The sequence below is a fragment of the Desulfovibrio sp. genome (genome assembly GCF_019422935.1).
In the GTDB taxonomy this organism is placed as follows: domain Bacteria; phylum Desulfobacterota; class Desulfovibrionia; order Desulfovibrionales; family Desulfovibrionaceae; genus Desulfovibrio.
In genome coordinates, this window is sequence record NZ_JAHZCJ010000004.1 from 1 (window position 1) to 57,671 (window position 57,671).

Consider the following 57,671-nt stretch of genomic DNA (forward strand, 5'->3'; position numbering starts at 1 on the left):
ATCTGCTACGTTTCATTCTTGTGCTCCTATGTCAGGAACACTAACTTTTCAATGGCATACTTCTCGGGGGGAGGGTCACGTCATACTGCCAGGTGAAGAGTCGGGGATGATCATATCTTCATTCTAGTAAAAAAATCATTCTCAGAGTTTGGGTTATGCCCCCAGACTATAATATAGTTATGCTGACCAGTTAATGGCGACTCTTCAAAGCATTCAAAATGTGGGAGAAGCTTTCTAAGCTCAACGATGGTTAGTCTCCCATCATCAAAGCTTCCTCCTATTCCACTATTCATTGTTAAATAACCACGCTGAGATTTTGCTAATACCTTTTTTATATAGACACGCTGCAGTTCGCGAGGCAGTTCAGAAAAAGCATAATTGCTTATTGCCAAATCATACTCACCTGACGGTTTTTCATTAATAGTTGCAACCTCGTATGAACCATCCATAAGAGTATAATCAAGATATCTTTTGATTAATTGGTTAACGAAAGGAAGGTCAAACAGGGTAAACCGCTTGTACCGAAGCAATTTTTCGTTTACTAGACACTGCCCTCCATAGCCGCATCCTATTTCTGCCACGGAATTAAGCTCTTCACCAAACAAAATTTTTAGATCTGAAGCAACTTTTACATAACGAAGCGTCGTTGGCGAGAGTAAAATGTTTATGTTTTCGTAACTAAATTTGATGGGATTGCCAATTGAATCAGAAATTAAGACACTTTCCAGAGCATTTGACAAAATGCCATCTTTTCTTTTTGTCAGTATTTGCAAATATCGCTCCCCTTGTTCACGTGAGACATGTTCAAGAATTTCTCTATAAGCATAAAACCGCTTAAAATTTTCAAAATTCCTCTGATTTTTTACTGCCTTAGCAACCACTGCAGGATATTGTCCGTTATCAGAAGCAGATCTATACTCCACAGCATGAGAGAAAAGTTTTGAGCCAAATTTTAGCTTCAGAAAGCAGCGCCTCAGAGAGGCCAGATAGCGATCCTTAAAGACGTGTAAAGCATAAAATGGGTCACTAATAGCACGCTTAATTTTATCTAACATGACTTCTCATCCGTTTTATTTTGCGTTGTGGCTAGTAACAGTGTTCAGTATGACGCTGGCTCTGCTTCAAACAAGGTAGAGTGGGAACAAGTTATTTCTCGCTGATTTGTTGTCTTCAAATTCTGCTAGAGTACCTCGCCAGCTACGGAATGTCGCAGTTTCCTGCTGTGGTACACTTTAAATACTGAAAGAAAACAAACTCTGCCACGCTTTGGTTATAGCGATTGTACCTAACTATCTGCGTCTTCAATAAATGGAAAAAAGGCAACTGTATTTCTCCCAATTACTTACGACTCACTTACTACACACCTCTCTAATGCCTTAGTTCTTTACAAAAATCAACTTGACCATCCCCCCGAAAAGTATGCCATGGAAAAGTTAGTGTTCCTGACATAGGAGCACAAGAATGAAACGTAGCAGATTCTCCGAAGAACAGATTATTGGGATCTTGCGGCAACCCAAACTCTGAGAATGATTTTTTTACTAGAATGAAGACATGATCATCCCCGACTCTTCACATGGCAGTATGACGTTGAAAAAATAGATGTTTCTGACATAGGAACACTAACTTTTCCATGGCATACTTTTCGGGGGAGGGCCAGAATCATAAAATTTCACACGCACCCCCCCGATCATTGAAAAATGGTCGGGGGTTTTTGCGTTTGAGGAAATAGTGGGAACGCGAGTCTGCTTTGCTCGTTTGCAGGCTGTTTTTTTGCGAAAATTGTGCCTCAAGCGTTGAGGTTTCAAATTCATAGCAGCACAGTCAAAGCGTTAACTTTTCGAGCGCAACATTTTGGTGGGGAAATGATATCGACTTTACAAATAGTTAGGGTTAATATGTTCTATTCCCAACATTGCAATATCCTTCGCGCGTTCGGTATTTCCATCGGCAAGTAAAAGACTAATGTTTGTATAAATAGCTTGGTACTTTTCTCTTGAAGCGACCTTGCCCCTATAATATTTTATAAATTGCATAAACATATTAATAAGTTGAGCATCACAGCCATCATTTAACATGTCGTATAGAGTTTTGAAGTGGTAAAAAAACATATTTCCACTCACTAATGCGATACTAGTTACTGATCCATTGTGTATCCGATGATAATATAGAGGCTTATCGCAAAAAGCTACAGTCGATGCAAAATGTATGGACATAAAATGAAACAACACATCATCAAACGCATTGTCTAGTGAAAACTGAATATTATGATTTTTTATAAATTTTAGTGAAGTCATCTTTAGCCACGGTGCGATCCACCCATGGGATAAGCGCATTTTCAACTTTTTATTTAGTAGGTACACACCCCGGCTTACTTCTGTTTGAAAAGTCTCAACGCTATCATCTTTATAAATATTATAGAATCCAGAACAAAATACAATATCTACTCTAGTTGAAATAATAAGGCTATACAATTCAAAAAGCCAATCTCTATGAACAATATCATCATGATCCATAAATGTAATATAACTACCTGAAGCTCTACTAATGCCATAGTTTCTAGCGAAACCAGGCCCATTATTTATCACACGATAGACATGAAATCGATCATCATCCTGTATGTTTGTATCAATAATATTGGGGGTGTTATCTGTTGAACCATCTACTATTAGAACTTCAAAATTTTCATATGACTGTTTTTTTAAGCTCTCTAATGCCTGAATGATATATTCCTCAGAATTATATACAGGCACGACAACAGAGATTAAATCCCTTGAGAACAGACAGTTATCCACAATACAGCAGCCTTATAAAATGGATTGTTCAAATCGATGGCACTAACGTTATTGTTTGCAGCAGAACTTTGCTTTTCAAAACTTGCTATCACTAGGGATAGCCCTGAACCAAATCATTCATGTCCTATCCTTGTTCCGCCAGCAGCAAATCTTGCCAATGGCTTTTAAATAAAATATATTATATATATCCTTGGGTCAAATGTCGTCTACTTAGGGTAATACATTGCAATAAATGTGAATGCCGACTATTCAGGGTGAAAATTTATGATGTTAAATGCAGTGATCTGTGTGTGGAATGAAGAAGACATTATTGAAGCTACAATAAAACATTTATTCGCTCAAGGATGTTCAAATGTTTTCATAATCGATAACTTTAGTACTGATGATACAGTAAAAAATGCCATATGTGCTGGAGCAATACTTGCAGATTCATTTAATAGCAAATACTTTGATGAACTTGAAAAAATCTACCATTTGAATGCTGTTGTTAAAAACTATAATGATCAAACAAATGAAGATCACGTTTGGTGGCTATACATAGACGCTGATGAATTTCCAAATATAAACTGCAACTTAACAATTTACGACTTTTTAAAGTCTTTGAATTTGTCGATTCGTGGCGTTCACGGCTATATGTTTAATCACATTCCTAGATGTGAGCCTTATTACATTCCCTCTTACCACCCAATTGATTTTCAACCCATAACCACAAAGTCATCTTCAGCAAAGATTCCATTATTACGCTATGACAAAAATAAGCCCCATCTTTATTCGGCAGGTGGAGCACATACCCTTGACACTTGTGGCGAACTTGTCAAAATCGCTAAAGACGTTTTAAACATTCATCATTTTAACTATCGAAGATTTGAAGACACGAGCAACAGGTTAAAACTTCTTTGTCAAAAGAGATCAGACGGGACATCTCGTGTTGATAGAGATGGTTATAAGGCGAAATTTTTTCTTAATTCTGGAAACGTAGAGTCTGCATATATAACTAGATATAATAAAATTGCATCTATTTACAATGTTGATGAATACAAAAAATTAATAATTGAAAGTTTGCCATATCACTATAAATATACTGTTAGGTGGTATGATGTAAAAAAATGTGAAAATTTGATATGCCAAGCCTTAAACTACTATTATAATGAAGAATATGAATTGGCGATGTTTAGATTCAATGACTTATTAGAGGTAATACGCGATAAAAAATTGCAAATGTTTATTACAATAAACATAGCAGCCTGCCTATCATTTAGTGAAAAAAAAGAATCTTTGGAGCTATTAAAGTCGATGATGAAGTATAATGACAAGGAAGTACAGCGTTACGCAGTAAAGAATATACAAAAAATTAAAGAACGTAGTGGAATAACAGAAATTGAAAACACCGTGAATTATAGCATTGAACAATACTTTGGTGAATTTAAAAATGATTTTAGATAATAACTGAATCAATTTGATATCATTTCCCCACCAAAATGTTGCGCTCGAAAAGTTAACGCTTTGACTGTGCTGCTATGAATTTGAAACCTCAACGCTTGAGGCACAATTTTCGCAAAAAAACAGCCTGCAAACGAGCAAAGCAGACTCACGTTCCCATTATTTCCTCAAACGCAAAAACCCCCGACCATCTTCCGATGATCGGGGGTTTTAATTACCTATCTGGTGGAGCTGAAGAGAATTGAACTCTTGACCTCTTGAATGCCATACAAGCGTCCCCAGCGCATATGCCTACGGCGACGGAATAAATTTCAAATTTGCTCCTCGTGCTCACCGCCCAAGATACATGCGAAAAAATGGCCTTTCTTGATGCTGACAAGCTCCGGCGAAACAAGCAAGCGAATCAAGCGTATACATTCACAGAAGGATTCACAGCCGCCTGCGGTTCTGCACTGACACCAGAGCTATCACCAGCAGCGACAGCGACCTGTGCAGGTTGTGCCTGCGCCGCTGGAAGGCAGGGTTCAGAAACCTCTGCAGGGGTGGCTTCCGTAGCAGGCGCGCTGGACGCAGGTGCCGCCTGGGATTTTTGATCTGTCTGTGGGAGTTGTTGCGGCAGCGGCTGATCTACAGTGTCTTTTCCTGTGGCTGAATCCTTGTCCTCTGCTGCTTTTTTTGCCATTTCTTCAATACGTTTTTTGATTTCCTTGAGGTTGCGCCCTGATTCTTCAGAAACGCTCGCCTGCATCGCAAATCCCATTTGCCGGGCCGCCTTTTTAGCCTCGAGCGCCACCTGTGCGGGGGTCTTGGCCGCTGCGCAAGCTGCAATGCCCGCCTCAAGAATCGCCTGCTGACGATTTATGCTGGCACTTCGCTCAACCTGCGCTCCAACCCGTGCGGCTTTGACATATTTTGATTCACCCGATGACACCGACACAAAATTGCGGGACATCAAGTTAGAGTCAACAGATGATACACTCATGTTGGCCTCCCGGCACTAAGACTCGGTTACCAGCTTTATCGGCCCAAAAAGTAAAAGCTATAGGCGAACATTTTTCATATATGACCATAACTCTGGTGCTATGCCTCGGGCATTAGATGTGCCTCTGTTGTGATGACACTGTAATCATGTAATTTTCTTCTTACTCTCAATATATTATAAAACTTTCTGTAAGCTCCGGCCCCTCCCCCAAAATGCTGCCAGACATTTGGCACCAAGCCCGACACAAAATTTCCTTCGGAACGTATCGAGTTGTTTCTCCAATCTGCCATCAAACAATATCCTTTTGATACACTTCACTTTGTGCAATGCGACATATTTTATAGAACTGATATTACGCTGTAATTATTCATATAAAATACGATGTCATATTTTTTCTATTGACAAGATATCAAATATCGAAGAGCAGTCATTCTGAAAACTGACCGCTTTTGAGTTTTTGGAGTAGTTCATGAAGTATATTATTCCACTAGCATTTATCTTTGCGTTGCTTCCCGCCTGCGCAGGGCCATACCCTCAAAGAACGGGCAAGCCCATTAAACAACTGGCTTGGGCGCAAACCTTTAACCCAGAAACCGGAAAGCCTGCAAAATACTGGTTTCCTGAGTTCGACAAAGAAGAAAATGTTGACCCCATACAGGCACGGCAAGAAGAACGACGCTGCATATACAAACTGTATGACGAAAAAAATATCAGCGAGTTGCAGCACCCCAACATGACGCAAAAAACCCTGCCTAAAAAGATGCATCAGCGGTGGGCGTATTCAATTTCGTATGTCGAGCAAACCACCAAATCTGGCAATAATTCCGATTCGGACGAAGTTATAAGAACAAAGAAAAGCACCATTTTTAATTTTTATACTGACATGAACGGAAACATCATTTCGTGCACATGGATCAAGGGCACCCCAGACTATCTGGCTGAACAGCGCACCAAGGGAGACAAGAATGAAGACGGCCCTGCCCAATAGTACGGTTGCAGCTATTCGTACTCTTGATGCCCGGAGAATCAGATGCTCAAAAATATAGTGCTGTTCTTTTTGTTTGCAGTGCTGGTAGGATGCGGCGGCATGCACGGCAAGGGATACGATGGGCGGGAAGAAAATTATGTCGATACCGGGACCGGCTATACAATGTGGTATCCCAAAAACATGCGCGAGCGTCACTATTATACATCTGTAGTCAAGGATTATGCCGAAAGTTGCAGCAACAGCATTTTCATGGATGTTAATCTGCTGCCTGACGCTCAGGATGTGTACAAGGATGATGCCGACGGCATACGCACCTATGCCTTTGTGGGCACATATTATGCCGATGGTGGGAGCTACAAGTCTTTTGACGGCAGTGACGTGAGCCGCACAATTTCCCATGAGTACTTTTTTAACATCATTATGAACCAGAAGGGCGAACTGCTGGATTGCAGATCACATCACTCATGGGACACAACCTACTCAATCGATTCCCATGAGCGGCTCTCCTTGCCTGTGATCAGGATTAAACTCTAGAACCACCGCGCTTGCCGTAATTGCGTAAACCCCCGACCATCATTCGATAATCGGGGGTTTTACTTACCTATCTGGTGAAGCAGAACGGAACTGGCGGCCTCTTGAACGTCAGTCAAGCGTGCCCCAGCGCATTATGCCAACGAAGGCGGAGTGACCATAAAATTTGATCCCCGTTCCTACCGGTCAAGAAACATGCGGTAAAACTGGCTATTCTTGATGCTGGCAAGCTCTGACGGCACAAGCACCCTGTTGATGCTTACCTGATCATTCTGCGCAAGCTTGAGGTAATACGGCGCGTAGGGCCTGTCTTTTTTAAGTATGACCAGCACCGTGGGTTTGAGTGGGGATTTGTGATCCTGCTGGCACACAATGCCCGTTGTTTCGTTTGAAAGCTGCACCACCGTACCCACCGGGAATATGCCCACCAGCTTGATAAAATGCTCCACCAGACCCGGCGCCCATGCCTGCCCAGACATGGTGAACAGCTTTTTTACCGCCTGAGCAGGGGGGATTGCGTTCTTGTACACCCGCGTGGATGTCAGCGCGTCATACACATCGCAAATGGAAATAATGCCGCCGTGCAGGCTGATGGCCTCGCCGCTGAGCTGGTGCGGATAGCCAGAGCCATCGTGCCGCTCGTGATGGTGCAGTATACCGTCAAGAATTATGCTGTTAACCCAAGGGATATCCTTGAGGTTATCGTGCCCAAGTTTGACGTGCGAACGAATAACCGTTGTTTCGTCCGGGCTCAGGCTGCGCGGGGCATTCAGAATTTCCAGCGGCACAAAGGCCTTGCCGTAGTCGTGAAAAAGCCCGGCCATGCCCGTATCAAAGGTTTCGTCATCGTCCAGCCCCAAAAACTGGGCAAAGGCAATGGAAAAGATGGCGACGTTGATGCTGTGCCGATAAGTATAATCGCTAGTTTTCTTGATGGTTGTAATGAGCAGCAAGGCGTTGAAATTGCGGTGCAGGCTTTGAATAATCTCGTTTACAAAGGCCCTTAGCTCCGCAACTTCGATGGCGCCCACCTTCTTTTCCTGCATCAGGCTTTTGATGTAGTTGCAGGCGTCAAAATACAGGTCACGCGCCCGGCAAAGCTCCTCGGCGAGCGGCGTTTGCCCAGCGCAGTTGTGCCCCGCGGCGCTGGGGCACGGGCCTGACTGCAGCGGCTCGGAACGGGCAGGATCGTAGTAGGCTTCTGTATAGCCAGACGCAATAATCTGCTTGATCTGCTCGGCGCTTTTGATGATACCACTTTTGCCATAGACAAACGGAGCATTTATCCAGGATGTTGTGGGCTCTACGAGCCACATCCCCTGGCGTAACTGCGTTACGGATATCTTTATCGGCTTCATGAAATCTCCCGCCAAAAGCCTTGCCCTAAATATAGGTTTGCCCGAGGCAGACCAAGCACCTCACAAGCGAAATATGATTACTTATTACCGTAATCTGATTTTTTTAATCTATCAAATGAAAATTCGACTTCAAATTTATACAGGAATGTTTATCATCAAAGCCCGGCATGCGTGAAACCCGGCGTACCACCATTTACAGGCAGCCTGCCGGCAACTCAGAGAGCAGGAATCCCCGTGCTCCGTATAGTACTATCTCACCAAAAAAGCACACCAATGCGAACCATATCCACCAATCGCACTGCTATAGCAATGTGAGCCTGCGCCCCAAAGCAAAAGCTGCTGCCGACAGCGGTGATGCCTTTCTAAAATCACCCCTGGCAAACATCGGGAATCCACTTATTTTTGAACAGCTTGACAATGATAGTGATAATTGATTTTGTTGGCTATAGGTTAAGATTTCTGTTTTACTGGTAGCTGCCGCGCGCGTATTGCCTCCTTTTTTGGGGCACCCCCCGTGCGCGCTCATTGCGTCAAACTCCAGATGTGAAGTGACGAACGGCATGTCATCAGTGCGTATTTCCATAGATCGCCTCAAACCTGGCATGTTTTTGGTCGATCCCGGCATCTCCTGGCTGGCAGAACCCAATCTTTACCAGCACGAGGGGTTCATCGCCTCGCAGGATGAAATCAGGGCCATTGCCCGTCAGGGCTATGTAGAGGCCTGCTACGATCCCATTCGCTCGCAGATTGTGCGCAATCTGGAATCGCCCCCCGCGCCTCAGACGCCGCTTGCAGAAGAAATATATGCGGCTCGGGGCGCGTTTTCCGCTGCCTATGGGCATGTAAAATCATTTATGCAAAGCGCCGCCAGCGGCAATATTGAAGTTACGGCGGTGGAGCCATGCCTGAGCGCCATCAAAAAAAGCATTGTGCGCAACCGCAACGCCCTGCTCTTGCTGGCAAATCTCAAGAGTCTGGATGATTACATGTACCGCCACAGCGTCAACGTGGCCATCTTTGCCGTGTCGTTCGCGCAATACCTGGGGATGGATGACGAGGAACAGCGGCAGATCGGCATTGCGGCGCTGTTTCATGATTACGGCAAGGCGCTGCTGCCCGCCAATATTCTCAACGCGCCGCGCAAGCTTAACGAGGACGAAATGCAGATCATGCACTCGCACGTTGAACGCGGCCACGCAAAGCTGCAAGCCACAGGAAAATTTTCGGCAGAAGTGCTGGAAGGCATCTTGCAACATCATGAACGACACGATGGCTCAGGCTACCCATTCAACCTTTCCGGCGACCAGATAGGCATGTTCGGGCGCATCATTTCCATTTGCGATGTGTATGACGCCCTTGCCTCAAAGCGCGTGTACAAAGACGCCATCCACCCCAAACACGCCCTGGGCACCCTGTTCAAAATGGGCGAGAACGCCTGGGCGCCCGGCTATGCCGAACATTTCATCAAGATGGTGGGCATATTCCCCATTGGCACGGCGGTGGTGCTCTCCAACGGGCAAAAGGGCATTGTGTGCCATTCCGACCCCTATGCGCCCTCATTACCGCGCGTACTGCTGGTCAGGGATTGCGAGCACGGCGTCAAACCGCTCCGCATCATCGACCTGTGGCGACAAAAAAGCATTTCGGTCAACAGATCACTTTCCAAAATTGAAACAGCCTATTGGGATATTGCCGCCCTGCTTGATTCCGCGCACGAAGACGATGCATAGCAGCGTAAACCGCAGCAACTGGCGCTTGTTCTGTGAACCATGCGCGGACAACGTCTTTTCACTTAGGATTACAAGGTTCCTTTGTCGCGTTCGGCTTTGAAAAAACAACCATCCTGGAGGCTGTATGGCGTGGCTTTATCTTGTGCTGGCGGGCTTTCTTGAAATCGGCTGGCCCATCGGCCTCAAACTGGGCTGGACAGAAGAAGGACTGCGCGTGTTGTGGCTCGCCTTTGCCATTGCCTGTATTCTGTGCAGCGGCATGATGCTGCTGATGGCCCAAAGGGAAATACCAATGGGCACGGCCTATGCGGTATGGACGGGCATTGGCGCTGTGGGCACCTTTGTGGTGGGCATTGTTGCCTTTGGCGATGCGGCTACTCCCTTGCGCATGGCCTCTGCCGGTTTGATTATTGCCGGGGTGATCGGCCTTAAATTCGCCTGATTCCTGCCTTGGGGCAGCCGGATAAAATTGGCGGGGCTGCGGCGCTCAATCATGTTGCGCCACTGCCCCGCCTTTTATTTTGCCCATGCAGCCGGGCGCATCCGCCAGACTCCACTCCAAGGCTTGCCCATTCGGGCTACTTTGTCAGACTCTTCAGTTCAGCTTCAGATTGCGCAATGGCTATGCGCGTACCGGGCTGGATGAGGCCCAGAATTTTGACCATTGCTTCTTCCGGCACGCTGATGCAGCCGGAGGTGGGCTTGTCTTGCGAGCAGTGCAGAAAAATTGCCGAGCCAGCGCCCTTGACGATCTTATCCGTATTATACTCGACCACGGCTACATATTTGTAGGCCACGGTTTCTTTGGACAGATCTTCGGCAGATTTCCAGTCAACGGGCTTTGTATCCTTTGTGACCCACTGGTTGTAGCGGGCTGAGGCAACGTCATCCACCCACTTTTCGTCGCCTGCAAGCTTGGTATAGGCAATGTTCACCACAGGGGGCGTAGCCAGCCCAAAACCGCGCCGGATTTCATACACGCCCACGGGCGTTTTGCCATCGCCTTCGCGCTTGTCCACGCTGCAACCGTTTCTGCCCACATAGGCCGGTGTGCGCAACAGCTCCTGCCGGGTGCCGTTGGCTGTGGAGTACACCACCAGAGTGCCCGTGGTGCCAGGGGCGACAACATCAATCTCGGTTGTGGCGGCCTGGCACTGGCTTATGCCGCTGCTGCCGCAAACCAGCACAAAAAGAAGAAGACAAGCCGAAAATAGATATTTTTGCATGGTGCCTCTGAAATGTTTGTACAAGCTTGCTGATCCTTTGCCCCGCCGTTACGCAACGAAAAGATGCACGAGCCATTTTCCACGCGACAGCGCGGCATACCTGCTACCCGCTCGTTTACTGCTATCGCGATTCGCGGGCATATTCAACAGCAGAACACCTTACTAAAACAGGAAATATCCCCGCATGTCGCAAAAAGCCCCGACCAGTGAGGAACTGGTCGGGGCTTTTTGCAGACGCATAATGGCAGAAGGTTATTCTGCCTCACGCGCATCAGTAATCTTTGATTTCCAGATACACAAGAGTCTGGTTCAAGAGCTGGTAGGCTATTTCGCCAAACGTAACAGGCCCGACAAAGGCACCTGTTTTCTTGTTTTCAAGATTGGAGAACAGGTAGTTCAAAATACAGTTGCACGAGAACACAACCTTGTCTGTATCCGAACCCATTACCTTGCTTACATGCGCATCAAAGGCCGCCACGTAATCCGCAATCGGCTTTGCATGTTTATAGCGGATGCCGCTGAAAACCGGCGCATAAAAGTGCACCATGTTTTCCGCCTCGTTTATGCACTGAAAGCTGATGTTTACCAACGCGCCATAGTAGTCGGCAACGATTGGCAGCCTGGTATCCAGATTGTGTTCTTTGAGGTAGGCAGCGAAATTATGGGGAGCGCCATTGACCATGACATCCTTGGCTGAGAACCCGTCGGCAGAAAAGGTCAGCGTGTCGCCATCGCCCTGCTCAAAAAGGTTGATGATGCCGATCTCTGCCAGCTTGCCGGGCTTGAGCTCTGCCCGCAGCACTATGGCGCCATCTTCAATCATGCTTCCCGTACTGCCGTTAAAAACCTTTGGCGTCTTTTTGCCAAGATCGTCCAGATGTACGCCTGCAATCCAGCCGATGAGCGGCGACATGCCAAATGATTTGTAGTTGGGTGCATTCACTGCAAAGGAAAGGTGCGTTTCGCTAGCCGCAGGTATCAGAATAAAACTGAATCCCTGCTTTGGCCCCTCCACATACACATTGGCGAGCGTGTCTTTGTTGTACTGGGCAATGCTGATGCTTTGGGCAATATCTGTAATGTCTGTAACAAATATGAGTTCACGGGAGGCAAGCCCCCCATGCTCTTTTGTAATAAAATAAGGAATTGTGCCGCCAACCCAGTTGCCCTTGGGCAACTGCTGGATAACTGCCTCTTCGCCTGCAAGAAGAAGTGAACGCCCTTCGGAAATTTTTTTCTGAACGTCATGTATCCCCATAATTGACTGATTCATAAGTTCCTCACTTCCCGAAAATTGTTTTGACATCATCCTGCACGGTTTGCGAATTGGCATTCTGCACAAACAGGTTATACAGCTGGTCTATACTTGAGGCGATATTTTGCGGTGTTGGGTTGTCATGAACCCCGCGCACCAGTCGACCGAGCATGATCTTGGCTGCCAGAAACTTGAGTTCGAAGGTCTTCTTGCCAGTGATAATATCTTGCCAGCCCGCATGGCTTTTGCTCGGAACTTCCATTGGCTCCTCCTTTTTCAACTAGCTGAATACACTTGAGTTATGAATTCATGCACATTCCTGTTCTTAATGTAAGAATAACCACATGAAAAAAACAAAGTAAAGGTTAAATAATAAGTTATGTAAACAAAATCAGTTACACGGCTTTTATGAGCAATTGCATACATATTTTGCACACAAGCTTTAATTTATGTATTTCAAAATCAGCACGTTATAAAAATGCAATAAAAACAGCACATGTGGATGATTTACAAGAGAAATATTACACAAACAGCAATATGATTCATCTTGTTCAATATTACCGAATGCCTGTTGGCAAACAGACATAAAAAGCCCCCCGGTCGTCAGTTGATGACCGGGGAGCGCTTTTCACCTATTCAATCCAATACTATAAACGGAAAGAAGAGCCTCGGAGGGCATTTGGAGACCCCTGCCCATTCTGATGATTAACCTTTTCAATCCCGAAGAGGCCACCAGAAGCCTCACACGATCATGACCGTAAACTGCCCCCTGTTGTCACCATGCGTTACCTGGGCATTGCGGGCAAGAAAATGTTTGAAATCCTTACCCATAAAATTTGATTGGGATATACAAAATGTATCGAAATGTATCAAAAAGGACGGGGAAAATACATTTAAGAGCCTGATTTTGTTGGCGGTGTTAGGTTTTGGGCTTGTTGCCTTAGTATGGCATTCAAGAGGTCAAGAGTTCAATTCTCTTCAGCTCCACCAGATAGATAATTAAAACCCCCGATCATTGAAAAATGGTCGGGGGTTTTTTGCGTGTTGCTAACGTCCGCCTTGAAATAGTAATAGATTATTTGTCGGGCACAAAATTTCTGAGTTCACATTGTATATCTTTAACTATTGACATCGTAAGTGACCTTTGATTTGCATCATCGTCACAAAGATCATTTAATAGTTCGATCTGATTTTTTTCTGCTTCACAAAGAACATAATAATTTTTTGTTTGCCTTCCCCAAATATAGAGAGCGTAGCCAAGGTTGTGGCGTATTCCATAAAGTTCATTTCTTTTGCAGCCTTGCTTTGCATTACGAAGCAGCTCTTTGTACTCGACAATTGCAAATTTTGTTGAGTCTATGTGCCCGCAACAGCCAAGCACAAGCAATGCTTCTGCTAAATTTTTTTTGGACATCTGCCAATCAATGGGGGTAATCTCAGGTGAATAAACAGAAAGTGATTTTTTGAAGAATAAAATTGAACTGATAAGATGTTGATGTTCACTTGTAGCCGAGAATAGATGGCGATACGAAACAGCGATATCGTTGCATACCTTTGCCCAACAAAAAGGATCTACATCTTGCTTGTAGATATGAAAGTTTTCAACCATGCATTCAACTGACTTTATGTAGTTTTCACTTCCCAAGCCCATGTCTGCCAATAGTCTGTAAGCATCACTAAGGCCAAAATTAAGAGTTCCCCATAGATTCGGATTCTCTCTTGAAGAAATTTCTTTAAGGCCAAGCTCAAATGCCTTTATTGCAAGTGCAATGTATTCCGGGTCTGGGGTGTTTTTCCCAACCAAAAGGGCAGCATTCCCTTCGCTGTTGTAAAATATTGCTGCCATCATGGGAAATTTATATCTAGAAATTTCTGTTACTGCAGAGTGCGAAAGTGAATATGCATTCTTATAAAGTTGCATGTCATTATTAAATCTTCCTTTTGCTTGCAATGCAATACTAAGATTATTTTGAAGCATTGCGTAATGGATCGGAAAAATTTTATACTCATTTTTTTTAAGTTCGCAGTGAAGATACTTTATTGAATTATTTATCCACCGTTCATCTCCTTTTTCCTCGCCAATATAACGGAGCGTTTCGCTTATACCAATACGGGCAGCAAAATAACTCTCAGGTGAATTTTCAAGATTTGTTATGTCCAGGGCAACTTTGAATGCTGCAAGTGCTTTTTTAAAATATCCTTGCGTTTTATTAAGTTTACTAATCTCCATGTAGGCATTTCCAAGATTAACATGTACCCCTTCTTTTTCGTCCAAAGAAGTATGCATTCCCACTGAGACCGCCTTTTCAAATGATCTAGCGGCACAAATTAAATATTCACAATCTATCGCCTGAATTCCCCAAAGTAGCAGAGCAAGGCCTCGATTGTTTTGAATCGCTCCCCAATCCTCTGGAAAAACATCTTTTCCAATAAACTTAGTTGCCTCATCAAACATGGAAATTGCAGCTTTGAAAAGAGACACATTTCCTGTCATTTCACCTTTTACGCATAACGAGACGCCACAGAGCATTTTGCATATGGCCCAGAGATAACTATCATTATAGATATCTAACCGTCTTGAAAATTCGGTTGTCTTTTTTATGGCAAGATCAATAGCAACAACATCTCCAAACATTTTATACAAATCTATAAGGGAAAAAATATAAGAAGAAAAATATTTCTTTTTAAGCATTATTTCGACATCGGCTATCACTTCAAATGCCTTAAGAGAATACCTTGCGGCGTTTCTATATCCTTCAATAGTCCCATAGCATTGAGAAATTTTTGAAACCACAAAAAGTCGTTCAGCAACAGACTTGTAAAAACAAATATTGCTATCGCCAATGGGCTCATTCTCAAGTGCTTCTTTAACGGTTTGTATCAATTTTTGTTCTGCTAAAAATATTTCTCCTTCTGATAGCCAGTTGTAAATAATACCATCATCATTCTCCCAGGATTTTTGAAGTTTGGTGAAATTTTTTACAATTTTACTAGCGGACAAAATAACTTTACCATATTTGAATATGTTAGAAGCAAAATTGGCATTATTATCTATTCCTTTTGATATCTGAATATTTATTAGTGATCTAACTACGCTGTAACTTAGAATATTGTTAGTTTTTACATAAGCATAAATTTGATTTATTTTCGCATCCCTATCGACATCTTCAACTGATTTTATTGGATTCAAGTGAGAATATATTGCAAAAAATAATGAAAATAGAGCCAGAAATGAGCTTACAAGGGGATATGAGCAATAAGTAAGCAGCGCAATATCTGCGTCAAAAAAAACAAATGCAGTTGTAAGAAGTATAATACAAAAAATTTTTTTCAAAATATTTTCCCGATACAAACAATTTTTCAAATGAACATATATTTTCAGAATATCTCGAAAAAGCGTGCCCCGACAAATAATCTATTACTATTTCAAGGCGGACGTTAGCAACACGCAAAAAACCCCCGACCATTTTTCAATGATCGGGGGTTTTAATTATCTATCTGGTGGAGCTGAAGAGAATTGAACTCTTGACCTCTTGAATGCCATTCAAGCGCTCTCCCAACTGAGCTACAGCCCCACGGCGAAAAGCAGAATGACCAAAACTAGCCTAACTGTCAATACAATTTTGCATTTTTTTTACAGCGGGTGTTTTGGCGGCAATTCTGCCACGGCTTCCGGCGCTATTTAGGCTCCGCAGCCAGCTCGGCAAGCACCTTGCCGATGCTTTCCAGTGCGCCCTTGAGCACTTCATCCCCCACAGCATACGAGAAGCGGATGCACTTGTCGTCGCCAAAGGCCGCGCCCGGCACCACGGCCACGTGGGCCTTGTCGAGCAGCAGTGTGCAAAGGTCGGTGGAATTGTTCACGCTGCCGCCATAGCACTTGGAGACGTCCAAAAAGAGGTAGAACGCGCCATCGGGCTTGGGGCAGATGGCAAAGGGCCAGCCCTCAATGATCTTCATGGCAAAATCGCGCCGCCGCACAAAGGCCTCGCGCATTTTGTCCACGCATTCCATGCTGCCGGTCAGGGCCGCAAGGCCCGCCTTCTGCGCGATGGAGCAGATATTCGAGGTGCTGTGGCCCTGCATGGCCGATATCTTTTTGATCAGGGTCGGGTGCGCAGCCAAAAAGCCCACGCGCCAGCCTGTCATGGCGTAGCTCTTCGAGAGGCCGTTGAGCACGGCCACCTGCTCGGGGTACTTGGCAAACCAGCCGATGGCGCTGGTCATTTTGGCAGGGGCGAACACAAGCTGGTCGTAAATTTCATCAGAGAGCACAAACAGCCCGCGCGCAATTGCCCAGTCCATAATGGCTGTAAACTCGGGCTCGGTGTAGACCGCGCCAGTGGGGTTGCTGGGCGAGTTCAGAATGAGCAGCCTGGTTTTATCCGTGGTGTGCGCCTCAAGCATGGCGGGCGTCACCTTGAAGCCCTGTTCCGGCCCGGCCAGCACAGGCACGGGGGTTGCGCCGGTCAGCATGACCATATCGGGGTAGCTGAGCCAGTACGGGGCAGGCACAAGCACCTCGTCGCCGGGGTTGAGCGTGGCCTGCATGAAATTATAGAGGCAGTGCTTGCCGCCCGCGCCGATAACAATGGATTCCATTGGAACCGGAACGCCGTAGTTTCTTTCAAAATACGCGCCCGCAGCCTTGCGGAGTTCGGGAATGCCCGGCACGGCGGTGTAGCGGCAAAAATTGTCGTCAATAGCCGCTTTGGCAGCCTCGCAAACGTGTTTGGGCGTGGGAAAGTCCGGCTCGCCCACGGCAAGGCTGATTACTGAAATGCCCTGGGCCTTAAGCTCGAGGGCGCGGCTGTTGACACTGAGTGTCAGAGAAGGTTTGATACTGCTCAGACGGTCTGAAATCTGCATAAGGGGGCTCCTTGGCGTATGCAACGCACCCGCAATCGGCAGGCGTACTCACAACTGGCTGTTTCTAGCAGCTTCATATCGGGGTGTAAATGAGCTCTGAACCCAAAAATGCAGCACATACAGCCGCTGCGGATATCTCCCGGCCCTCATGCGGAGGCCAGCCCGACCTCGCCAGTACTGCCCCGCTGCTGCCCTTGCCGCCCCACTGCATTGTGGCCGCCTTTGTGGCGCGCCGCAAACGCTTCAGCGTGCTGTTGCAGCATCAGGGCGTAGACCTGTGGGTGCACAGCAACAATTCGGGCAGCATGCTGGGGTTGTGCCTGCCGGGCGCGCCGGTGCTGGCATCCCCGGCAAGCAATCCTGACCGCAAGCTCAAATATACGCAGGAATGCGTGTGGCTGGCGCGCAGGGCCGTGCCTGAACTGGCTGAGAACACGCACGAATCTGGCGCATACGAATCTGGCGCTCACTCCCCTGCCAGCGGCTTCTGGGTGGGCGTGAACACAAGCACCCCCAACCGTATGCTTGAGGCGGCCTTTCATGCGCGCCGCCTGCCCTTTGCCCAGGGGTACACCACCCTCGTGCGCGAGGCCAAACGCGGGCAAAGCAGGCTGGACGGCCTGCTCACGGCTCCCGGCCTGCCGCCCCTGTGGGTGGAGTGCAAAAACGTCACCATGGTGGAAGACAACGCCGCCTGCTTCCCCGATGCTGCCAGCGAACGCGGGCAAAAGCACCTGCGCGAACTCATGGACATTGTGGCCTGCGGCGAACGCGCAGCCATGCTCTATCTGGTGCAGCGTCCGGACGGGGAATGCTTTGCTCCGGCGGATTTCATTGATCCGGCTTATGCCGCCCTGTTTTATGAGGCGCTCTCCGCAGGGGTGGAGATGTATCCCTTCCGCGCACTGGTCAGCCCTGCTGGCATAGACCTTGGCCCCATGCTGCCCGTGCGACCGCAGCACCTGTAATATTCGCAGTGCCCGTAATTTCCGAAGCTTGGGGCAGGTTCCATGCCCCGGCGCAAGGTTTTGGTGGTTAGGAACAGTTTGTTCAAAGAATTATTTCAATAATAACAGAATAATAAATTAATTGCGCACAATTTGAGCACCCGCATTTAGGGCATGGATTTTTGGCAGCGGCAGAATGGAGGGGGAACCTTCATCCTGCCGCTGCCGTTTTTTGAGCACCGCGAGGCAATGGGCGTGCCCCGCAAGCAGGAGCTGGAGTTCCTGCCTAAGGTTGCACGGCTGCCCATCCTTGGAATGTTCAAAATAAACATAGAAATTACAGTTAGTTATTTTTGTTTTGAACAATATCTACGTCCATTTTTTGTTCTTGCGCACAATGCCGACATTCTGCCCGATAGCGGAACCGGGGTTCATCCCTGCACCCGCAGGGTCAGGTTATGCACAAACCAACATGCAAATTAATATTATATTTTAAGTGTGTTACATTATTTGCGAACATTATCGCCAGAGCAGAACGCACACATAGCAACACAAGAAACGCGAGTAGGAAGATGGTAGTGTCCGACGGAGCTGTCATTAGGGCAGAAGGGACTGCGCGCGCGAAAAAGCCGCCCCGAAGGACGGCCTAGAAAAAGGTACACGTGTCGTCTGAGAAATCCTGCGGCTACAGGTAGCCCTCCAGGTGCAACAGGGCTTCCTTGATCGGCAATCCGCCGCCGTAGCCCACCATTTTGCCGTCCGCGCCGATAACGCGGTGGCAGGGAATGAATATGGCAATGGGGTTGCGATTATTGGCAAGGCCTACCGCCCGGTATCCCTTGGGGCAATTGGCGGCTTCGGCTACCTGCCTGTAGCTGCGGGTCTGCCCGTAGGGTATCGTTTGCAGGGTACGCCACACGCCGCGCTGAAAGTCCGTGCCCTCGGGGGCAAGGGGCAAATCAAAATCGCGGCGCTTCCCGGTCAGATATTCGCCCAGTTGCTTGAAGGCTTCGTCCAGCAGGGGCGTTTCCTGTTCCATAGTATCTTTCAATGGTTCAAAGGGTGCCGTGGGGCCAAGATCAAGTCGGACTATGCTTCCCCCGCGCTCCACAATACGCACGGCGCCGATGAGCGGCACTTCGCGCGTCAGGGCCTGCGCTGCATGGGGAGGTTCTTTTTTTTGTTTGCTGTTCATGCCTTCTTTTCCTTCTTCACGGTTACGGGTTTGAGGGAATAGGCAAAAATCGCGCCCACAATGGAAAGCGCCGCCAGCGACTGAAAAGTGGCTGCCATGCCGTAGTTGTCTGCAATCCAGCCGAGCAGCGGGGCAACCACGCCGCCAAGGCTGGTTGCCAGGCCAAGGGTAATGCCCGAGGCAAAGCCGATGTTCTTGGCAAGATACTGCTGGCCCAGCACCACCTGCGCGCTGAATGGCGCGTACAGCACAAAGCCCAGCAGCGGCAGCAAGGCCCATGCCGCGTACAGGTTGTTGCTCAGGCTGAATACCGCAACCACTGGTGGCAGCAGGGCGAATACTCCGCGGATGACGGCGCGGTAGCCAAATTTGTCAGAAAGCATCCCGCCAAAAAAGTTACTGATAACACCGCATACGCTGAAAAAGGTCAGGGCCACCGCGCCCGTTGCCGTGGACTGCCCGAAGGCGCTGACCCAGTAGAGCGGAATAAAGGTGTTAAAGCCCACAAAGGTGATGGAACGGGTCACAATGGAGACCGTCAGCTTAGAAAATTCCCGCCAGTTGTTCTCGCCGGGGGTTTCCCCCTCCGCCCCAAGTGCTGGCCCGGCCTTGCCGCCTGCCGCCGCGCCCACCTTCTTGGTAGCGCCCATGCGGGCGATTGACCACACCAGGATGCTCGCTGTTATCACAGCCAGCAAGGCAAAAACCGTCGTGCCGGTCAGGCCAAAGGCCCCAAGGCAGGCCGTGGCCAGAAGCGGCCCAAGCACAAAGCCCCCGTTACCGCCAATGGAAAACAGGCTCATGCCCGTGCCCTTGTTCTGCCCCGACACGGCATTGGCAAAACGCGCACCTTCGGGGTGGAACAGGGCCGCGCCAATGCCGCTCAGGCCGATAGCCGCAAAAATCCCCCAGTAGCCGGACATCCAGCCAATGGCCGCGAGGCCGCAGCCCGCCAGCAGCACGCCCACAGGGATGAACCAGGGTTTGGAAAACCTGTCTGAAAGCAGGCCGAACAGCGGCTGGATCATGGATGACAGGCAGGAGTAGGCAAACATCAGCCCGCCCGTGGCCTGATAGCTCAGATCAAAAGCCGACCGCAAAAAAGGCAGTATGGCGGGCAAGGCCCCGCCGTTAATATCGCACGACAAATGCCCTAACGACACGAGGAGTATTTTCTTTTTGTCCATTGCGGCACGCTACACCAATGTTGTTCCAAATCCAAGCAACGCGCGCAGCTTCACAAGCGCGGGGACGACACTGCGTTCCCGGCTGTTGACGCGCTGCACGTGCTCGCTTAAGCAGAGGGAGGCCATGAAAACGACAACTTTTCCCGCCCACGCCGGGCATGCCGCACCACGCCCGGCTGCAACAACAGTCAGGGCCGCACCTACCAAAGATTATTTGACCTGCGCCGACATCTGGCTGGCGGCCTCTCTGGCAGGGCATGACTTTGTGCCTGCAGCGTTCTGGCGCGGGCAGCGGGCGGCTATGGCGGAAAACTATCTGCCTTCATCGCAGGTCTTATTGCTGACCGCCGATGGAGAGCCCGCCGCATTTGCCGCAACCCTGCCGGACGGCAACTGCACGTATCTGGCGGGATTGTTCGTGCTGCCCCGCTGGTGGGGCCGAGGCCTTGGGCGGCAACTGCTGAAACTGGTGCAGGAACAGGTGCTGGCTGAACTCCCAGACCAGAAGAACGCCAGCCTCCGCTGCACTGTATACGAAAAAAACAGCCGCGCACTGGCATTCTATGCCCGCGTGGGTTTTATCACCGCCGGGCGCAGCATCTGCCCGCATACCAACGAACCGCAGACAGATATGCTCTGGACTGCGGCGCACACAGTTCACGACAAAGCGGCTGCAACCTGCCGTCCCCAGGCAAAGCACGCCGCAGGAGCCACCATGAGCAATCATTCTTCGTCATCGGCCAGTTCCAGCGCAATCTCCCTGCCCAAGGTGGCCCTTATTGCCACGGGCGGCACCATTGCGGGCGTTGCCCCCACGCCGCTTGAGCAGATCAGCTATCAGGCGGGGGTGCTCACCGTTGACAGCATGCTCGAAACCCTGCCCGGCATTGAGGGCGTGGCCCGCATCACCAGTGTGCAATGCGGCAACCTGCCCAGCGAGAACATCACCCCCGAACATTGGGCCATGCTGGGCGAGCAGTGCGCCAAGGCGCTGGACGACCCCGAAATCTGCGGCGTGGTGCTGACCCACGGTACAGACACGCTGGAAGAATCGGCCTTCTATCTGCACCTCACCTTTGCCAGCCCCAAGCCCGTGGTGCTGACCGGCTCCATGCGGCCCGCCACCTCGCTGAGCGCAGACGGCCCCATCAACATACGCGATGCCGTGGCTGTGGCTGCCTGCCCGCAGGCGCAGGCGCGCGGCGCGCTGCTGGTCATGAACAGCCGGGTGCTCTCGGCCCGCACGGCGGTGAAGGTCGCCACGCTTGATGTGGAGGCCTTTCGCGCTCTGGAATCGGGCTGCCTTGGCCGGGTTATCAACGGCGAACCCCAATTTTACTACGGCGGCGAGGAAAATCCCGCTCTGGCCGGAACCTTTGCCGAGCTTGCGGGCCGCAAAAACCTGCCTCGCGTGGATGTGATTTACGGTTGCGCGGGCATGCCTGTTGATCTTGTGCGCTATTCCGTGGAGCGCAGCGCGGGCATAGTGCTGGCTGGCATGGGCAACGGTTCCATGCCCGATGCCGTGCGCCACGAGCTGCGGCAGGCCATTGCCGGGGGCATCCCTGTTATCCGGTGTAGCCGCACCGGCTCTGGCCCGGTGACACCCCTTGATGAATACGAGGGCTTTGTGCCCGGCGGCATGCTTTCACCCGCCAAGGCCCGCGTGCTGCTCATGCTGGCGCTGGAGCAGCAAAAGGAGGCCGAACCCGCCGCGCGCATGCTTTCGGTGCGCGAAGTGTTCGCCCTTGGGGCCAAACTGTAGGCAACAGGGCCCTTTGGGCTTGCCTGCGGCGCAAAAAAACCGCAGTGTGTGTTTTATTTTCTTTTTCAAGCCCATGACCCCAATGGAATCAGGAGAGCTTCATGTCGTATCGCTTTATTCCCCAGCTCACCGATGAGGATATCCGCCAGAAACAGCTTGAAGGTCTGCGCTACACCGTGCGCCAGGCCTGGAATTCGCCCCAGTACAGGGCAAAGCTGGAAGCCTGCGGCCTGAAGCCGGACGACATCACAAGCCTGGACGACCTGCGCCGCCTGCCCACCTGCGATGTGGAAGACCTGCGCGAGGGCTATCCCCTGCCGCTTCTCTGCGTACCGCCGCGTGATGTGGCGCGCATCCATGCCTCCAGCGGCACCACGGGCAAACGCAAAATTCTGGCCTACACCCAGCGCGACATTGATACGTTCAGCCTCCAGATTGCCCGCTGCTTTGAGCTGGCGGGCTTTACCCCCGAAGACCGCATGCAGCTTGCCGTGGGCTATGGCCTGTGGACGGCTGGCGCGGGCTTTCAGGCAGGCAGCGAACGGCTTGGCATGCTCACCGTGCCTGTGGGGCCGGGCAACCTTGAAATGCACTTGCAGCTTTTGCAGGATCTGGACGCTACCGGCTTTACAGCCACGGCATCCATGGCCCTGCTGCTGGCAGAAGAAGTGGAACGCGCCGACCTGCGAGGCAAGATCAAGCTCAAGCGCATGGTCTGCGGTTCAGAAACCCGCAGTGAAAAGATGCGCCTTGCCATTGAAAGCAAGCTCGGCCTTGAGGGCTGTTACGACATCGGCGGCATGACAGAAATGTACGGCCCTGGCACCGCCATCGACTGCGATGCCCACGAAGGCCTGCACTACTGGGCCGACCTTTTCATCATTGAAGTGCTCGACCCCGCCACCATGCAGCCCGTTGCCGAAGGCGAAGTGGGCGAAATGGTCGTTACCAGCCTGTGCAAGGAGGCCGTGCCCCTGCTGCGCTACCGCACCCACGATCTTTCGCGCCTGCTGCCGGGCAAATGCTCGTGCGGCCTTGCCATGCCGCGCCATGACCGCATCCTCGGACGCTCGGACGACATGATCATTTACCGTGGCGTGAACATTTACCCCGGTCAGCTCATGGAAGTCATCGGCCAGTTTGCGGAGCTTGGCGGCGAGTATCAGGTGGAACTCACCCGCGACGATCGCTCCCTCGACCATCTGGCCCTCACCGTGGAACGCGGGCAGGGTCAGACCGCAGGCAACGATGCCGCCCTGGCCCATGAGCTTGAAACCCGTTTGCACAAGGCCATCATGGCCCGCGTTTCCGTGAGCGTGGCGGACTACGCCAGCTTGCCGCGTACCTTCAGCAAATCCAAGCGCGTGGTGGACAAGCGCTAGACGTGGCAAAAAATATTGACTGCATTGGCGCGGGGTTTTTGCCCTGCGCCTTTATCATGGGGCTTGCCGCCGCATACCTGCTGGCCCTGTGCCTGTTGCCCTCCGCTGCATCCGCGAGGGAAATAGCGGATGTGGACAGCCCCGCATGGTGCGCCAGACACGCCAACACATTAAAATATCAGGTAAAAGTACAGAATCAGGTGCAAGCCGAATGTCTGCGGCTTGAAGCTGCCTGCCGCGCTGTCCTGCCCGACCTTGCCCCAGCCGCCAGTTGCCCGGACAGACAGCTAGACCGCTGCGTGGCGCAACAGCGCGACGGCGGATCATGGTGCGCCATCCTCTGCTGCTTTGACCCGGATGCACCAGCCTGCCGTGCGGCTGCGGCCAGCATGCCCGCCGTCCTCAATACGCCCGAACGCTAGGCCAGAAAATCAGATCAAAGTCGCCGCCCAGAGTGGGTGGGGCAGAGCGCCAGCCCTTCGCCCGACGGCGGACGCTTGCATTGCCGCATGTGCGCTCCACCCCGGCAAATTATCACAACTCCCTTTGCCGCATAGACCTTTGCCCCTTTTTGGCATAGGATTTTATGCGAGCGCGCCCATGTTCTACGCGCCAGAACCGCCGACACTGGAGCGCGTATGCCCCTTGCCGCCTTACCCGCATCCATTTTCTCGCTTGCAGGCTACCTCATGCTCGCAGGGGGATCGTTTGCGCTGGTGAGGCCCGGTCTGGGCCTGCTCATTGTGCCAGTGCCGCTTCTGGCAATTCCCCTGCATTTTCTTGCGCGCCGTATCGGCGATTTTGCGGGCGTGGCGCATTCCCGCTGGCAAATGCGCACCTTCGGTCTTTTTCTGCTGCTGTTTCTTGGTCTTGTGGCCATTTTTTTCATTCTTGGCGCAATTTGCACTGACGGCCCGGCTCTGGACAGACTGGAACTCATTGGCAATGCCTATAATTCCGGCAATGTTGACCTGTATGCCTCGCTGGTGGGGCTGTGGGAAATCAAGGAGTTGCAGGTTTTTACCCTGAGCGCATCCGTGTGGGCGGGGCTGGCGCTGTTATGGCCTCTCAAAAGGGCATTTCAGGGCATGCTGGCGCTGGCTGCGGGCATTGCGCCCAAGGCCTTGCCCCTTTGGGGCTGCTGGCTGGCCTTTGCGGCCGCCATTGCGGCGCAGGGCGGCATGCTGGCCTGGCTGGTGGCACGGCAGGCTTAAGTCGCAACATTCTCAAGCGCACTGAGCCTTACAACTAGTCTGAAAAACCTCCGCGAAACGCCGCATCGCCCGCATTCCCCAATTTCCCGCATCCAAAAACAGAAGCCGCACAAACCAGACGCGCTGTCCCGGCCTATGCGGCTCCCGCAACAAATATGCGGCGCAGGCAAGCCCTGCTACTGCTTCTTGGGTTCCTTGGTCAGGTCATCGGCAGCTTCGCGGGCATGGCGCACCAGTATGGCGCGCGCACCGGCAATCTGGCCCAAACCCTTGAGGTTGGTCTCCACCTTGAAGCCGGCTGCTTTGAGTTTCGAGGCCCAGGAATCGTCTTCATCCCCGGCCATGTCGTTGTGCGCATGATCGCCAGCCACCAGCATGAGCGGTTCGATAACCACTTTCTTGACCTTGGCGGCCTTGAGCTCCACCAGCAGGTCGTCCACGCTGCGCGCGCCCTCTACTGTCGCCATAAACACGCGTTTGTCCGCATCGTGGAACACGGCGCGCGTACCTTCAAAGGTCAGATCCGCGCGGCCATGGCTCTGGCCGTGGCCCATGAGCACCAGGGCTGCATCCTTGCCGCGCAGAGATTTGACGTCTTCCCTGATGGCCTGAATGAGTTCCTGCGCGTCTTTTTTCGATTCCAGCATGGGGCGGCCAAGAAACACTGCGTCAAAGCGGCCCGGATTTTTTTGCAGGTCGATAAGCACGGCCCGTTCAAGCGCGCTGAACTCCTCGCCCGCCATGACGTGCAGCGACTGTACGCGCACGACCTTGACGCCGTCCTTGGCAAGCTGGGCGAGGCCATCGCTGATGCCGCCCACGGGATGCCCCTCGGCGGCTATTTTTTTGCGGATAATCTGCGAGGTATAGGCCCACACCACCGGCTGACCAGGAAAAGCGGCCTTGAACTCCGCATCCACGGCCTTCATGGAAGCCAGGGCTTCGGGAACGCTGGTGCCAAAGGCCACCAGCAACACGCCTGCTTTGGGGCTCTCTGCGCCGGATTCAGCGGCAGGAGCAAGCGCAGGCGCGCCCATGACGGCGCACAGCAAAAGAATGGGCAAAAGGGTACGGGTGAAATAATGCAAAATGGAATGCGGCGTAGCACGCAGCATGGCAACCTCCTCAATGGCGCGTTGACGGGTTGAAGTTGGATAAAATGCCGGAGGATATTCGGACTTGAGGGCGTGGGCCTTGCGCCCCTTGCCTAGACTTCGCCTTCGCCGCTCGCGCGACTGGCTGTAGCGCCCCGCCATGTGGCGGAACGATGAAGCTTCGTTCCCTCTTACCGCAGCGCGACTGTTTCCGATTTTAACGGAATTCCCCGCCGACCCTTTCAAAACAATTCATGCGACAATAAAAGTCAAGTGGGCATACCCTGCAAGCCCCGCCAGACAGGCCCTTGCAGGGTATGCCCCGCGCGGGCTGCCGCGCCTGGGCCATCCGGAGCGGCGCGGAATCCCGATTTTTCGGCGGCTAAAGCCGATTTGGCGCGTATTTTTTCTTGTTCTTTTACTGAAATCCTGATAATAAGGCACCTCCCTGTTATGGGGAAATTATGTTTGGAGGCTGGACATATGGCAGGTTTGGAAACCGGGCACGACAACGAAATCAATTTCGAAAGCGCCCTTGAAAACTACCTCAATCCCGATTTCGGCGATCTTGAGGAAGGCTCTATCACGAAGGGCGAAATCGTCCGCGTGGATGATGACAATGTGCTTGTTGACGTGAACTTTAAGTCCGAAGGGCAGATTCCCGCGGCAGAATTCCGCGACCCCGCCGGCAACATTTCCGTCAAAGTGGGCGATCGTGTTGACGTTTACGTTGTTCGCAAGAACGAAAACGACGGCACCATCACTCTTTCTTTCGAGAAAGCCAAGCGCATGCAGGTGTTCGACCAGCTCGAAGACGTGCAGGAAAACAACCGGGTCATCAAGGGCCACATTGTCCGCCGCATCAAGGGTGGCTACACCGTGGACATCGGCGGTGTGGAAGCGTTTTTGCCCGGTTCACATGTGGATCTGCGCCCCGTGCCGGATATGGATGCCCTGGTCAACCAGGAATTCGAATTCCGCGTGCTCAAGATCAACCGCCGCCGCAGCAACGTTATCGTTTCTCGCCGCGTGCTGCTTGAAGAGGAGCGCGATTCCAAACGCCAGGATCTGCTGCGCACCCTTGAAGAAAACCAGATCGTTACCGGTAAGGCCAAGAACATCACCGAATACGGCGTGTTTGTTGACCTCGGCGGCCTCGACGGCCTGCTGCACATCACCGACATGAGCTGGAAGCGCATTCGCCATCCCAAGGAAATGATCACCATCGGTCAGGAACTGACCCTGAAGGTGCTTTCCTTCGATCGCGACAACAACAAAGTTTCCCTCGGCCTCAAGCAGCTCGTGCCCGACCCGTGGCAGGACATCTCCGCCCGCTTCCCTGAAGGGGCCAAGTGCAGCGGCAAGGTCACCAACCTGGTTGACTACGGCGCATTTGTGGAACTGGAACCCGGCGTTGAAGGCCTGGTGCACATTTCCGAAATGTCCTGGACCCGCAAGCTGCGTCATCCTTCCCAGATGGTTCACACCGGCGACGAAGTCGAAGTGGTCATCCTGGGCGTGGACGGCGACAAGAAGCGCATCAGCCTCGGCATGAAGCAGGTTCGCCCCAATCCCTGGGAACTGGTTGCTGAAAAGTACCCCGAAGGCACCGTCCTTGAAGGCGTCATCAAGAACATCACCGAATTCGGCATGTTCATTGGCATCGAAGACGGCATCGACGGTCTTATCCACGTTTCCGACATTTCCTGGACCAAGAAAGTGCGTCATCCCAACGAACTGTACAAGGTGGGCGACACCGTGCAGGCCAAGGTGCTGACCGTGGATCAGGAAAACGAAAAGTTCACCCTCGGCGTGAAGCAGCTGGTGGACGATCCGTGGGGCCATGTGCCCAACACCTACCCCGTGGGCTGCACCATCAAGGGTATCGTGACCAACATCACCGACTTCGGCCTCTTTGTTGAAGTGGAAGAAGGTATTGAAGGCCTGGTGCACGTGTCTGAGCTTTCCAGCAAGAAAGTGAAGACCCCCGCCGAGATCTACAAGGAAGGCCAGGAAATCCAGGCCAAGGTCATCCATGTCAGCGCTGAAGAGCGCCGTCTGGGCCTGTCCATCAAGCAGATCAAGGACGAAGAAGAACGCCGCAAGCCCAAGGAATTCCATTCCGGCCCGCAAGAAGCCGGTCAGAGCCTGGGCGACCTGCTCAAGCAGAAGTTTGAAGAAAGCGAAAACAGCTAGTCTGTTTCTGCTTCAAAATACAAAAGGGCGTTCCCGCAAGGGAGCGCCCTTTCTTGTTGCCCGCCAGCAACAAGCAGTGAGGGGCAATCAAGTCAGTGATGCACCAGAGATCTCCAGGCAGGGCTGACACCTTGCCCCTGTGCAGAACTACCGTTTCCGCAGGTGTACATGCCCCGCCGCCTTCGGCCAAGGATATCTCACATAATAGCACCCGCCATAATCACCGGGGCAGTCCACCAGTCTGCAACCTGCTGATCAGGCCAGCTTGAGCAGTGCTGCACCACCAACAACCAGCAGAACAGAAAATCCGCGCAAGGGCGTAAAGCGCTCGTGCAGCAGCCACATGGCCAGCAGCATGCCAAAGATCACCGAGGTTTCGCGCAGGGCCGCCACCACGGCTATGGGCGCAAGGGTCATTGCCCACAGGGCAATACCGTATGAGCCCATGCTCGCCAAGCCGCCAAACGTACCCACGGCAAGCCGCTTACGGGCATAGCTTACGTAGCTCCAGCCATGCCGCCACAGAATGTAAACATGCACGGGGAGCGCGTTGATCAAAAAAATCCAGGTAGTGTAGGTGGCAGCGTTGCCGCTTTCGCGCGCACCAAGGCCGTCCGCCAGCGTGTACCCCATAATGACACATGATGTGCGCAACGAGATAAAAACTTCGCTCCACCCATAGCCACGGCGCATATTATCCGTGGCAAGGCACAGAATACCGGCGCAAAGCGTCAGCACACCGCACCATGCGCCCGCAGACATATTTACGCCAAAGGCCAGCAGGGCCAGCGAGGTGAGCAAGGGCGCGCAGCCGCGCATTACGGTATAGGCAAAAGACATGTCTACCCGCTCATATGCGGCAGAAATGCAGATGTAATACCCAAGATGGCACAGACACGACATGCCAAGATAAGGCCACGCAGCCTGCGGCAGAGGCGGCAAAAGAGGCAGCAGGCACAAGGCCCCCACGCAAGCGCCAAAGGCGTTCAATCCTGTTTCAAACAGCTTGTTCTCACCGCTTTTGACAATAATATTCCAAAGCGCGTGCAGAAACGCGGCAAAGAGAATGGCGAGCAGTATTGATGGGGACATGGTCATTGCTAACTTTTTGCCGGGTGAATGCCAAGGCCGCGCCGCCCCCCACGCAAAAGGGCCAATAGCGTGAAGGTATACGCCCCATGCAAGCCACATACACTGCGGTAATGCGCCTACAATTGGCAGCGTGATTCTGTGCCCGTGCAAAAGGGCAAATCCTTTCGCGCAGGCCATGTTGCGTGCTATCGGGGGCAGAACTGCGGCAGGCAATCGTTCCCGCTGCCTTGGCCCGCGGTTTCGCCGACTACGCTGTGCAGTGCGCGTCCTGCAAATATAACACGCAGGAGCCGATATCCCTTTTGACTGCAAGAGCAAAAATCAATACGATTAAAATTCACAGCCGCCGCGCAGGTTCCGCACTCTTGCACGGCGCAATTTTTTTATCCTGCCCCAAACCAATCCCCCATGCGGAAGCAAACATGCAGAAAGTTCTCATCGTTGAAGACAGCCGGACAACAGCGCGTTTTATGGCGCACAATCTCAAGGAACAATTGGGGCTTTCCTACGAATGCGCCGAGAACCGCCAGCAGGCCTTGAAACTGCTGGAGGACAATGCTTCGCAGTACTTTCTCGCTCTTTGCGACCTCAACCTGCCCGATGCCCCCAACGGCGAAATTGTCCCTGCCATCCTTGCCCGGAACATCCCTGTTGTGGTGGTCAGCGCCCATTTTGACGAAGATATCTATAAACGCCTCATGCTGCAGGGTGTTACCGACTATATCGTCAAGCGTACCCCCGATGATATGATGTACCTCATGCGCGTGGTGAGACGCCTGCGCGCCAACAGCGGCGTTGAAGCTCTGATCGTGGACGATTCCAACCTCTGGTGCATGCAGGTATCCGAGTTGCTGCGGCGTCAGCGCATCACGGCTTACACGGCAAGCAACGGCCTGGAAGCCCTGCAAATCCTCAAGGAGCATCCCGCCATACGCGTTGTGCTGGCAGACCACTACATGCCCGGCATGGACGGCATCAAGCTCACCGCCGCCATCCGCAAGACCCACACCATGGACGAGCTGTCCATCATTGTCATTTCTGTAGGTACGGACGCGGGTGCGCAGTTTCTGCGGTCAGGAGCCAACGATTACGTGTTCAAAACTTCCTCTTTTGAGGAACTGTTGTGCCGTATTTCCATGAACCTTGATATTCAGGATCTTATCCGTAAAAACCGCGCCCTGGCGGAGCGCGATGCCCTCACCAACCTGCTGGTGCGCCGTCAGTTTTTCTCAGAAGCGCAAGATGCTGTGGCCGAGGCAAGAAAAGACCGCCGCCCCTTGGCCGCCGCCATGATCGACGTTGACTATTTCAAGCAGGTCAATGACCGTTACGGGCACCTGGCGGGCGATATTGCCCTGCGGCAGCTTGGCGGCATGCTGCGCGACGAGTTTCCCGCTCCCTACATTTGCGGGCGCTACGGCGGTGAAGAATTTTGTGTGGTCGCGCCGAGAATGGATAAAGACGACTTTGCCCGAAGGCTTGAAAATTTTCGCACTTCCGTTAGTTCAAAACCAGTGCAGATCGGAGCACTCAGCATAGCCATTTCTGTTTCCATCGGCATGGCCGAGCAAAAGGCCAGCGACCTCGAATCGCTCATCAACGCGGCCGATGCCCAGCTTTACACAGCCAAACGGGAAGGGCGCGACCGCTTTGTCTGGCAAGCATAAGCCAGCGCGAGCGCGACACCATACTGAAACTCTCTCTGTTCAAAGGAATATCCATGCACTGCCAGAACCTTCTGTTCGATCCCGCCCGTATTCCTTCGCCCTGTTTTGTTCTGGACGAAGCGCAGCTTCTGGCCAATGCCGCTACTCTGGGCGCAGTTCAGGAGCGCACCGGGGCCAAGATTCTTCTTGCGCTCAAGGGCTACGCAGCCTGGGCGACTTTTCCACTTCTTTCGCGCACCAAGGGGCACGGCCCCTTGTGGGGGGCCTGCGCAAGCTCCGTAGACGAAGCGCGGCTGGCACGGGAGGACTTTGGCGGCGAGGTGCATGCCTTTGCCGCTGCCTGGAACCGACGCGAAATGGCCGAACTGCTCACCCTTGTGGATCATCTGGTATTCAACTCCATTGCCCAGTGGCGCGAATTCGCGCCCGCAGTGGCCATGCAGAACAAGAGCCGCTGCCCGGATCGCCAGATTCAGTGCGGCCTGCGCATCAACCCCGAGCATTCCGAGGGCGCAGCCGCCATCTACAATCCCTGCTCACCTGGCTCGCGCCTGGGCATCAGACCCAAGGACTTTGATCCTGCAGCTCTGGAGGGCATTTCCGGGCTGCATTTCCATACACTGTGCGAACAGGGAGCAGATGCCCTTGAGCGCACCCTGAGGGCCGTTGAACGCCATTTTGGGCAATGGTTGCCGCAGTGCCGCTGGATCAACTTTGGCGGGGGGCACCACATCACCAAACCCGGCTATGATCTTGATCTGCTCTGCCGCTGCCTGACCGACTGGCGCGACCGCTACAACGCGCAGATATACCTGGAGCCGGGAGAGGCTGTAGCTCTGGACGCAGGCTGGCTTGTGGCAACGGTGCTAGATGTGGTGCAGGCCGACATGCCTGTGGCTATTCTTGATATCGGCGTTCCCTGCCACATGCCCGATGTCATTGAAATGCCCTATCGCCCGCGTGTACGCTACGAATCTGCACATGTGGCCGAACTGGCGGGCGAGGCCGGGGAACAGGCCTGGACGTGCCGTCTTGCCGGAAAATCCTGCCTGGCGGGCGATGTGGCAGGAGAATATTCTTTCAACGCGCCCCTTGTGCCCGGCCAGCGGCTGGTATTTGAAGACATGGCTATTTACAGCATGGTCAAAACCACCACATTCAACGGCCTGCGCCTGCCATCCATTGGCATTTGCGAAGCCGATGCAGCGGGCGACACGCGCTTTCGCATGTTGCGGGAATTTGGCTACCAGGATTTTAGAGCGCGGCTTTCATAAGCGGACAGAACTGTCCCTGAGTCATTCCATCTTGGAAAGCAGAAAGGCCCGGAGTTGATCCGGGCCTTTCATTTGTACTTCCCTGTGGGGGGGAGGACAGTGGAAAATCTGGAGGCGTGCTCTCACGCCATAGCTGAATTACACGCCTTTGGCAGAGCAATGTCAAAAGAAACATTACTCCCGCATCAGGAGGCAGGAGCCTGTGCAGGGGGAAGTGCAGAGCCTTCTCTCGGCTGAGCAGCGCTGCTGCCCGCAGGCTGGGGAGCATCCTGAACGGGATGCGCGGCAGTGCCGGGCAATGCGGCCTGGCCGGACATTTCCGGGCTTGGGCTTTCCTCCAGTTGCCAGGGGGTACTGCTGCGCGCCAGAGGGATATCAGCCGAACCTGCAGGGAAACTGTGCGGCGGCAGTTCTTCTGACTGATGCACACCTTCAACCTGATGACGGGCAACCATGGGAGGCTCATCCATGCCGGGGGCGCCACGCTTGACGCGGGTCATGAGCAGGCCGGGTTCAGGGTCCATAAGACCCTCAAGATAGTCGGTCACGGTCACAAAACGCTGACAACCACCAGCGCGCAGATCTCGGATAATGCGCGGCAGGTCGTCCACCGTGCGCTTGTGCGAGTCGTGAAACAAAAAGATACCGCGTAGGGTTCCCGGCGCATAGACAGTGCCCCTGTTGTTGCGCAGGGTGGCGTAATTGTCTGGCAGGCGCTGCCAGTCGCGGCTGTCCATGGACCAGAGCATGAGGGAAAGGCCAAGGCTGGCTGCAACTTTTTCCGTAGAGGCGTCATACGAGCCGTAGGGCGGGCGCATGAACTGGGGCGAGGCCCCGAGGTTGCGCAAAATGGTATCTGTGCGGCGCAGTTCTTCTTCTTTGCGGGCAAGGCTGACTACGCGCAGATTGGGGTGCGAATAGGAGTGGTTGCCCACCTCATGCCCCTCGGCGATGACGCGCTTTACAATGTCGGGATGGCGCTCGGCCTGGTTGCCCAACATGAAAAACGTGGCGGGGATGCCGTATTCTTCCAGCATGTCCAGCAGATGCGGCGTGTTTATCGACGGGCCGTCATCAAAGGTGAGGGCGCACAGGTTCTCCCGCATGGGTTGATCCATGATGGTGTTGCCTTCGACCACACGCGCCTGCGCCGACTGGGCAGCAAGCCCAATTGCAAAAAAGCAGGCCGCCAAGCATATCTGCTTGAAAAAAAATCTCATTTTTCTTGTGCCTCAACAGCGAATTGCCCAGAACAGAAAACCGCCTCCCCGGCGGCGCATCCACTGTGCAGCTTTTGCGCCGGAAGCGCGAAAACAGCGGCGTTCAGCGTTCTGTAATGTGCTAAGGGGAGGTCTAGCACTCCCCATGAAGCACCGCAACACAAGGAAAAGGGCATTATTGGGCATTTTTTTAACTTATGTTTAAAAATCAGCATGTTAAAATTTTTGTGTTGTAAAAATTTTTTTACTTCATTTTTTTCACTTGACTCTGGGGGGGTGTTTGCGTAGAACTCATTTTCGCCGGGAGGGCAGTTAGCTCAGCTGGTAGAGCACCGCCTTCACACGGCGGGGGCCACAGGTTCAAGTCCTGTACTGCCCACCATCCCAAAAAACGGAGCGGTAGTTAAGTCGGTTATAACGCCGGCCTGTCACGCCGGAGGCCGAGGGTTCGAGTCCCTTCCGCTCCGCCAGAAGTCACCGGGAGGTCAGATCACTGACCTCCCGTTTCTTTTTTTGTAGCCCACGCGCAACACATTAAGGGCCGCCCGCAACCGCGGGCGGCCCTGTTTTATCCATTACGAAAGTCATGGCCCCCAGCTCAGCCCTTGCGGCGGCTTCCGCCCGCTGCAAGGAGCCGCACAACCGCCCTTTGCCTATCGTCAGGCTGCCCGGCTCTATTCATCTACATTCTTGCTGCCGTACTCCTCGGCATATGCCGCCAGAATTTCGGCTATCATCCGCCCAAAACGGGGCTGCAATTCCTGGCACCGCGGGGTATTCTTGAGCGCAACACCACTTCTCTCGCTGCGGATCAGGCCAGCCTCGCGCAATATTCTGAAATGCTGCGAAAGGGTTGACTTGGGTATGGCCCTGTCCGGCATGTTCAGGAAGTCTGAACACATTTTTGGCGAATTTGAGCGTATGATTTCCTTGAGAATCTGTACGCGTACAGGATCAGAAAGGGCGTGCAGAAGACCTTCGACCGTTACGTTTTCAACAGCCGGATGGTGCAGATTTTTCATCATTTTTTCCTGTTATAAAGGCAAGAGGACGGCTCAGACGGCAAACCTGTACCGGTTGTATTGACACTAGCCCTTATTGTTCATAAAAACGGAACTAACGAACAATATACATACACATTCCGTTAACCCAAACATATACTGGGGCTAGAGGGCATTCAAGCATACATGCGCTGCATCCTTGCCCAAGATGATCCCAGCCAAACAGGAGGCCGTATGAACAGACGCCGATTTCTTCAACAGGCTGCAGTCGCCTCACTTGTTTTGCCCGGCGCGGCATTGTTGCCACAGCCTTCCCTCGCAGCTACGCCGCCGCCCGCGCCGCTTTACAGACAGGCAGGCTACTACTGGCTGCAACTTGGGGATGTGCATGTGGCGGCAATTTCTGATGGCACATTGAACAGCAACGCTAGGCTGATCAGCCCCAAGCATGGGCAGGTAGAAAACGCCCTAAAAAAAGCCTATGTGCCCTCGCCCAGACCTACCTCGGTCAATGCCTTTCTTATACTCGCCCAAAACCGCCGCATCCTCGTAGACACCGGCTCAGGCAAGCTGCTCGGCCCAACAGTAGACAAACTTGCAGCCAGCCTTGAGGGGGCCGGGTTCAAAACCGGTGATATCACGGATATTCTGCTCACGCACATCCACGGCGACCACTCCGGCGGGCTTACAGCGGACGGCAAAAGGGTTTTCCCGTCCGCCACCGTGCATGTGAACCGCGTTGAGGCCGAATTCTGGCTCAGCGCTGCCCAGATGGACAAGTCGCCGGAGTATTTCAGGCCCATGTTTGTGAAGGGGCAGGAATCTCTAGCCCCCTACCTCAGCGCGGGCAAGGTTGCCCTCTTTGAAGCCGGCCAAATGGTGCTGCCCAAGATATACACAATGGCCGCACCGGGGCACACACCGGGGCACACCTGCTACCTGCTAGAAAGCAATGGTGAAAAACTGTTGTTCTGGGGGGATACGGTTCATGTTGCTGAGGCGCAGTTTCCCCTGCCGGATACGGCCATTGAGTACGACCTTGATCCCGAGGGAGCCGTCAGGCAGAGGCAGCGTCTTTTTGCAGAAGCCGCAGAAAAGGGGCACCTTGTGGCCGGAGCGCACATTTCCTTTCCCGGCATCGGGCACGTGGGCAAGGCGGGGCAGGGATATCAGTGGTTTCCCATCCCCTATGTCAACGATGCCGTCCAGAGCTTTGTAAAATAACAACCGCTGCTCTTCCCCTGCCACATACCTGCCTTACACCCCGCAACACATGTTTGCCCGCATGACTGCCGTGGGCGATCCCGCGAGGGTTTGCCCACGGCGGAATGAGATCAGCGCTGTCAAAATTGCCGCACCCCCAATTATTGGATATGCTTAACAATATAAACTTACTAAAAAAATTTAATACTGGCCGGCAATTTGCATAAGCTATTGCAGGTTTGCCACACGCATAACCGCACTGCAAGCAAGCGAGGACAGTATGACGCCGACAATCTGGTTGCTGGGACTTTCCGGCAGTGGAAAAACCACCCTTGGTTCACTGCTGCGCCTGTATCTTGACGGGCAAGGCTTTGACGTTGAATTCATCGACGCCGACACCTTCTGCCGCAGCAACGGATTATCCGCCGCCACCCCTGAGGATCGCGTGCGCAATACCGATGCCCTGCGCGATTACGCGCTGAGCTTGCAGGCACAGGGCAAAGTGTGCGTTGTCGCCGCCGCCACTCCATATGAGAGCATGCGGCAGAATAACCGGGCCTTGCTGCCCATGTACCGCGAGGTATGGGTGCGCTGCTCGCTGCAAACCCTGGTGCAGCGCGATGCCAAGGGCCTGTATGCCAAGGCGGAGCGCGGTGTCCTTTCGACACTGGATTCAGTTTTTGACGCTTTTGACGACCCCCGTAGCCCCCACTGCATTATTGATACCGACAGGTATTCGCTGGTGGAATGCTATGAACAGCTGCGCGACCTCACGCTTGACGCCCTTACGCAAGACCGTGAATGGGCCGACACCGGACGCCGCATGCTGCCGCAGGCTTCGGGGCCGTTTATGAATGCCGCCATTGCCCTTTAACGGGCGCACCTGACAACCTGCATAGACAGGTTCGGCGAAAGATGCCGCGCAGCACATGCCCAAGGCACGCGTTGCGCGGCATCCTTAATTATCAATGGGCTTACGCTCTCGACTGCGGAGGCTCACCGCCCGGCAGTGCCGGAGAACTGCTGTGAAATGAACGCGGCGTAGTCGTCCGTCATGCCAGACACAAAATCCAGCACCCGCAGATAGGCCATGTACAGGCTGTCTTCCCTGCTCGGCGCATTGGCCCCCATGAGCGTGAGGGCGCGTGTTTCCTGATAGCTCATGGCATTGCCCTTGGTGAAGTTGAAGCAGGCAGGAATGAACACGTCAAGTAACCGCCGGTAGAGCGTGTAGGTGCCAATTTCCAGCGCGGTCTTCTGCGGGTTGTTCATTATCTTGCTGTTAAAAACCCGCCCCGCCTCACGCATGAACCCCGCCACATCCTCGCGGGCGTGGTTCAGCAGGCAGCCCTCAAGCCGCCCTTCCATGATGGCTTCATAATTATCCATAAACGTCTGCGTGATGGACGGGATCATGCGTCCCATGGCTGTGGTGCGCAGCATGCTGGTGCGTCTGCGGTCGGAATCCATGGAATCAAGGCGCGGATCGTCCAGACAATTCTCATCCAGCAGGGGCGTCATGGCGGCCTTAAAATCAGCATAGGTAATGATGCGCAGCTCGCGCGCGTCTTCCATGTCGATAATGCGGTAGCAGATGTCGTCCGCCGCTTCCAAAAGATACGAAAGCGGATGCCTGCGCCAGCCCGCGCCCTCCGCCAGCCCCATTGCGCCGAATATTTCGGCGAAAAGCCCGCGCTCCGCCGTATAAAAATTGAACTTGCTCTTGCCCACGCCCTGTGCTTCGTAGGCGGAACGCGGGTACTTCACCAGAGCTGCAATGACGGGGAATGTCAGGCGAAAGCCGCCCCTGTCCTTGTTGTTTTCAAGCGCGTTGATAACGCGGAAGCCTTGGGCGTTGCCGTCAAAAGCCGTAAAATCGGCCCACTCTGCGGGCAGCAGATTTTTGAAATACTGCTCTTTGTTGGCGGAATCCTTGAACCAGTCGCGGATGGCCTCCTCGCCCGCATGCCCAAAGGGCGGGTTGCCTATATCGTGCGCCAGGCAGGCGGCCTGAATGATCTGGCCCAGATGGTCCGGCGTGCAGCCCTCGGGCAGGTCGCCGCGCTGCCGCAAGGCATCACCCACGCCAAGGCCAAGGGAACGCCCCACGCAGCTCACCTCAAGCGAATGTGTAAGGCGATTGTGAATATGGTCGTTGCGCACCAGTGGGTGCACCTGGGTTTTTCTTGCCAGCCTGCGAAAGGAGCTGGAAAAGATGATCCGGTCATAATCCACCAGAAAGGGATTACGCACCGCGTCCAGCGTGTCGAGCTTCATGCCCGTGCCGGTTTTGCGGTTGGGGGCCAGCAGTTGCGTCCACTGCTCTTTGAATGTGCTCATAATGCCTCCTCCCCTGCATGTACGGCATGCGCGCCGGTGCCGCAAGCGCGGGCGACGGATGCTTTTCTTTTGTTCCCGGCCTTGCTAGGCTTGCAAGACGTTTTAAAAACCGGTGCCCTACGGGGAAACCAAACCGTGCAGCAAGGCCAGATCATGACGAATTCGCTTTTTGATATGTCTCTCTCCGCCCATCTGGAGCTTTTTGGCGCGTTGCAGACCATGCGCCCCGCCGTGGAAGCGGCGGCAGAGCGGCTTGGGGCAGCCCTTGGGGCAGGCGGCAAGGTGCTTATTGCCGGCAACGGCGGCTCTGCGGCGGACGCCCAGCACTTTGCAGCAGAGCTTGTGGGGCGCTTTCAGTGCAACCGCAAGGCGCTGGCCTGCATCGCCCTGACCACGGACACGTCAAATCTCACAGCCATCGGCAACGACTACGGCTTCAACGATGTTTTCTCCCGTCAGGTTGAGGCCCTTGCCCGCTCCGGCGATGTTTTTGTGGGCATTTCCACCTCCGGCAATTCGCCCAACATTATCGCCGCCGTCAACGAGGCCCGCGCTCAGGGCATTGCCACCATCGCCCTGCTTGGCCGCGACGGCGGCAAGCTGGAATCCCTGGCCGACATGGCTGTTATTGTACCCCACGATGTCACGGCTCGCATTCAGGAGGCCCACATCTTCATTCTGCACCATTGGGCCGACGTGCTTGAACGCGCCGTGGCGCAAAAATAGGCCCGGCTGCGGATTTTGCACACGGCAGGATTATGCCAAGCCTTTCCGACCAGTCATCGCCAAGGCATGGGCCTTGGGCAAACGCCCCAACGAGGTTAATCATGGATCAGCAGAACGTAGCCCAGTTCCTTGTTTCATGCCTCAGAACCGAGGGAGTTAAATACGTCTTCGGCATCCCCGGTGAGGAAAATATCAAATTTGTGCGGGCTGTGGCCGCCTCCGGCGACATCCGCTTTATTCTTGCCCGGCACGAGCAGGGCGCATCCCTGATGGCCGATATTTATGGCCGCCTGACAGGCAAGGCGGGCGTGTGTACCGCCACGCTCGGCCCGGGAGCCATCAACCTGCTGCTGGGCGCGGCCGACGCGCAGACCAACTCAAGCCCCCTGGTGGCTATTTCCGCCCAGGTTGGACTGAAGCGCATCTACAAGGAATCGCACCAGATTGTTGACCTTGTAGGCATGTTCAAGCCCGTTACCAAGTGGGCGGATACGGTGCTGACGCCCCAGGCCGTGCCAGAAATGGTACGCAATGCCTTTCAGGTTGCGCAGGAGGAACGCCCCGGTGCGACCTACCTTGCCATTCCTGAAGACGTGGAAGCGGCCCCCATGCCCGAGGCCGTGCCCCTCAAGGCGGCACCCTGCGCCAAGGCCATTCCCTCGCCCGCTGCGGTGGCGGAGGCCGCAGCCCTGCTGCGCTGCGCGCGCAAGCCTGTCATCATGGCCGGGCACGGTGTGGCCCGCACAGGCAATGCCGCCGTGCTGGCCGCTTTTGCCGAACGCTACAAAATCCCCGTAGCGACCACGTTCATGGGCAAGGGCGTTATCAGCGACCGCAGCCCCCAGTCGCTGGGCGTCATTGGCTTTATGCGGCACGACTACGAAAACTGCGCTTTCGACCAGGCAGACGTAATCCTTTCCATCGGCTACGAGTTGCAGGAATTCACGCCCATGCGCATCAATCCCCATTCAAACAAGCGCATCATCCATATCAACACATTCATGCCCGATGTGGACGCCCACTATATTCCCGAGATCAGCATCATGGCCGATGTGGGCCTTGCTCTGGCCTCTCTGGCCAAGGAACTTGGGGCGGAACCTCTGCTTTCAGCAGGACGCGGGGCAAGAATCCGCGAACTGGTGGAGGCCGAGCTTGCCAAGGGCCGCCAGAGCGACGCATTTCCCCTCAAGCCGCAGCGCATTGTGAGTGATATCCGCGCCGCAATGGGCGATGAAGATATCGTGCTGGCCGACACCGGAGCCATAAAAATGTGGATGGCGCGTCTTTACCCCACGTATGCGCCCCTGACCTGCATTGTTTCCAACGGCCTTTCCACCATGGCCTTTTCCCTGCCCGGAGCCATCGGCGCGCATCTGGCTTGCCCCGAGCGCAAGGTGCTTGCCGTTATGGGCGATGGCAGCTTTTTGATGAATTCGCAGGAGATGGAAACCGCCGTGCGCGAAAACATTCCGCTCAAGATACTGATCTGGGTGGATGACAGCTACGGGCTTATCAAGTGGAAGATGGACATGGAATCCGGCTCGCACGACTGCGTGGACTTTGGCAATCCCGACTTTGTGACCTATGCCGAAAGCTTTGGAGCCAAGGGCTACCGCATTGAAAGCGCCGCCGAGCTTTTGCCCACCCTGCAAAAGGCTCTGGACGAACCCGGCGTGTCGCTGGTTGCCTGCCCTGTGGACTACAGCGAGAACATGGCGCTTATCAACAGCTTGGGTGAGTTGACGCCTGCGCTTTGTGCGTTGGACGAGCTATAGCGGATTGATATTCTTTTAACCGAGCGGCTGCATTCTTTGCTGAATGCGGCCGTTTTGTTTTTTGCGCGCCCTGGTTATTTTTTTCTGCCCTTTGGGCACGGGGGTTCGCCTTCCAGCGGAGTTTTGGACGCCTGCTCGGCGTGCGATTTCGCCTCCCCGGCGTGGGGCAAAGGGGGCCTGTTAGGGGCTGCGCCCCTCCTTGGCCCCCTCTGCACTCCCCCCGGAGCACCCCCTAAGAAACGTTTTCAATTTCCATCAGGTCACGAGGGCAACGCGTCTCCTGCTGCGGGAGCTTCCCTCACTCGCTTCGCTCACTCAGGTGATCTCCCTCCGCGCCGCGTTAATGCCAGAGGATGCTTTCACTTCGATCAATATCCGCTTCAGCCAACTAGCATGAATACTATTACTGGTTCAGGGGACGACCTTGTACCTTTTCGGTTGCTTCAGGATATTTGTGCATCACAAACTTGAAGAAAATCAAATTCCAACACTAACATGCCCGACAGCTTCACTTCATCTACGAGATGCCAATTATCATTCAACCATAATCCGGCGGATATATTACGAGTTAGAAAAACCTGTTCGCTATCAGGAGATGGTCGTGGCGTCGCCTTCCTTAAACTCGCCGGAACGAAAGCGGAGGCGACGGCTGGTGTTGGGCGAATTTGCAAAATACGCGTTTTGCGGCCTGAAAAGGAAGCGCCGGGATTTTGAGTGCAGCGTACTCAAGTACGTGAGCATCAAAATCCCGGCGCTGACGCATTCAGGGCGTAAAAGTCGGGTTTGCGTAAATACGCTCGACAGGCGCTCCCCCCGCCACCAAGCCCTACTCTGCCTTCCTGCCTTTCTTCCCTCTTCTACTCGCCAATGCCCTCGTACAGGGCAGACGACAAATACCGCTCGCCCGCATCAGGCAGAATGACCACAATGGTCTTGCCTTCAAATTCAGGCAAGTCCGCCAGCCGCGCGGCCGTCGCTGCCGCAGCGCCAGAAGAAATACCGGCAAGAATGCCTTCTTCACGCGCCAGCCTGCGGGCAAATTCAATGGCCTCATCGTTACCCACAGTCTCCACCCGGTCCAGCAAACTGACATCCAGCGTTTCAGGAATAAAACCAGCGCCAATGCCCTGAATCTTGTGCGGCCCCGGTTGCAGGGGCTTGCCAGCCAGATGCTGACTGATGACCGGGCTCGCCTCAGGTTCCACAGCCACGGAAACAATCTTCTTGCCCCGCACCTGCTTAAGATAGCGTGAAATGCCCGTTATGGTGCCGCCTGTGCCCACGCCCGCCACAATGGCGTTCACCTGTCCATCAGTGTCATTCCAGATTTCCGGGCCGGTGGTTGCTTCGTGTATGGCCGGATTGGCCGGATTCTTGAACTGCTGTGGCATAAAATACGCGCCGGGGTTGGCAGCCACCAGTTCTTCGGCCTTTCTTATGGCTCCGGGCATGCCCTCCGCACCGGGTGTGAGCACCAGCTTGGCCCCAAGCATGGCCACCACGCGGCGGCGCTCAAGGCTCATGGTTTCGGGCATAGTGAGCGTAAGCTCATAGCCCTTGGCAGCGGCCACATAGGCCAGGGCAATGCCCGTATTGCCGCTGGTGGGCTCCACAATGCCCACGCCGGGGCGCAACAGGCCACGGCTCTCCGCATCGGCAATCATGGCCGCGCCAATGCGGCATTTGACGGAATAGGAGGGATTGCGGCCTTCAATCTTGGCCAGCACAATGGCCTTGGAGCCGACCACGCGGTTAAGCCGCACCAGAGGAGTATTGCCGATAGAAAGAGGATTATTCTGATAAATTCTGGACATATGCGTTCTCCTTGCCCGCCTTGGCGATGCTGTGTGCAATCCAGATTGTATGGTTCAGCCGTGTTGGGCGGGCATGACACATCTGGCCCGCATTAAATACATTAACTCGACTGACTAAGTGATAATAACAGAATTTCTGAAAGGCAAGGCCTCATGCAAAAATATTCCTGCTCACCTGGAAGAGCGCAGGTGAACTGGCGTCAAATGTTGAAATCTGGGATAGCGGCCGCCTGAGCGTCCACAAGATCCTGAAGCGTCGTGCCGCCGTACACGTTTTCCAATGCCTGCCGCGCCCGCTGCCACAAGGGCATGAACACGCAGTCCGGCCCCAGGGAACATTTGCGCACGGGGCTGTCTCCCTCGCAATCAAAAGGATGCACCGGGCCGTCCAGAAAGCGGATAACATCGAGCGCGGTGATCTGGCTGGCAGAGCGAGCCAGCATAAAGCCCCCAGCCTTGCCCCGACGGCTGTCCACAAAGCCGCCGCGCCTGAGCTGGTTGAGAATGTTCTCAAGAAAACGCGGAGGAATGGCCTGCGCCTCGGCAATCTCCTGAATGCGCGTGGGGCCGCTGCTGGTGCGCCTGGCAAGCTCAAACAGGGCGCGCAAACCGTACTGGCACTTGAGTGAAACGCTCATGGGTAATCCTTGCGGAAAAAAGGCGGTGCAACCGCAGGAATAAATCAGCCGAAGCTTACGGTTTCGCCGGGGGCCATTTCCACACAGCGGCAGGGCAGATTCAGGTTTTCAAGCTCTGCCCTGAACTCGGCTGCGCTCTGCGCCAGCACCGGGAACGTTCCCCAATGCATGGGAACGGCAGCCTTGCAGCGCAGCAACTTGCAGGCCAGGGCCGCCTGACGCGCATCCATGGTAAACACGCCGCCCACGGGCAACAGGGCCACATCGATGCTGTAGAGCTGACCCCACAGCTCCATGCCGCTGAAGACACAGGTATCGCCCGCATGGTACACGGTGAGACCATCGGGCATACGCACAATATAGCCCGCCGGAGCGCCCGAATCGCTGGAATGGTAGGCCTGCGTCATGGTCATGCTCACGCCCTTGTGGGTCAGGGTGCCGCCCATGTTAAAGCCAATGCCGTTGAGAATCTGCTCTTGGGGCACACCTGCCTCGGCCAGTTTGCCCGCAGTGCCCACAATGGCCCCAAGCTGCGCGCCGGTGCGGCGGCACAGGGATACGGCATCCCCCACATGGTCGCCGTGGTCGTGAGTTACCAGCACAATATCCACATCACCTGCCGCGCTGGACGATACTCCTGCAGAAGGAGCAAAAAAAGGATCAATAATCACCTGCGCGTCAGGCGCACTGATTTTGAATGCCGAGTGTCCAAACCAGGTTATGTCGCTCATGCTGCCTCCAGCGTAAGACTTTAACAATTCAGAAAATACGTACCGATAGGGGACGGAAAACAGCAAATGGAGGAGGAGCGGCGTGGTGCCGCCCTCTGCTTGCGCTATGCCTGACCTGTCCAGCGGCCAAGACTATGGGCAAGCCCCACCTGATCAAAGATACGGCCGCAGAACTGCTCCAGCAGTTCCTCCACGCCAGCAGGCCGCAGATAAAAACAGGGAGAAAACGGCATGATCACCGCGCCGGCCTCGCGCAGAGTCAACAGATTGCGCAGATGTATGGCAGAGAGCGGGCTTTCGCGCGTGACCATCACCAGGGGCAAGCGCTCCTTCAGCGCCACATCCGCAGCACGGTGAACAAGGTTGCGCGTAGCACCGCTGGCGATGGCCCCAACTGTTCCCATGGAGCACGGCACTAGCAGCATGGCTGCTGGCTCGTTGCCGCGCCTCCACCACGAACCGCTGGCCGGGCCTGCGCCCAGGTCTTCCGCAGCGTATGTGGTGTGCGCCAGAGCCGTGAGCAGCGCGGCATCCGCGCCGCATTCCGCCCGCAGCACGGCCCGCGCGCCATCGGAGACCACGCAGTGGGTGCGCACATCGGGCATGGCTGCCAGTAGCCGCATGAGGCACAGGGCAAGGGGCATGCCGCTGGCCCCGCTCACCCCAACAAGAATATCACGCATGCATTCTCCGCATAAAATATCACAGAGCAATTGCCCCTCAGCCTGATTTTTAGCGCACATTGCGGCGGCGCGCAAACTCGCCAGACTTGGCGCGCCCAGGGTTGGGGCCGGATGTCGTTAGCCCGTTGGTTCAGGCCCATACCTTGACAGCCGCCAGCACAAAGCATATCTGAAATGTTCTTATGCGCTCGTAGCTCAGTTGGATAGAGCGTTGGCCTCCGGAGCCAAAGGCCGTGAGTTCGAATCTCGCCGGGCGCACCATTGAAAGATAAAAGGTTGGATGCAGAATACGCACCCAACCTTTTTTCATTCTAGGAGCTGGTTCGCATGCGCAATTTTATTCAACCATGCACGTAAGGCTTAATAAACTTTTCTATCTCCCGCACCGCCGAATCCACCTTGGTTTGAATAGCGTCACCCTTGCGAGAATAAATAATCTGCCGTAATTCACGATATCTATTTCTCTCCTCAGCATCATGAAATCTGCCATCTTTTTGATTATAATCTTCAGTATATTCTTCAATACTGTCTCTCAGCATATAGCACACTTCTTCAATAGGCTGAAAAAATTCACGTAATTCTTTGCCAAGTATAATTTCAGATTCAAACAGCAGGAAATCCATCTCACTACTTGTTTTTATGATATATTCGAATCTGTCTTTCATCTCTCTATCTGAAGAGTAACGAAGTTGTTCTCTTTCAGGAATAGGCTGACCATCCTCATTGTGCGTGAAGATGGAAATCTTACGGACAGATGACCTGCAATACTCAATATCTCGCCTGATCTGATACACCTTGAGCATCAGCCGTTTGGCAACATCAAACTGAGAAGTGCCTTTGAGCTGCCTGTGCCACGTTCTCAGCCCTTGCCACGCGACCCCTACGCCGCACCCCGCAATTATGAGCGTCAGCCAATCCTTGGCGACAGATATATAGCCTAGCAATGACGGTTGAATATCCATCCAATCATCCTTTTCTATTTGTCTGACCGCGCATTGCTTCCCTCCCCTCACCCGAGCTTGCTGACCACGGCTTCGAGTCTGGTCCGAACCCTGGTTTCCATTTCCAGCTTCTGCTGCAAGTCGGCAATGGCGGCCTCAGCTTTTTCAATGGTGCCGCACAGCCCGCCGAGCAGTGAAAACGCGCCGCCCTCAAGAAAGTCAGCATTTTCCACTATTCCCGCATAGGGGCTGCCGCCAAGGCGTTGCCAGCGGGCATAATCACGCTGCCATTCAGGAAAACAGGTGGCGGTGAGGCCGTCATTCCACAGCTTGTACGCTCCAAAGGCATGCACCACTGGCGCAAATGCCGCCGCCGGATTACGCGGATGCGCATTGAAGCCCTGCGGTAGTTGAAAAACGCTCTGCGGGTACTGCCGCAGCAGCATCTGCGCCAGCAGGTTAAAGGCCGCCTGATCGGGGTAGCGCAACCTTGCGCCGTGACGGCATACAAATTCCAGGCAGCCCTGACGCAGTGCATCTGGTGCTGGTAAATCATTGCGGAATACAATGACTCCCGAATTCAGGTTGTCTGCGCCACCGTCAAACCCCTCAATGGGTTCGTGCAGATTGATCTGCGCTGGCTTGACCCCCGGAGGGTCGGAAAACTCCGGGTCTTCCAGCGCAAGCCCCAGAGGGCCGCAATCAAACAGGCCTTCAAGACTATCCTGAACCAGCACGTCCGCATCAAGCCATACAACGGATGTATAGCGTTGCAGCAAGTCAAAGCAGTCAAATTTTGCCAGACTGAGCGGCGAAAAAACCTCCAGAGCCTCAGCCGTCAGCTCCGCGGGAACAGGCCTAAAGGGCACAAGCTGCGCACCAAGGTTGCGCAATATGGCGGCATCGTTTTCCATCAGGGAATCATCGCAAAAAACGATGATGTCGGCCTTCATCCCCGGATTATGCCGCCGAAGCGCCAACAGCACCGTGCCAGCGGCAAAGGCCCAGTTGCCGGTTACGCCTGTGACCACCGCGCGCGGAAACTTCACGTCAATGCGGCCTTCAAATGCATCGTGCATGCCTGGCTCCTGATGTCGCTTTACGCAGCCCGCAGGCTGCCTCGATACCCCCGGCCCAAGACCGGAAAAAGCCCGTTTCAGACGGGGCAGTCTGGTATCCACCCCGGCCAGAAACGGGCCAACATTGCTTTATCCGCCAATCTCCCTTACCGCGAGGCAGCAAAAATGGCGACGATATCGGGAGGCAGCAGTTTTTTTACACTCCCGATGTGAGTTTTGCCCACAAGGGCCTTTTCTGCCATTTCGGCAATCTGCGCATCCGTGGGCGCGAGATGCAGCTCCTTCAGCGAGGTGGGCATGCGTAGCGAGCGGAAAAACCGCTCCATGGCCTCAATGCCCCGCAGACCCGTGATGGTTTCCGTCTCCGCCGGGGCAACGCCCATGACCCTCTCTGCAAACAGGGCAAAGCGGTCAGGGCGCAGGGGCAGCACATGGCGCGCCCAGCTGCCCCATATGGCAGACAGCCCCGCGCCGTGAGCCACGTCAAACATGCCGCTCAGCTCGTGTTCAATCATGTGCGTGGCCCAGTCGCCGCCGTCAGAGCCGCAACCGGTCAGCCCGTTGTGCGAAAGGCTGCCAGCCCACATGACTTCGGCTCTGGAGTCGTAGTTGGCCGGATCATCGCGCAGCACGGCGGCATGGTGCATGACCACGCGCATGAGGCCCTCGCCGATGCTGTCCGTTATGTCCATGTTCGAGCCGTGCCCAAAATAGCGTTCCATGGTGTGCATGAGGATATCCACGCAGCCGCAGGCCGTCTGAAAGGGCGGCAGCGACATGGTCAGCTCCGGATTCATGACGGCAAAGGCTGGACGGGCCATATCCGTCTTGAAGCTGCGTTTGAAGCCGTTTTCCTCGTTGGTCACAACGGTTGAACTGCTCATCTCGCTGCCCGCGGCGGCGATGGTCACCACGCAGCCAATGGGCAGGCAGGCGTTCGGCTTGCGTTTGCCCATGTAATAATCCCACACATCGCCTTCGTTGGCGGCGCCGTAAGCAATGGCCTTGGCCGAATCGATAACGCTGCCGCCGCCCACTGCCAGCACAAAATCCACCTCTTCACCACGCGCCAGTTCAATGCCCTCGCGGATCAGCGAAAGCCGGGGATTGGGCACTACGCCGCCGAGGGTGACAAAGGTCAGTCCTTCCGCCTCGAGAGATGTCTTGATCCTATCCACAAGACCTGACCGCAGGGCGCTCTGCCCGCCAAAGTGGATAAGCACCTTGCGGCATTTGCAGGCTTCGACGAGCGCGCCGGTCTGCTGCTCTGTATTTTTGCCGAAAACTACCCTTGTGGGCGTGTAGTACGTAAAATCATGCATGGTAAACCTCCTGACTGTAAAAAACGCGCGGGCAGCCCGCTGCCCAGGCCGGGGCGTAAACGTCAGATATTTTCTGCCAGCGCGGGGAGCGAAAGTGTACGCAAAAGACTGTCTGCCCGCTCTGCCTGTGCTGTGTCCGCCGATGCTTCGCGCAAAACGCGCGCCATAAAAACAAACATGTGGCGTTGCATATAGTCATCGTGCCCATAGCGGGCAGTCCAGGCCTGCCAGAGGGTATCAAGCCAGCGCAGCGCCGCTTCCGGCTCTGTAGCCCCGCCATAAACCAGCCCTGTGTGCAACACCGCCTGCGAGCCTGTTGCCTGGATGCCCAGCGGTGGAAATACATGACCAAGCAGGGCGCGCACATGCCACTGGCGGGCATGGGACGCTGGCGTATATCGGTAGCGCAGCAGCGGCTCCTGCAAATTGACCGCCTGCAATCCGGCCTTGAGCAGGGCATCGGCCCAAAAGGCCAGATCCTCTGCCCTTGCCAGGGCAGCGTCATAGCGTAAGCCAAAGGCGCGCATCGCGTCCAGCCGCAACAAGGCGCAACCGTTGGGAACTGGCGCGCCAAAGAGCGCCGCCGCCCTTGCCGCCTCCGGCTGCTCGGGAAAGAACTCAAGCACGTCTGATTGTCCGAAATACTGCACGCCACCGCCGCAGATATGAATTTGGGGGAGCGCCTCAAGGCAGGCATGTTGCACTTCCAGCCGATGGGGCATGGCAATGTCGTCAGCGTCCATCCAGGCCAGATACCGGCCACGCGCACGGCCCAAGGCCATGTTGCGCGCCGTGGCCCGCCCCTTGTTGGCGGGCAGCCGCTCAACACGGACTCTTTTGTCATCAATGGACTGCGCCAGAGCAAGAGTATTGTCTGTGGAGCCATCGTCTACCACCAGCAGCTCAAAGTCTTCAAAGCTCTGGGCCAGGATGGAATCCATGGCCTCGTGGAGGTGGGCGGCGGCATTATAGGCGGGCATTGCCACGGTGATTTCTGGCTTGGAGGGGTTCACTTGTCGTTTGCCTTCCCCTGCCTGTACAAAGCGGCCACATCGTCACGCCCCACGCCAAATATGGGTTCCGGTTTGCGCAACGCTGGCTGCCTGCGGCAATACTGCGGCGCTGTTTCCATCATCCGGGCAGCACGGGCAAAAATATTGGTGGTTTCGAGCATCCAGTTGCGACATAGGGCAAGCTCTGCTTGCCGGGCCTCCCATAAACTGCTCTCGATGGCAGAAATGATGCTCTGCGCGCAGGCTTCCAGATTGCCCACAGGCAGCGGGACAAATCCGGCTGCGGGGCAAACCGCATTGAGGTTGGGCGCGCCAAGATAGAGCGGCAATGCCCAGCCGAGCCATGCATCGGACAGTTTTTCTGTCCAGAAGTTGTCGAGGTAGTTGTTTTCAAGCACCACATGATATTTGTAGGGCGCAATGGCCGACATTTTGTCGTCCACGGGGTTGAATCCACGCCCGTACACATGCAGCGCGTCACCCAGCTGCTCCTTGAGCAGGCTCACCAGAGCAAGGCGTGCTCGCTGTGCCGACGTTGCCGTTTTGCTGGAACAAACTACGGAAACAAGGCCTGATTTTTCTGGCACGGGAAATGTGCGCAATTCATCCAGAGATTTGAATTTACTTATATATTCTCCTGATACTTTGCTGACGCCAAAATGCCAGTTAAGGCAGGGGTTGCTGATAACCATGCTGCGACGCTCGACACCGCGCAAGTCATAAGGCGACACCACCGTGCCGAACTGGGAAAGGTAGGAGCGGGGATACTTTTTGATTTCCGGCGGCTCTGTCACAAACAGGATGCGCCGTTCACGGGGCACTATGGTGCTAAAACCCGCAGGGGCTTCATCAAAAACCACAAGCCATGCGCTGGAAGTACCAGCCGATGTGGAAAGCGGGGAAAGGGAGTGGGAGGCGGGCGGGGGCAGCACAAATTGCGCACTGCCTAGCGCACCGTTGCCGTCTTCTGTCTGCCGCATCCAGGGCCAAGACGCGTGGATGGTGGCAAAATAGCACAGGGTGGAACTTTCAGCCACAAAGGCCTCGCAATGCCAAGGCCCCCGGCCGCTTTATTGGGTCAGAGGCCGGTTAGCAGCACCCTGCACTCAGGGGGCATCGGCGATGGGTGTTGAAAATCGCTTTAATGCTCAACGGCATAGATATTGCGGAACACAATGCCATTATCCTGGCTGCGCACCTCAAGAATGACCTGAGCGTTGGTGAGGCTCATGGGGTGCTCGGCAGAAGCAACCATGACAGCGCGCTTGAACCGGCTGATACGAAAACTGCCCACATCTTCGGGCTCAAAACGCAGGGAATATTTTTTGCCATCGGCTGTCAGCAAGGTACCGCTTACCATACCAGAAAGTATTTTCTGGCTGTCGGTATTGCGCAGATCCAGTGCAATACGCAGCTTGCCACCCCTGATTTCACGCACCTGCACATTCCCCACCTTGACGTAATCAAGGTCAATGGAGGGAAAGTCCTCATGCCCCGGCCCTTCGGTGCGGGCTGCATCGCTGGCCCCGGCCTGCGGTTTGTCAGCCGCCGCTGGCCCGCCAGTAATTGCGGGGCCTTCACCCGGTGCTTCCGCAGCGGCACCGCCAGTGCTGAGCCTGCGCAGCACGAGTTCCCGGCCTGGAATATTTTCTTCGCGCAGCAGCTCTTCAAGGTGTTCCAGCCGCTCCGCATTGGCCTGCGCCGTCTGCGAATCGCTCTCAAAGCGCAGCACATTGTCCCGCAACTGCACATTCTGCTGCCACAACGTCCAGCACAGCCATCCCAGAACAGCGCACGCAACGGGCAGGCAGGCCATCACCCCCAGAGCCGCCACAAACCGCCCCCTGCGCACTCGATAGCTACGCCTGGGGCCGTTATCCCGCATCAGGATTATGCTGAGATTTTCGCGGTACTTCAAACGGTCCTCACGAACTTTGGCGTTTGAAATTTCGGGATGGCCGCACACAACACCTTGTTATGATACCTCGCCATAAACCGGACAAACTGTTTGACTAGCCTAAGCCCTTGTCCAATGAGGCAAATGGCAGAAGACCCTATTGACCGGATTCTCCGATGGGAGCAACCGGAGCGCCAAGAGGCGCCCAGTCTTCGCGGGCGATACGCCAGCCCTTGCCGTCAAAACGCAGCAAAAGGGTTTTGGTGCCCCGATCCGTGTGGCCTGAGCTGTCGGCGTAGACCTGATTCATGTCGGCGCGCAGGCCCTGCTTGTCAGCCACCAGCCGCAGGCCCGTGATCTGAACCAGGGTGGGTTGCACACGCTGCCAAAGGATTTCCTTTTGCTTCTGAATATTCTTTGCGCCCCAACGCCCCTGCTGAATGGCGTCGTCCGCATAGTATCCAATGTATTCGTCAATACGTCCAGCTTCCCAGGCTTTGCGCCATTTTTCAACCATGGCGCTTGCGGCGTCGCTGACCTGGTCCAGATAATCCGCAGCAAGGCCAAGTTCTTCTGGCTTGAACTGCGCGGCAACAATGCGGAAATCGCCCTTGTCGTCCCGATTCCACCAGAAAGAACGCACACCCTGCTCCATGCCGTTGGGGGCCACCACAAGCTGTTCGCAATGACTCACAGCCAGTGACCCCTGGATCTCGAACTTGGGCTTGCGGCTTATAAGACGCAGCCACGGCACCGCAAAGCGGCGATCAAATTCGCGCATGGTCGAATTGTAGGAATACCCGCGCGGCGTTCCGGCTTCGCGGTTGTACTTGGCCTGATCGTAAAGAGAGGCGATATTGGTCGAACGCGCGGCAAAATCCGCATTCCAGGCCTGCACGGCCTTTTCCAGCGCGGCGCGAACTTCCGGTGTGAGGGTCAGCTGCTGGGCTGCCGCTGCCACGGGAGCACTGGTCTGTGCCGGTGCTGCGATGGGAGCCTGAACAGATGTCGGTGCAGGCACGTTAACAGCCTGCTGGACCTCAGCGGGCTTTGCCGCCTGATCGGCAGGTTTGGCAGGTGCGCCCTTGGGGGCGGATTCCGTCTCGTTGCGGGCCGCTTCTTCCATTGCTGGGCGCGCGCCCCAGTTTACTTCTGCCGGAGGTGTTGCGCTGCTGCGGCGGGGAACCAGAGGATCATTGGCCGCCATGAGCTTGTCGCCCTGACCAGCCTTGGCGATAGCGGCTTTGTCCTGCGAGGGCTGCGGTGCGGTGAGGGCTGTGGCCTCCGCCTTTTCCGGCGCGGCTTCAGGCATATCCAGCCGGGGGCGCTGCGGCGCTTCGGAGGAAGCATCGCTGACCTGCTGCAAAGGCGCTTCGGCCACGAGCTGGCCTTTCTGAAAATCGGCGCGCATACCCAGATCGCGCGGTGTCCATTCCATACCGACTATGCGAAACTTCTGGTCATTACCGCGCTGCCAGTACAAACGGCGCACGCCTTCAGTGGAAAGATTGGATGCTGTATAGAGCTGCTCAGACCAGGTTACCCAATACCCTGGGCCTTCCAGCACGTTGATCTTGCGATTGAAAATCTTGATGAACTGAAGCGACTTGAACAGCCGCTCCTTGTTCTGCCGGAAGGCAGTGAAATTTTCCGTCATGGCCTTGGAATAGGCATCGGGATTATAGTAATCAAACATCTTGACCGAACGGGAGGCCCAGGCGTTGCTCCAGTTTTGCATCAGGCGGCGCAATTCGTTGGCAGTGCTGCTGTCGGGGCGGGGCTGGGCGGTCTCGTCCATCTTATCGGCCAGAACCACTGCCGTGCCAGGCGTCAGCTGCGGCCCGACCTCGTCGATTTCCTTAAGCCCGATGGCTACGCACCCACGGGTGGACAGCGGTTCTATGCCAAAACCCTTGCTGTGAATCCAAATGCCATGGCCGGTTTTGCCGCGCAGGCGATCCACGGGGTTGGGATAGTTCAAGGTATAGGCAATGCCGCCGTATTCCTTGAAATCCAGCCCGCTGGCAATTTTGTATTCCACAAAGTAGATGCCTTCGGGCGTGCGTAGATCGTTGAGCGCCTGCTTGTCGCCGGGCAACTGGCCTGTGGTGCAGGGGTAGGTGTATTTGAGCTTGAGGGGGCTTTTCTTCTCAAAAAACATGAAGGTCTGGCGCTTTTTGTCCACAGCCACCAAATGCGTAGGAAGCCCTTCATTGTACAAAGAGGCTTGCCATTCTTCGGCCTGCGCCAGATGTGGAGCGGCAAGGGGACAACCAATGCCAAAAGCCATCAGCAACACCAAGGCCACGCATCTGACAAGACAATTGACCAGACAGCTGACAGCAGACCCCGCCATACGTTGCGACAATGCCACATGGGGCAAGGCGCGCGGGTCGGTGGGGACCTTAACGCGCAAGGTCCACCAATTCCGCACGGGTAAAGAGCGCAAGCAGGTCATATCCCGCCTCACGGAGCTTTTCCCGGCCACCTTCCTCGCGATCCAGAATGGCGCAAACCGCCACAATGGACAGGCCAGCATCTGCAATGCGATCACAGGCCTTCAGCAGAGAACCGCCGGTGGTAACAACGTCTTCAAGCATGGCCACGCGGTCGCCCGCGCAGAAATTGCCCAGCCCTTCAACAAACTGCCCTGTGCCGTGCCCCTTGGCTTCCTTGCGGACCAAAAGGCCGTTCAACGGCCTGCCCTGCTCGTGAGAGATGACCGTGGTGGCTGCAACCAGCGGGTCCGCGCCCATGGTCATGCCGCCCACACCCTTTATGTCCATCTCGCGGAGCATGTGGTTGAACAGGGTTCCAATAAGCCACGAACCTTCGGCGTGGAGCGCCGTGACGCGGCAATCAAAATAATAATCGCTTCTGCGGCCTGATGCCAGCACAAAATCTCCCTCGCGGTATGATTTTTCTACCAGCAGGCGGGCAAGGCGGCGCTTGAGCGCCAGCAGTTCCTCAGAAGAAAGAGTTTGCATGACAGCTCCTTACGCCTTGTTGGCCGCAGCGTTCTTGAACACCCGGGCAAAAATTTCGTCTTCGTGTTGCAGGTAGTACGAAGGGTCAAAAAGCTCGGCCAGAGCAGCGGCACCCAGCCGCCCGCTCATGTCGGCATCGTTGCGCACCAGCTCGGGGAAGGGCGTGCGGCTTTCCCAGCTTTGCATGGCAAGGCGCTGTACGGCTTCATACGCCTGCTGGCGCGGAAGCCCGGTAGCAATAAGGGCCGTCAGCACACGCTGCGAAAAATACAGGCCGTAAGAACGCTCCATATTTTCACGCATACGCTCGGGCTTGACCACCAGCCCTTCAAGCAGCTTGGTGAGGCGGGTCAGCACGTAGTCGGCCAGGATGGTGGAGTCGGGCATGATAACCCGCTCCACGGAGGAATGACTGATGTCGCGCTCATGCCACAGGGCCTGATTTTCCAGCGAGGCAAGAGCGTTAGTGCGCAAAAGGCGCGAAAGACCGCTCATGTTTTCTGCCGAAATGGGGTTCTTTTTGTGCGGCATGGCCGACGAACCCTTCTGTCCCTTGGCAAAGCCTTCTTCCACCTCGAGCACTTCCGTGCGTTGCAGATGGCGCAGTTCCACGCACAGGCGCTCTACGCCGCCAGCCAGCACGGCAAGCGAGGTGAAGAAGTGGGCGTAACGGTCGCGCTGAATGATCTGGGTGGAGTGCGGATCAACCTCAAGCTCAAGATAGCTCAGGGCGCGCTGCTCAAGCTCGGGCGACAAAAATGCATAGGTACCCACCGCGCCGGAGATTTTGCCCACGCGCACGCTTTCAATCCCGGCTTCAACCCGGGCAAGGTGCCGCTCAAATTCGGCGTAAAATCCGGCCATTTTGAGCCCAAAACTGGTGGGTTCCGCGTGGATGCCGTGGGTGCGGCCCATGCACAGTACACCCTTGTGGCGGCGGGCCAGACTTTCAATGGCGGTCAGGAGCGCGCGGATGTCCTTGAGGATCAGACGCCCGGCCTGCATGAGCAGAAGGGCGTTGGCCGTGTCCACAATGTCGGAGGAGGTGCAGCCCAGATGGATGTAGCGCGCGTCTTCCGCGCCAACCTTTTCTTCAAGCGATGTCAAAAAGGCAATGACGTCGTGGCGAGTCACTTCTTCGATAGCCAGGATGCGGTCCACATCAATGGAAGCCTTGGCCTGAATATTGTCCACTGCAGCGGCGGGGATGCGGCCCATGTCGCTCCAGGCCCGGCAAACGGCCACTTCCACATCAAGCCATGCCTGATAGCGGTTCTCAAGGGTCCAGATACGGCCCATTTCCTTACGGGTGTAGCGATCAATCATGGCTGCCTCATGAAGCCGAGCTGGCGGCTTTGGTGGGTGCCGACGCTGCGGACCCTGTGGTTGGCGTAGGGGCGGGGGCCGCCTTGGCGGCGTTGGTTCCAGAATCGGATGCAGATGCGGAGGCTTTTTCGCCCGCCGTGCCGCCGGAAGCGGGGGCAAAGGAACCGCCGGAAGTGTCGGTGGAGGAGGCCGTTGAGCCGCCTTCTTCCGTGACGCCCTTGCGGTAGCCGTAGTCGCTCACATACCAGCCGCCGCCCTTGAGGACGAACGAAGTGTGCGACATGATGCGGGGCGAAGGCTCACCGCACTTGGGGCAGGGTTCCTGCCCGTGGGATTCCGATGCCTTGACCCATTCCTCAAACGTATGCTGACACTTGGGGCACTGATATTCGTAGATAGGCATGGTAACACTAAAGAGGTCATAACACGGCATGCTGCCGCGCTGACCACTGCTGCTTGTTTGCGCCCCGCGCGGCTGCCAGGAGGCAGCCGGGCCGAGCACCATATGTGACGGCGCGTCAATCCGCAGCCGTCGGAACGCCGGTTTCCCGTGTCCGAAGCTTAGGCCTTGGCAGCCTTGGCTTCGCGCACGCGCTGCTTCAGACGCTCTTCACGGCGCTTACGGCGGCGATCCAGTTCTTTCTTACGCTCAATTTTCTTATGTGCCATGATTCCCTCCAAGGGCAAGCCCCGTTAATATAAGTGGGTATTCATATGCTCTTTGATCGGCAAAGTCCAGCCCCGAGCCACATTCCGGGCCGAAAACACTGACCACAGGCGGAAAAATATCTGCCCCGCCTAGTGCCTTCCCGCGCTGTTGCCCGCATCGTAAAAGCCGCTGATATTGCCGCCAGCCTCCAGCCCGCAGGGCCAGAAACCATGACGAATCAGGATGTTCCGCAATTCGTGGAGCAGTTCTTCCGGCAGTTTTTCAGCCTGCAACACAGGCTCGGGCGTGAGCCGCAGACGAAAATCCCCCAGCGCGCCCACGCTGCCCTCCTCCGGCACAACTTGCGCAGCCCCTTGCGCGGAGGCGGTTGCTCCCAGTGCCGCAAGGTCGGCCTCCGCCGCCGCCAGACGCGCCAGCGTGTCGGCCTCGGGCCGCATACCGTAGGCCAGCCGCGTCAGCAGGCAGGGCCGTGCGCGCTGCCACGGCCTGTCCAGCCCAGTGGCGCGGGCAGCCTCGCGCACTTGCGCCTTGGTCAGCCCGGCTTCGGCCAAGGGGGAACGCACGCGACCCTCTTCAAGCGCGCGCAGTCCTGGCCTGTAGGCCTGCAAATCATCCGCATTGGTGCCATCGCAGAGCACGCGGTCATGAGCTTCCGCCATGGGGGCAAGCTCACCGCGCAGCAGAGCCACCAAGCCGGTCTTGCATCCGTAGCAACGCTGGGGGCTGTTGGTCTCCACCTCCGCCAGGGCAAGAGGATCAAACCGCGCCGTGTGCAGGCGCAGGCCGCGCTCACGCGCCCAGGCTGCGGCCCCGGCGCTTTCCTGCGGGGGGATGTGCGGGCCGTAAACATGCACGGCCAGCACGTCGCAACCGCACAACAGGGCCGCGTGGCATAAAAAACGGCTGTCCAGCCCGCCGGAAAAAGCCACCGCCACGCGGGGCAGACCGCGCAGCACAGCGGCAAGCGCAGCTGGAACCTGATCCGCATGGAAAGGATTTTTACTCATACCTTTGTCTTTTGATGCGGCAGAAGTCCGCATAAACCTTGGGGCCGAGCCTACCAGGTCATACGCACCTTGGCCCCGTGCCCGGCCATATATTCCTTGCACTGCCGGATGGAATACTGCCCATAGTGAACAATGGACGCGATCAGCGCAGCAGAGGCCCCGCCCTCGGTAACTGCCTCGAGCATGTGGCGCGGTTCACCCGCACCGCCGGAAGCGATCACGGGGATGGACACGGCATCGACTATGGCACGGGTCAGCTTGAGTTCGTAACCATCCTTGGTGCCGTCCGCATCAATGGAATTGACGCAGAGCTCGCCAGCGCCCAGCTCCTGACAACGGCGCGCCCAGGCAATGGCATCCAGCCCCATGCGCTTGCGGCCGCCGTGGATGACGATTTCGTAGCCAGAGGGGATTTCTGCGTTTACCGGAACAGCCAGCACATCCATGCCCACCACGATAGCCTGTGAGCCAAAAGCATCCGCGCCATCGCTGATGATATGCGGATCCTTGACCGCCGCCGAATTTACCGAAACCTTTTCCGCCCCGGCCAGCAGCACGGCGCGCATATCCGCCACGCTGGAAATGCCGCCGCCGACAGAAAAGGGAATAAAAATCTGCTCCGCCACGTGCTCCACCACATCAATAAAGATACCGCGCGCCTCGGCAGAGGCCGTGATGTCGTAAAACACGATTTCATCCGCGCCTTCTTCATAGTAGCGCCGCGCGGTTTCAACCGGATCGCCGATGTCTTCGTTGCCTACAAATTTGACACCCTTGGTCAGCCGCCCGTTGCGCACATCCAGACAGGGAATCACTCGCTTACTGAGCATGACGCGCCTCGCAGTAGTCGTAGAAGTTGCGCAGAATTGTCAGCCCCGGACGCCCGCTTTTTTCGGGGTGGAACTGGGTGGCCCACAGGCCGTCGCGCCCGTATACGGAGCAGAATTCCTTGCCGTAGGTGGTGGTGGCGATCACAAAGGTGGGGTCAGGCTCCACATAATAGCTATGCACAAAATAGAATTCCGCTGTGGGGGCAACGCCCGCGAGCAGGGGGCAGGGGGCGGTCGCCTTCAGGCTGTTCCAGCCCATGTGCGGGATGGGAGCGGGTGTGCCG

The 57,671-nt window shown here is 54.8% G+C and carries 51 protein-coding genes, 4 tRNA genes and 1 riboswitch (1 of these 56 running past the window's edge); of the genes, 21 read left to right on the plus strand and 34 right to left on the minus strand.

Annotated features, from left to right (window positions below; all coding sequences use genetic code 11):
- Positions 1 to 110: 110 nt before the first annotated feature.
- Positions 111 to 1,055 (minus strand): putative sugar O-methyltransferase, encoded by a 945-nt coding sequence (locus QZ383_RS06615; protein WP_291444082.1) that lies wholly within the window; start codon positions 1,053 to 1,055, stop codon positions 111 to 113.
- Between the two features lie 819 nt (positions 1,056 to 1,874).
- Entirely contained in the window at positions 1,875 to 2,792 is a 918-nt protein-coding gene (locus QZ383_RS06620) for a glycosyltransferase family 2 protein (RefSeq protein WP_291444083.1), read from the minus strand.
- Between the two features lie 288 nt (positions 2,793 to 3,080).
- On the opposite strand from QZ383_RS06620, the gene QZ383_RS06625 reads away from it, so the two are divergent.
- A complete protein-coding gene (locus QZ383_RS06625) occupies positions 3,081 to 4,235 on the plus strand; it encodes a glycosyltransferase family 2 protein (protein ID WP_291444085.1) in 1,155 nt (384 codons plus the stop codon).
- A 400-nt stretch (positions 4,236 to 4,635) separates the two neighbouring features.
- Here the strand turns inward: QZ383_RS06625 and QZ383_RS06630 are convergent, their stop codons facing one another.
- The gene (locus tag QZ383_RS06630; protein ID WP_291444086.1) at positions 4,636 to 5,214 is read right to left on the minus strand and encodes a hypothetical protein; all 579 of its coding nucleotides are present in this window, start codon (positions 5,212 to 5,214) and stop codon (positions 4,636 to 4,638) included.
- A gap of 469 nt (positions 5,215 to 5,683) precedes the next feature.
- Between QZ383_RS06630 and QZ383_RS06635 the strand changes: the two genes are divergently transcribed.
- Both QZ383_RS06635 and QZ383_RS06640 read left to right on the plus strand, forming a co-directional pair.
- Positions 5,684 to 6,202 (plus strand): hypothetical protein, encoded by a 519-nt coding sequence (locus QZ383_RS06635; protein WP_291444088.1) that lies wholly within the window; start codon positions 5,684 to 5,686, stop codon positions 6,200 to 6,202.
- 42 nt (positions 6,203 to 6,244) lie between these two features.
- A complete protein-coding gene (locus QZ383_RS06640; RefSeq protein ID WP_291444089.1) occupies positions 6,245 to 6,736 on the plus strand; it encodes a hypothetical protein in 492 nt (163 codons plus the stop codon).
- Positions 6,737 to 6,912: 176 nt separating this feature from the next.
- Here QZ383_RS06640 and QZ383_RS06645 read toward each other — a convergent pair whose 3' ends face one another.
- Complete coding sequence (locus QZ383_RS06645; protein WP_291444091.1) at positions 6,913 to 8,091, minus strand: HD-GYP domain-containing protein; 1,179 nt, start codon at positions 8,089 to 8,091, stop codon at positions 6,913 to 6,915.
- Between the two features lie 560 nt (positions 8,092 to 8,651).
- Between QZ383_RS06645 and QZ383_RS06650 the strand changes: the two genes are divergently transcribed.
- Together QZ383_RS06650 and QZ383_RS06655 are read left to right on the plus strand one after the other, a co-directional pair.
- Positions 8,652 to 9,821 carry an HD-GYP domain-containing protein gene (locus tag QZ383_RS06650; RefSeq protein ID WP_291444092.1) on the plus strand — a complete coding sequence of 390 codons (1,170 nt, stop codon included), beginning with the start codon at positions 8,652 to 8,654 and terminating at the stop codon, positions 9,819 to 9,821.
- A 124-nt stretch (positions 9,822 to 9,945) separates the two neighbouring features.
- Positions 9,946 to 10,263: a multidrug efflux SMR transporter gene (locus QZ383_RS06655; RefSeq protein WP_240823387.1), complete on the plus strand. Its 318-nt coding sequence runs from the start codon at positions 9,946 to 9,948 to the stop codon at positions 10,261 to 10,263.
- Between the two features lie 136 nt (positions 10,264 to 10,399).
- Here the strand turns inward: QZ383_RS06655 and QZ383_RS06660 are convergent, their stop codons facing one another.
- From QZ383_RS06660 to QZ383_RS06685, 6 genes are all read right to left on the minus strand, one after another.
- On the minus strand, positions 10,400 to 11,047 hold the full coding sequence (locus QZ383_RS06660) for a L,D-transpeptidase family protein (RefSeq protein WP_291444094.1): 648 nt from the start codon (positions 11,045 to 11,047) through the stop codon (positions 10,400 to 10,402).
- Between the two features lie 271 nt (positions 11,048 to 11,318).
- Positions 11,319 to 12,320: a hypothetical protein gene (locus QZ383_RS06665; RefSeq protein WP_291444096.1), complete on the minus strand. Its 1,002-nt coding sequence runs from the start codon at positions 12,318 to 12,320 to the stop codon at positions 11,319 to 11,321.
- A 7-nt stretch (positions 12,321 to 12,327) separates the two neighbouring features.
- Positions 12,328 to 12,564 carry a hypothetical protein gene (locus tag QZ383_RS06670; RefSeq protein WP_215648831.1) on the minus strand — a complete coding sequence of 79 codons (237 nt, stop codon included), beginning with the start codon at positions 12,562 to 12,564 and terminating at the stop codon, positions 12,328 to 12,330.
- 813 nt (positions 12,565 to 13,377) lie between these two features.
- Positions 13,378 to 15,636 carry a hypothetical protein gene (locus QZ383_RS06675; RefSeq protein ID WP_291444099.1) on the minus strand — a complete coding sequence of 753 codons (2,259 nt, stop codon included), beginning with the start codon at positions 15,634 to 15,636 and terminating at the stop codon, positions 13,378 to 13,380.
- A 165-nt stretch (positions 15,637 to 15,801) separates the two neighbouring features.
- Positions 15,802 to 15,877: transfer RNA gene (locus QZ383_RS06680), tRNA-Ala, on the minus strand.
- A 103-nt stretch (positions 15,878 to 15,980) separates the two neighbouring features.
- Positions 15,981 to 17,171: a pyridoxal phosphate-dependent aminotransferase gene (locus QZ383_RS06685; RefSeq protein ID WP_291444100.1), complete on the minus strand. Its 1,191-nt coding sequence runs from the start codon at positions 17,169 to 17,171 to the stop codon at positions 15,981 to 15,983.
- Between the two features lie 89 nt (positions 17,172 to 17,260).
- Here QZ383_RS06685 and sfsA point away from each other — a divergent pair, with 89 nt between their 5' ends.
- Together sfsA and QZ383_RS06695 are read left to right on the plus strand one after the other, a co-directional pair.
- Positions 17,261 to 18,139 carry a DNA/RNA nuclease SfsA gene (gene sfsA, locus QZ383_RS06690; RefSeq protein WP_291444101.1) on the plus strand — a complete coding sequence of 293 codons (879 nt, stop codon included), beginning with the start codon at positions 17,261 to 17,263 and terminating at the stop codon, positions 18,137 to 18,139.
- 153 nt (positions 18,140 to 18,292) lie between these two features.
- Positions 18,293 to 18,601, plus strand: a complete 309-nt coding sequence (locus QZ383_RS06695; protein ID WP_291444103.1) for a hypothetical protein — start codon at positions 18,293 to 18,295, stop codon at positions 18,599 to 18,601.
- Between the two features lie 202 nt (positions 18,602 to 18,803).
- Here the strand turns inward: QZ383_RS06695 and QZ383_RS06700 are convergent, their stop codons facing one another.
- A complete protein-coding gene (locus QZ383_RS06700) occupies positions 18,804 to 19,313 on the minus strand; it encodes a methylated-DNA--[protein]-cysteine S-methyltransferase (protein ID WP_291444104.1) in 510 nt (169 codons plus the stop codon).
- Complete coding sequence (locus QZ383_RS06705) at positions 19,310 to 20,500, minus strand: MFS transporter (protein WP_291444106.1); 1,191 nt, start codon at positions 20,498 to 20,500, stop codon at positions 19,310 to 19,312. Before QZ383_RS06705 ends, QZ383_RS06700 begins: the two co-directional genes overlap by 4 nt.
- Before the next feature lie 124 nt (positions 20,501 to 20,624).
- Here QZ383_RS06705 and QZ383_RS06710 point away from each other — a divergent pair, with 124 nt between their 5' ends.
- From QZ383_RS06710 to QZ383_RS06725, 4 genes are all read left to right on the plus strand, one after another.
- Positions 20,625 to 22,265 (plus strand): type II asparaginase, encoded by a 1,641-nt coding sequence (locus tag QZ383_RS06710; RefSeq protein ID WP_291444108.1) that lies wholly within the window; start codon positions 20,625 to 20,627, stop codon positions 22,263 to 22,265.
- 101 nt (positions 22,266 to 22,366) lie between these two features.
- Positions 22,367 to 23,647, plus strand: a complete 1,281-nt coding sequence (locus tag QZ383_RS06715; protein ID WP_291444110.1) for a phenylacetate--CoA ligase — start codon at positions 22,367 to 22,369, stop codon at positions 23,645 to 23,647.
- Positions 23,648 to 23,649: 2 nt separating this feature from the next.
- Positions 23,650 to 24,069, plus strand: coding sequence for a hypothetical protein (locus tag QZ383_RS06720; RefSeq protein ID WP_291444111.1), 420 nt, complete (start codon positions 23,650 to 23,652; stop codon positions 24,067 to 24,069).
- A 216-nt stretch (positions 24,070 to 24,285) separates the two neighbouring features.
- Positions 24,286 to 24,861, plus strand: a complete 576-nt coding sequence (locus tag QZ383_RS06725) for a hypothetical protein (protein WP_291444113.1) — start codon at positions 24,286 to 24,288, stop codon at positions 24,859 to 24,861.
- Between the two features lie 176 nt (positions 24,862 to 25,037).
- Here QZ383_RS06725 and QZ383_RS06730 read toward each other — a convergent pair whose 3' ends face one another.
- A complete protein-coding gene (locus QZ383_RS06730) occupies positions 25,038 to 25,976 on the minus strand; it encodes a sirohydrochlorin cobaltochelatase (protein WP_291444115.1) in 939 nt (312 codons plus the stop codon).
- Positions 25,977 to 26,007: 31 nt separating this feature from the next.
- Positions 26,008 to 26,228, minus strand: a riboswitch (cobalamin riboswitch).
- Positions 26,229 to 26,438: 210 nt separating this feature from the next.
- Between QZ383_RS06730 and QZ383_RS06735 the strand changes: the two genes are divergently transcribed.
- Complete coding sequence (locus QZ383_RS06735; protein ID WP_022659135.1) at positions 26,439 to 28,151, plus strand: 30S ribosomal protein S1; 1,713 nt, start codon at positions 26,439 to 26,441, stop codon at positions 28,149 to 28,151.
- Between the two features lie 255 nt (positions 28,152 to 28,406).
- On the opposite strand, the gene QZ383_RS06740 is transcribed toward QZ383_RS06735, so the two are convergent.
- A complete protein-coding gene (locus tag QZ383_RS06740) occupies positions 28,407 to 29,243 on the minus strand; it encodes a DMT family transporter (RefSeq protein ID WP_291444118.1) in 837 nt (278 codons plus the stop codon).
- Between the two features lie 422 nt (positions 29,244 to 29,665).
- Between QZ383_RS06740 and QZ383_RS06745 the strand changes: the two genes are divergently transcribed.
- On the plus strand, positions 29,666 to 30,910 hold the full coding sequence (locus tag QZ383_RS06745; RefSeq protein ID WP_291444120.1) for a diguanylate cyclase: 1,245 nt from the start codon (positions 29,666 to 29,668) through the stop codon (positions 30,908 to 30,910).
- A gap of 53 nt (positions 30,911 to 30,963) precedes the next feature.
- On the plus strand, positions 30,964 to 32,184 hold the full coding sequence (gene nspC / locus QZ383_RS06750; protein WP_291444122.1) for a carboxynorspermidine decarboxylase: 1,221 nt from the start codon (positions 30,964 to 30,966) through the stop codon (positions 32,182 to 32,184).
- Between the two features lie 185 nt (positions 32,185 to 32,369).
- Here nspC and QZ383_RS06755 read toward each other — a convergent pair whose 3' ends face one another.
- A complete protein-coding gene (locus QZ383_RS06755) occupies positions 32,370 to 33,404 on the minus strand; it encodes a polysaccharide deacetylase family protein (RefSeq protein ID WP_291444124.1) in 1,035 nt (344 codons plus the stop codon).
- A gap of 306 nt (positions 33,405 to 33,710) precedes the next feature.
- On the opposite strand from QZ383_RS06755, the gene QZ383_RS06760 reads away from it, so the two are divergent.
- Both QZ383_RS06760 and QZ383_RS06765 read left to right on the plus strand, forming a co-directional pair.
- Positions 33,711 to 33,786 (plus strand) — tRNA-Val (locus QZ383_RS06760).
- A gap of 11 nt (positions 33,787 to 33,797) precedes the next feature.
- Positions 33,798 to 33,874 (plus strand) — tRNA-Asp (locus QZ383_RS06765).
- A 204-nt stretch (positions 33,875 to 34,078) separates the two neighbouring features.
- On the opposite strand, the gene QZ383_RS06770 is transcribed toward QZ383_RS06765, so the two are convergent.
- Positions 34,079 to 34,426: a helix-turn-helix domain-containing protein gene (locus QZ383_RS06770; protein WP_291444126.1), complete on the minus strand. Its 348-nt coding sequence runs from the start codon at positions 34,424 to 34,426 to the stop codon at positions 34,079 to 34,081.
- Positions 34,427 to 34,639: 213 nt separating this feature from the next.
- Here QZ383_RS06770 and QZ383_RS06775 point away from each other — a divergent pair, with 213 nt between their 5' ends.
- Complete coding sequence (locus QZ383_RS06775) at positions 34,640 to 35,629, plus strand: MBL fold metallo-hydrolase (RefSeq protein WP_291444128.1); 990 nt, start codon at positions 34,640 to 34,642, stop codon at positions 35,627 to 35,629.
- A gap of 259 nt (positions 35,630 to 35,888) precedes the next feature.
- Positions 35,889 to 36,482 carry an adenylyl-sulfate kinase gene (locus QZ383_RS06780; protein ID WP_291444129.1) on the plus strand — a complete coding sequence of 198 codons (594 nt, stop codon included), beginning with the start codon at positions 35,889 to 35,891 and terminating at the stop codon, positions 36,480 to 36,482.
- Between the two features lie 122 nt (positions 36,483 to 36,604).
- On the opposite strand, the gene QZ383_RS06785 is transcribed toward QZ383_RS06780, so the two are convergent.
- Positions 36,605 to 37,948, minus strand: coding sequence for a deoxyguanosinetriphosphate triphosphohydrolase (locus QZ383_RS06785; RefSeq protein WP_291444130.1), 1,344 nt, complete (start codon positions 37,946 to 37,948; stop codon positions 36,605 to 36,607).
- 153 nt (positions 37,949 to 38,101) lie between these two features.
- Between QZ383_RS06785 and gmhA the strand changes: the two genes are divergently transcribed.
- On the plus strand, positions 38,102 to 38,674 hold the full coding sequence (gene gmhA, locus QZ383_RS06790) for a D-sedoheptulose 7-phosphate isomerase (RefSeq protein ID WP_291444132.1): 573 nt from the start codon (positions 38,102 to 38,104) through the stop codon (positions 38,672 to 38,674).
- Positions 38,675 to 38,775: 101 nt separating this feature from the next.
- Positions 38,776 to 40,449 carry an acetolactate synthase large subunit gene (locus QZ383_RS06795; RefSeq protein ID WP_291444135.1) on the plus strand — a complete coding sequence of 558 codons (1,674 nt, stop codon included), beginning with the start codon at positions 38,776 to 38,778 and terminating at the stop codon, positions 40,447 to 40,449.
- An 857-nt stretch (positions 40,450 to 41,306) separates the two neighbouring features.
- Here the strand turns inward: QZ383_RS06795 and cysK are convergent.
- From cysK to QZ383_RS06815, 4 genes are all read right to left on the minus strand, one after another.
- Entirely contained in the window at positions 41,307 to 42,263 is a 957-nt protein-coding gene (gene cysK, locus QZ383_RS06800; RefSeq protein WP_291444136.1) for a cysteine synthase A, read from the minus strand.
- 200 nt (positions 42,264 to 42,463) lie between these two features.
- The gene (locus QZ383_RS06805) at positions 42,464 to 42,901 is read right to left on the minus strand and encodes an Rrf2 family transcriptional regulator (protein ID WP_291444138.1); all 438 of its coding nucleotides are present in this window, start codon (positions 42,899 to 42,901) and stop codon (positions 42,464 to 42,466) included.
- Between the two features lie 44 nt (positions 42,902 to 42,945).
- Positions 42,946 to 43,632: a metal-dependent hydrolase gene (locus QZ383_RS06810; RefSeq protein WP_291444139.1), complete on the minus strand. Its 687-nt coding sequence runs from the start codon at positions 43,630 to 43,632 to the stop codon at positions 42,946 to 42,948.
- Between the two features lie 104 nt (positions 43,633 to 43,736).
- Positions 43,737 to 44,315 carry a UbiX family flavin prenyltransferase gene (locus tag QZ383_RS06815; protein ID WP_291444141.1) on the minus strand — a complete coding sequence of 193 codons (579 nt, stop codon included), beginning with the start codon at positions 44,313 to 44,315 and terminating at the stop codon, positions 43,737 to 43,739.
- A gap of 184 nt (positions 44,316 to 44,499) precedes the next feature.
- Here QZ383_RS06815 and QZ383_RS06820 point away from each other — a divergent pair.
- Positions 44,500 to 44,576 (plus strand) — tRNA-Arg (locus QZ383_RS06820).
- Between the two features lie 80 nt (positions 44,577 to 44,656).
- Here the strand turns inward: QZ383_RS06820 and QZ383_RS06825 are convergent.
- The 13 genes from QZ383_RS06825 to hisH form a co-directional block, all read right to left on the minus strand.
- Positions 44,657 to 45,277, minus strand: coding sequence for a hypothetical protein (locus QZ383_RS06825; RefSeq protein WP_291444143.1), 621 nt, complete (start codon positions 45,275 to 45,277; stop codon positions 44,657 to 44,659).
- 47 nt (positions 45,278 to 45,324) lie between these two features.
- Positions 45,325 to 46,335 (minus strand): glycosyltransferase, encoded by a 1,011-nt coding sequence (locus QZ383_RS06830; protein WP_291444145.1) that lies wholly within the window; start codon positions 46,333 to 46,335, stop codon positions 45,325 to 45,327.
- Positions 46,336 to 46,481: 146 nt separating this feature from the next.
- Complete coding sequence (locus QZ383_RS06835) at positions 46,482 to 47,657, minus strand: iron-containing alcohol dehydrogenase (protein WP_291444147.1); 1,176 nt, start codon at positions 47,655 to 47,657, stop codon at positions 46,482 to 46,484.
- Between the two features lie 62 nt (positions 47,658 to 47,719).
- Positions 47,720 to 48,670, minus strand: coding sequence for a glycosyltransferase family A protein (locus tag QZ383_RS06840; RefSeq protein ID WP_291444148.1), 951 nt, complete (start codon positions 48,668 to 48,670; stop codon positions 47,720 to 47,722).
- A complete protein-coding gene (locus tag QZ383_RS06845) occupies positions 48,667 to 49,707 on the minus strand; it encodes a glycosyltransferase family 10 (RefSeq protein WP_291444150.1) in 1,041 nt (346 codons plus the stop codon). The genes QZ383_RS06840 and QZ383_RS06845 overlap by 4 nt, the downstream gene beginning before the upstream one ends.
- Positions 49,708 to 49,811: 104 nt before the next feature.
- Complete coding sequence (locus tag QZ383_RS06850) at positions 49,812 to 50,555, minus strand: hypothetical protein (protein WP_291444152.1); 744 nt, start codon at positions 50,553 to 50,555, stop codon at positions 49,812 to 49,814.
- A 169-nt stretch (positions 50,556 to 50,724) separates the two neighbouring features.
- On the minus strand, positions 50,725 to 52,983 hold the full coding sequence (locus QZ383_RS06855) for a L,D-transpeptidase family protein (RefSeq protein WP_291444154.1): 2,259 nt from the start codon (positions 52,981 to 52,983) through the stop codon (positions 50,725 to 50,727).
- On the minus strand, positions 52,973 to 53,530 hold the full coding sequence (gene pyrE / locus QZ383_RS06860) for an orotate phosphoribosyltransferase (RefSeq protein ID WP_215647574.1): 558 nt from the start codon (positions 53,528 to 53,530) through the stop codon (positions 52,973 to 52,975). The genes QZ383_RS06855 and pyrE overlap by 11 nt, the downstream gene beginning before the upstream one ends.
- Positions 53,531 to 53,563: 33 nt before the next feature.
- Entirely contained in the window at positions 53,564 to 54,880 is a 1,317-nt protein-coding gene (gene purB, locus QZ383_RS06865) for an adenylosuccinate lyase (protein ID WP_291444156.1), read from the minus strand.
- Between the two features lie 7 nt (positions 54,881 to 54,887).
- Positions 54,888 to 55,283, minus strand: a complete 396-nt coding sequence (locus tag QZ383_RS06870) for a zinc ribbon domain-containing protein (RefSeq protein ID WP_291444158.1) — start codon at positions 55,281 to 55,283, stop codon at positions 54,888 to 54,890.
- A 395-nt stretch (positions 55,284 to 55,678) separates the two neighbouring features.
- Entirely contained in the window at positions 55,679 to 56,557 is an 879-nt protein-coding gene (locus QZ383_RS06875; RefSeq protein WP_291444160.1) for a PP-loop family protein, read from the minus strand.
- Between the two features lie 50 nt (positions 56,558 to 56,607).
- Positions 56,608 to 57,387 carry an imidazole glycerol phosphate synthase subunit HisF gene (gene hisF / locus QZ383_RS06880; RefSeq protein ID WP_291444161.1) on the minus strand — a complete coding sequence of 260 codons (780 nt, stop codon included), beginning with the start codon at positions 57,385 to 57,387 and terminating at the stop codon, positions 56,608 to 56,610.
- Positions 57,377 to 57,671, minus strand: partial view of an imidazole glycerol phosphate synthase subunit HisH gene (gene hisH / locus QZ383_RS06885; RefSeq protein WP_291444163.1) — the final stretch only. The gene runs 344 nt beyond the window's last position; 295 of the gene's 639 nt are visible here — the last part of the coding sequence; its start codon lies beyond the right edge, outside the window; its stop codon occupies positions 57,377 to 57,379. Before hisH ends, hisF begins: the two co-directional genes overlap by 11 nt.

Bases quoted from the DNA above. Each gene is read 5' to 3' on its own strand.
- QZ383_RS06615 (WP_291444082.1), bottom strand. From the start codon at position 1,055: ATGTTAGATAAAATTAAGCGTGCTATTAGTGACCCATTTTATGCTTTA.
- QZ383_RS06630 (WP_291444086.1), bottom strand. From the start codon at position 5,214: ATGAGTGTATCATCTGTTGACTCTAACTTGATGTCCCGCAATTTTGTG.
- QZ383_RS06635 (WP_291444088.1), top strand. From the start codon at position 5,684: ATGAAGTATATTATTCCACTAGCATTTATCTTTGCGTTGCTTCCCGCC.
- QZ383_RS06640 (WP_291444089.1), top strand. From the start codon at position 6,245: ATGCTCAAAAATATAGTGCTGTTCTTTTTGTTTGCAGTGCTGGTAGGA.
- QZ383_RS06645 (WP_291444091.1), bottom strand. From the start codon at position 8,091: ATGAAGCCGATAAAGATATCCGTAACGCAGTTACGCCAGGGGATGTGG.
- QZ383_RS06650 (WP_291444092.1), top strand. From the start codon at position 8,652: ATGTCATCAGTGCGTATTTCCATAGATCGCCTCAAACCTGGCATGTTT.
- QZ383_RS06655 (WP_240823387.1), top strand. From the start codon at position 9,946: ATGGCGTGGCTTTATCTTGTGCTGGCGGGCTTTCTTGAAATCGGCTGG.
- QZ383_RS06660 (WP_291444094.1), bottom strand. From the start codon at position 11,047: ATGCAAAAATATCTATTTTCGGCTTGTCTTCTTCTTTTTGTGCTGGTT.
- QZ383_RS06665 (WP_291444096.1), bottom strand. From the start codon at position 12,320: ATGAATCAGTCAATTATGGGGATACATGACGTTCAGAAAAAAATTTCC.
- QZ383_RS06670 (WP_215648831.1), bottom strand. From the start codon at position 12,564: ATGGAAGTTCCGAGCAAAAGCCATGCGGGCTGGCAAGATATTATCACT.
- QZ383_RS06685 (WP_291444100.1), bottom strand. From the start codon at position 17,171: ATGCAGATTTCAGACCGTCTGAGCAGTATCAAACCTTCTCTGACACTC.
- sfsA (WP_291444101.1), top strand. From the start codon at position 17,261: ATGAGCTCTGAACCCAAAAATGCAGCACATACAGCCGCTGCGGATATC.
- QZ383_RS06695 (WP_291444103.1), top strand. From the start codon at position 18,293: ATGGATTTTTGGCAGCGGCAGAATGGAGGGGGAACCTTCATCCTGCCG.
- QZ383_RS06700 (WP_291444104.1), bottom strand. From the start codon at position 19,313: ATGAACAGCAAACAAAAAAAAGAACCTCCCCATGCAGCGCAGGCCCTG.
- QZ383_RS06705 (WP_291444106.1), bottom strand. From the start codon at position 20,500: ATGGACAAAAAGAAAATACTCCTCGTGTCGTTAGGGCATTTGTCGTGC.
- QZ383_RS06710 (WP_291444108.1), top strand. From the start codon at position 20,625: ATGAAAACGACAACTTTTCCCGCCCACGCCGGGCATGCCGCACCACGC.
- QZ383_RS06715 (WP_291444110.1), top strand. From the start codon at position 22,367: ATGTCGTATCGCTTTATTCCCCAGCTCACCGATGAGGATATCCGCCAG.
- QZ383_RS06725 (WP_291444113.1), top strand. From the start codon at position 24,286: ATGCCCCTTGCCGCCTTACCCGCATCCATTTTCTCGCTTGCAGGCTAC.
- QZ383_RS06730 (WP_291444115.1), bottom strand. From the start codon at position 25,976: ATGCTGCGTGCTACGCCGCATTCCATTTTGCATTATTTCACCCGTACC.
- QZ383_RS06735 (WP_022659135.1), top strand. From the start codon at position 26,439: ATGGCAGGTTTGGAAACCGGGCACGACAACGAAATCAATTTCGAAAGC.
- QZ383_RS06740 (WP_291444118.1), bottom strand. From the start codon at position 29,243: ATGTCCCCATCAATACTGCTCGCCATTCTCTTTGCCGCGTTTCTGCAC.
- QZ383_RS06745 (WP_291444120.1), top strand. From the start codon at position 29,666: ATGCAGAAAGTTCTCATCGTTGAAGACAGCCGGACAACAGCGCGTTTT.
- nspC (WP_291444122.1), top strand. From the start codon at position 30,964: ATGCACTGCCAGAACCTTCTGTTCGATCCCGCCCGTATTCCTTCGCCC.
- QZ383_RS06755 (WP_291444124.1), bottom strand. From the start codon at position 33,404: ATGAGATTTTTTTTCAAGCAGATATGCTTGGCGGCCTGCTTTTTTGCA.
- QZ383_RS06770 (WP_291444126.1), bottom strand. From the start codon at position 34,426: ATGAAAAATCTGCACCATCCGGCTGTTGAAAACGTAACGGTCGAAGGT.
- QZ383_RS06775 (WP_291444128.1), top strand. From the start codon at position 34,640: ATGAACAGACGCCGATTTCTTCAACAGGCTGCAGTCGCCTCACTTGTT.
- QZ383_RS06780 (WP_291444129.1), top strand. From the start codon at position 35,889: ATGACGCCGACAATCTGGTTGCTGGGACTTTCCGGCAGTGGAAAAACC.
- QZ383_RS06785 (WP_291444130.1), bottom strand. From the start codon at position 37,948: ATGAGCACATTCAAAGAGCAGTGGACGCAACTGCTGGCCCCCAACCGC.
- gmhA (WP_291444132.1), top strand. From the start codon at position 38,102: ATGACGAATTCGCTTTTTGATATGTCTCTCTCCGCCCATCTGGAGCTT.
- QZ383_RS06795 (WP_291444135.1), top strand. From the start codon at position 38,776: ATGGATCAGCAGAACGTAGCCCAGTTCCTTGTTTCATGCCTCAGAACC.
- cysK (WP_291444136.1), bottom strand. From the start codon at position 42,263: ATGTCCAGAATTTATCAGAATAATCCTCTTTCTATCGGCAATACTCCT.
- QZ383_RS06805 (WP_291444138.1), bottom strand. From the start codon at position 42,901: ATGAGCGTTTCACTCAAGTGCCAGTACGGTTTGCGCGCCCTGTTTGAG.
- QZ383_RS06810 (WP_291444139.1), bottom strand. From the start codon at position 43,632: ATGAGCGACATAACCTGGTTTGGACACTCGGCATTCAAAATCAGTGCG.
- QZ383_RS06815 (WP_291444141.1), bottom strand. From the start codon at position 44,315: ATGCGTGATATTCTTGTTGGGGTGAGCGGGGCCAGCGGCATGCCCCTT.
- QZ383_RS06825 (WP_291444143.1), bottom strand. From the start codon at position 45,277: ATGGATATTCAACCGTCATTGCTAGGCTATATATCTGTCGCCAAGGAT.
- QZ383_RS06830 (WP_291444145.1), bottom strand. From the start codon at position 46,335: ATGCACGATGCATTTGAAGGCCGCATTGACGTGAAGTTTCCGCGCGCG.
- QZ383_RS06835 (WP_291444147.1), bottom strand. From the start codon at position 47,657: ATGCATGATTTTACGTACTACACGCCCACAAGGGTAGTTTTCGGCAAA.
- QZ383_RS06850 (WP_291444152.1), bottom strand. From the start codon at position 50,555: ATGCGGGATAACGGCCCCAGGCGTAGCTATCGAGTGCGCAGGGGGCGG.
- purB (WP_291444156.1), bottom strand. From the start codon at position 54,880: ATGATTGATCGCTACACCCGTAAGGAAATGGGCCGTATCTGGACCCTT.
- QZ383_RS06870 (WP_291444158.1), bottom strand. From the start codon at position 55,283: ATGCCTATCTACGAATATCAGTGCCCCAAGTGTCAGCATACGTTTGAG.
- QZ383_RS06875 (WP_291444160.1), bottom strand. From the start codon at position 56,557: ATGAGTAAAAATCCTTTCCATGCGGATCAGGTTCCAGCTGCGCTTGCC.
- hisF (WP_291444161.1), bottom strand. From the start codon at position 57,387: ATGCTCAGTAAGCGAGTGATTCCCTGTCTGGATGTGCGCAACGGGCGG.